At 68.4% G+C, this 43,504-nt stretch carries 47 protein-coding genes; 21 read left to right on the forward strand and 26 right to left on the reverse strand.

The genetic code is table 11. The features are described 5' to 3' along the window. A partial coding sequence (locus tag ACFOWZ_RS07360) for a DUF222 domain-containing protein (RefSeq protein WP_382370475.1) occupies nucleotides 1-603 on the reverse strand: 603 nt, incomplete at its 3' end. A 709-nt stretch (nucleotides 604-1,312) separates the two neighbouring features. Between ACFOWZ_RS07360 and ACFOWZ_RS07365 the strand changes: the two genes are divergently transcribed. The 7 genes from ACFOWZ_RS07365 (at nucleotide 1,313) to ACFOWZ_RS07395 (ending at nucleotide 9,372) form a co-directional block, all read left to right on the forward strand. Continuing rightward, nucleotides 1,313-2,296, forward strand: a complete 984-nt coding sequence (locus tag ACFOWZ_RS07365) for a LacI family DNA-binding transcriptional regulator (RefSeq protein WP_030473665.1) — start codon at nucleotides 1,313-1,315, stop codon at nucleotides 2,294-2,296. Next, the gene (locus ACFOWZ_RS07370) at nucleotides 2,293-3,324 is read left to right on the forward strand and encodes a class I mannose-6-phosphate isomerase (RefSeq protein ID WP_382370477.1); all 1,032 of its coding nucleotides are present in this window, start codon (nucleotides 2,293-2,295) and stop codon (nucleotides 3,322-3,324) included. Before ACFOWZ_RS07365 ends, ACFOWZ_RS07370 begins: the two co-directional genes overlap by 4 nt. After that, nucleotides 3,321-4,085 (forward strand): ATP-binding cassette domain-containing protein, encoded by a 765-nt coding sequence (locus tag ACFOWZ_RS07375; protein ID WP_382370479.1) that lies wholly within the window; start codon nucleotides 3,321-3,323, stop codon nucleotides 4,083-4,085. The genes ACFOWZ_RS07370 and ACFOWZ_RS07375 overlap by 4 nt, the downstream gene beginning before the upstream one ends. Then, nucleotides 4,085-5,119: an ABC transporter permease gene (locus ACFOWZ_RS07380; RefSeq protein ID WP_382370481.1), complete on the forward strand. Its 1,035-nt coding sequence runs from the start codon at nucleotides 4,085-4,087 to the stop codon at nucleotides 5,117-5,119. Before ACFOWZ_RS07375 ends, ACFOWZ_RS07380 begins: the two co-directional genes overlap by 1 nt. A 16-nt stretch (nucleotides 5,120-5,135) precedes the next feature. After that, nucleotides 5,136-6,110 (forward strand): ABC transporter substrate-binding protein, encoded by a 975-nt coding sequence (locus ACFOWZ_RS07385; RefSeq protein WP_382370483.1) that lies wholly within the window; start codon nucleotides 5,136-5,138, stop codon nucleotides 6,108-6,110. A 188-nt stretch (nucleotides 6,111-6,298) separates the two neighbouring features. After that, entirely contained in the window at nucleotides 6,299-7,822 is a 1,524-nt protein-coding gene (locus tag ACFOWZ_RS07390) for an alpha/beta hydrolase (protein WP_382370485.1), read from the forward strand. 11 nt (nucleotides 7,823-7,833) lie between these two features. Beyond that, nucleotides 7,834-9,372: an alpha/beta hydrolase gene (locus tag ACFOWZ_RS07395; protein WP_382370487.1), complete on the forward strand. Its 1,539-nt coding sequence runs from the start codon at nucleotides 7,834-7,836 to the stop codon at nucleotides 9,370-9,372. Between the two features lie 4 nt (nucleotides 9,373-9,376). On the opposite strand, the gene ACFOWZ_RS07400 is transcribed toward ACFOWZ_RS07395, so the two are convergent. The 5 genes from ACFOWZ_RS07400 to ACFOWZ_RS07420 form a co-directional block, all read right to left on the reverse strand. Then, entirely contained in the window at nucleotides 9,377-10,030 is a 654-nt protein-coding gene (locus ACFOWZ_RS07400; protein WP_382370489.1) for a response regulator, read from the reverse strand. Further along, nucleotides 10,021-11,517 carry a sensor histidine kinase gene (locus ACFOWZ_RS07405; RefSeq protein WP_382370491.1) on the reverse strand — a complete coding sequence of 499 codons (1,497 nt, stop codon included), beginning with the start codon at nucleotides 11,515-11,517 and terminating at the stop codon, nucleotides 10,021-10,023. Before ACFOWZ_RS07405 ends, ACFOWZ_RS07400 begins: the two co-directional genes overlap by 10 nt. A gap of 204 nt (nucleotides 11,518-11,721) precedes the next feature. Continuing rightward, nucleotides 11,722-12,330: a hypothetical protein gene (locus tag ACFOWZ_RS07410; protein WP_382370493.1), complete on the reverse strand. Its 609-nt coding sequence runs from the start codon at nucleotides 12,328-12,330 to the stop codon at nucleotides 11,722-11,724. Then, nucleotides 12,327-13,277 carry a methylmalonyl Co-A mutase-associated GTPase MeaB gene (gene meaB, locus ACFOWZ_RS07415; RefSeq protein ID WP_382370495.1) on the reverse strand — a complete coding sequence of 317 codons (951 nt, stop codon included), beginning with the start codon at nucleotides 13,275-13,277 and terminating at the stop codon, nucleotides 12,327-12,329. Before meaB ends, ACFOWZ_RS07410 begins: the two co-directional genes overlap by 4 nt. An 11-nt stretch (nucleotides 13,278-13,288) precedes the next feature. Continuing rightward, entirely contained in the window at nucleotides 13,289-14,479 is a 1,191-nt protein-coding gene (locus tag ACFOWZ_RS07420) for an acetyl-CoA C-acetyltransferase (RefSeq protein WP_382370497.1), read from the reverse strand. A 124-nt stretch (nucleotides 14,480-14,603) separates the two neighbouring features. Here ACFOWZ_RS07420 and mce point away from each other — a divergent pair, with 124 nt between their 5' ends. Further along, nucleotides 14,604-15,053 (forward strand): methylmalonyl-CoA epimerase, encoded by a 450-nt coding sequence (gene mce / locus ACFOWZ_RS07425; RefSeq protein WP_382370499.1) that lies wholly within the window; start codon nucleotides 14,604-14,606, stop codon nucleotides 15,051-15,053. Here the strand turns inward: mce and ACFOWZ_RS07430 are convergent. Further along, on the reverse strand, nucleotides 15,013-15,582 hold the full coding sequence (locus ACFOWZ_RS07430; RefSeq protein WP_382370501.1) for a TetR/AcrR family transcriptional regulator: 570 nt from the start codon (nucleotides 15,580-15,582) through the stop codon (nucleotides 15,013-15,015). The two genes, mce and ACFOWZ_RS07430, sit on opposite strands and share 41 nt — an antisense overlap. Nucleotides 15,583-15,645: 63 nt before the next feature. Beyond that, the gene (locus tag ACFOWZ_RS07435; RefSeq protein ID WP_382370503.1) at nucleotides 15,646-16,005 is read right to left on the reverse strand and encodes an SPW repeat domain-containing protein; all 360 of its coding nucleotides are present in this window, start codon (nucleotides 16,003-16,005) and stop codon (nucleotides 15,646-15,648) included. A 165-nt stretch (nucleotides 16,006-16,170) separates the two neighbouring features. Between ACFOWZ_RS07435 and ccrA the strand changes: the two genes are divergently transcribed. Both ccrA and ACFOWZ_RS07445 read left to right on the forward strand, forming a co-directional pair. After that, on the forward strand, nucleotides 16,171-17,484 hold the full coding sequence (ccrA, locus tag ACFOWZ_RS07440; protein WP_382370505.1) for a crotonyl-CoA carboxylase/reductase: 1,314 nt from the start codon (nucleotides 16,171-16,173) through the stop codon (nucleotides 17,482-17,484). A 36-nt stretch (nucleotides 17,485-17,520) separates the two neighbouring features. After that, entirely contained in the window at nucleotides 17,521-18,816 is a 1,296-nt protein-coding gene (locus tag ACFOWZ_RS07445; RefSeq protein WP_382370507.1) for a chromosome segregation protein, read from the forward strand. 86 nt (nucleotides 18,817-18,902) lie between these two features. On the opposite strand, the gene ACFOWZ_RS07450 is transcribed toward ACFOWZ_RS07445, so the two are convergent. Further along, nucleotides 18,903-19,430, reverse strand: a complete 528-nt coding sequence (locus ACFOWZ_RS07450; RefSeq protein ID WP_382370509.1) for a histidine phosphatase family protein — start codon at nucleotides 19,428-19,430, stop codon at nucleotides 18,903-18,905. 29 nt (nucleotides 19,431-19,459) lie between these two features. Between ACFOWZ_RS07450 and ACFOWZ_RS07455 the strand changes: the two genes are divergently transcribed. Further along, nucleotides 19,460-19,999, forward strand: a complete 540-nt coding sequence (locus ACFOWZ_RS07455; RefSeq protein ID WP_382370511.1) for a GNAT family N-acetyltransferase — start codon at nucleotides 19,460-19,462, stop codon at nucleotides 19,997-19,999. Further along, entirely contained in the window at nucleotides 19,999-20,691 is a 693-nt protein-coding gene (locus ACFOWZ_RS07460) for an alpha/beta fold hydrolase (protein WP_382370513.1), read from the forward strand. The genes ACFOWZ_RS07455 and ACFOWZ_RS07460 overlap by 1 nt, the downstream gene beginning before the upstream one ends. 1 nt (nucleotide 20,692) lies before the next feature. On the opposite strand, the gene ACFOWZ_RS07465 is transcribed toward ACFOWZ_RS07460, so the two are convergent. After that, on the reverse strand, nucleotides 20,693-20,986 hold the full coding sequence (locus ACFOWZ_RS07465; protein WP_382370515.1) for a hypothetical protein: 294 nt from the start codon (nucleotides 20,984-20,986) through the stop codon (nucleotides 20,693-20,695). Nucleotides 20,987-21,018: 32 nt separating this feature from the next. On the opposite strand from ACFOWZ_RS07465, the gene ACFOWZ_RS07470 reads away from it, so the two are divergent. Further along, nucleotides 21,019-21,225, forward strand: a complete 207-nt coding sequence (locus ACFOWZ_RS07470; RefSeq protein WP_081902812.1) for an FmdB family zinc ribbon protein — start codon at nucleotides 21,019-21,021, stop codon at nucleotides 21,223-21,225. Here ACFOWZ_RS07470 and ACFOWZ_RS07475 read toward each other — a convergent pair. Then, nucleotides 21,155-21,547, reverse strand: coding sequence for a hypothetical protein (locus tag ACFOWZ_RS07475; RefSeq protein ID WP_382370518.1), 393 nt, complete (start codon nucleotides 21,545-21,547; stop codon nucleotides 21,155-21,157). The two genes, ACFOWZ_RS07470 and ACFOWZ_RS07475, sit on opposite strands and share 71 nt — an antisense overlap. 45 nt (nucleotides 21,548-21,592) lie before the next feature. Between ACFOWZ_RS07475 and sigJ the strand changes: the two genes are divergently transcribed. Continuing rightward, on the forward strand, nucleotides 21,593-22,474 hold the full coding sequence (sigJ, locus tag ACFOWZ_RS07480) for an RNA polymerase sigma factor SigJ (RefSeq protein ID WP_382370520.1): 882 nt from the start codon (nucleotides 21,593-21,595) through the stop codon (nucleotides 22,472-22,474). On the opposite strand, the gene ACFOWZ_RS07485 is transcribed toward sigJ, so the two are convergent. The 5 genes from ACFOWZ_RS07485 to dhaK all read right to left on the reverse strand — a co-directional run bounded on the left by ACFOWZ_RS07485 (nucleotide 22,471) and on the right by dhaK (nucleotide 27,723). Beyond that, the gene (locus ACFOWZ_RS07485; protein ID WP_030473687.1) at nucleotides 22,471-23,055 is read right to left on the reverse strand and encodes a hypothetical protein; all 585 of its coding nucleotides are present in this window, start codon (nucleotides 23,053-23,055) and stop codon (nucleotides 22,471-22,473) included. The two genes, sigJ and ACFOWZ_RS07485, sit on opposite strands and share 4 nt — an antisense overlap. A 43-nt stretch (nucleotides 23,056-23,098) precedes the next feature. After that, the gene (locus tag ACFOWZ_RS07490) at nucleotides 23,099-24,874 is read right to left on the reverse strand and encodes a 3-hydroxyacyl-CoA dehydrogenase family protein (RefSeq protein WP_382370522.1); all 1,776 of its coding nucleotides are present in this window, start codon (nucleotides 24,872-24,874) and stop codon (nucleotides 23,099-23,101) included. A gap of 512 nt (nucleotides 24,875-25,386) precedes the next feature. Beyond that, nucleotides 25,387-26,094 (reverse strand): dihydroxyacetone kinase phosphoryl donor subunit DhaM, encoded by a 708-nt coding sequence (gene dhaM, locus ACFOWZ_RS07495; protein WP_382370524.1) that lies wholly within the window; start codon nucleotides 26,092-26,094, stop codon nucleotides 25,387-25,389. Further along, a complete protein-coding gene (dhaL, locus tag ACFOWZ_RS07500; protein WP_382370526.1) occupies nucleotides 26,091-26,729 on the reverse strand; it encodes a dihydroxyacetone kinase subunit DhaL in 639 nt (212 codons plus the stop codon). Before dhaL ends, dhaM begins: the two co-directional genes overlap by 4 nt. Before the next feature lies 1 nt (nucleotide 26,730). After that, nucleotides 26,731-27,723, reverse strand: coding sequence for a dihydroxyacetone kinase subunit DhaK (gene dhaK, locus ACFOWZ_RS07505; protein WP_382370528.1), 993 nt, complete (start codon nucleotides 27,721-27,723; stop codon nucleotides 26,731-26,733). 143 nt (nucleotides 27,724-27,866) lie between these two features. Here dhaK and ACFOWZ_RS07510 point away from each other — a divergent pair, with 143 nt between their 5' ends. Then, a complete protein-coding gene (locus ACFOWZ_RS07510) occupies nucleotides 27,867-28,862 on the forward strand; it encodes an ABC transporter substrate-binding protein (protein ID WP_382370530.1) in 996 nt (331 codons plus the stop codon). Nucleotides 28,863-28,921: 59 nt separating this feature from the next. Here ACFOWZ_RS07510 and ACFOWZ_RS07515 read toward each other — a convergent pair whose 3' ends face one another. The 4 genes from ACFOWZ_RS07515 to ACFOWZ_RS07530 all read right to left on the reverse strand — a co-directional run bounded on the left by ACFOWZ_RS07515 (nucleotide 28,922) and on the right by ACFOWZ_RS07530 (nucleotide 33,659). After that, on the reverse strand, nucleotides 28,922-30,427 hold the full coding sequence (locus ACFOWZ_RS07515; RefSeq protein ID WP_382370532.1) for an aldehyde dehydrogenase family protein: 1,506 nt from the start codon (nucleotides 30,425-30,427) through the stop codon (nucleotides 28,922-28,924). Nucleotides 30,428-30,503: 76 nt separating this feature from the next. Next, on the reverse strand, nucleotides 30,504-31,508 hold the full coding sequence (locus ACFOWZ_RS07520) for a DUF3558 family protein (RefSeq protein ID WP_382370534.1): 1,005 nt from the start codon (nucleotides 31,506-31,508) through the stop codon (nucleotides 30,504-30,506). Nucleotides 31,509-31,707: 199 nt separating this feature from the next. Further along, on the reverse strand, nucleotides 31,708-31,956 hold the full coding sequence (locus ACFOWZ_RS07525; RefSeq protein WP_382370536.1) for a hypothetical protein: 249 nt from the start codon (nucleotides 31,954-31,956) through the stop codon (nucleotides 31,708-31,710). An 11-nt stretch (nucleotides 31,957-31,967) separates the two neighbouring features. Then, on the reverse strand, nucleotides 31,968-33,659 hold the full coding sequence (locus tag ACFOWZ_RS07530) for a sodium:solute symporter family protein (protein ID WP_382370538.1): 1,692 nt from the start codon (nucleotides 33,657-33,659) through the stop codon (nucleotides 31,968-31,970). Nucleotides 33,660-33,828: 169 nt separating this feature from the next. Here ACFOWZ_RS07530 and ACFOWZ_RS07535 point away from each other — a divergent pair, with 169 nt between their 5' ends. Next, nucleotides 33,829-34,131: a hypothetical protein gene (locus ACFOWZ_RS07535; RefSeq protein ID WP_382370540.1), complete on the forward strand. Its 303-nt coding sequence runs from the start codon at nucleotides 33,829-33,831 to the stop codon at nucleotides 34,129-34,131. Here the strand turns inward: ACFOWZ_RS07535 and nucS are convergent. Next, a complete protein-coding gene (gene nucS / locus ACFOWZ_RS07540; protein ID WP_030473699.1) occupies nucleotides 34,083-34,742 on the reverse strand; it encodes an endonuclease NucS in 660 nt (219 codons plus the stop codon). The two genes, ACFOWZ_RS07535 and nucS, sit on opposite strands and share 49 nt — an antisense overlap. 54 nt (nucleotides 34,743-34,796) lie before the next feature. On the opposite strand from nucS, the gene ACFOWZ_RS07545 reads away from it, so the two are divergent. Beyond that, a complete protein-coding gene (locus tag ACFOWZ_RS07545; protein ID WP_382370542.1) occupies nucleotides 34,797-35,333 on the forward strand; it encodes an NUDIX domain-containing protein in 537 nt (178 codons plus the stop codon). Here ACFOWZ_RS07545 and ACFOWZ_RS07550 read toward each other — a convergent pair. After that, on the reverse strand, nucleotides 35,294-36,241 hold the full coding sequence (locus tag ACFOWZ_RS07550) for a GlxA family transcriptional regulator (RefSeq protein ID WP_382370544.1): 948 nt from the start codon (nucleotides 36,239-36,241) through the stop codon (nucleotides 35,294-35,296). The two genes, ACFOWZ_RS07545 and ACFOWZ_RS07550, sit on opposite strands and share 40 nt — an antisense overlap. 87 nt (nucleotides 36,242-36,328) lie before the next feature. Between ACFOWZ_RS07550 and ACFOWZ_RS07555 the strand changes: the two genes are divergently transcribed. Further along, nucleotides 36,329-36,736, forward strand: coding sequence for a hypothetical protein (locus tag ACFOWZ_RS07555; protein ID WP_382370546.1), 408 nt, complete (start codon nucleotides 36,329-36,331; stop codon nucleotides 36,734-36,736). On the opposite strand, the gene ACFOWZ_RS07560 is transcribed toward ACFOWZ_RS07555, so the two are convergent. Beyond that, nucleotides 36,733-37,431, reverse strand: coding sequence for an SDR family oxidoreductase (locus tag ACFOWZ_RS07560; protein WP_382370548.1), 699 nt, complete (start codon nucleotides 37,429-37,431; stop codon nucleotides 36,733-36,735). The genes ACFOWZ_RS07555 and ACFOWZ_RS07560 overlap by 4 nt on opposite strands. Before the next feature lie 102 nt (nucleotides 37,432-37,533). Between ACFOWZ_RS07560 and ACFOWZ_RS07565 the strand changes: the two genes are divergently transcribed. Next, a complete protein-coding gene (locus tag ACFOWZ_RS07565; RefSeq protein WP_449280276.1) occupies nucleotides 37,534-38,388 on the forward strand; it encodes a helix-turn-helix transcriptional regulator in 855 nt (284 codons plus the stop codon). On the opposite strand, the gene ACFOWZ_RS07570 is transcribed toward ACFOWZ_RS07565, so the two are convergent. Both ACFOWZ_RS07570 and ACFOWZ_RS07575 read right to left on the reverse strand, forming a co-directional pair. Next, nucleotides 38,303-39,061: an enoyl-CoA hydratase-related protein gene (locus ACFOWZ_RS07570; RefSeq protein WP_382370552.1), complete on the reverse strand. Its 759-nt coding sequence runs from the start codon at nucleotides 39,059-39,061 to the stop codon at nucleotides 38,303-38,305. The genes ACFOWZ_RS07565 and ACFOWZ_RS07570 overlap by 86 nt on opposite strands. A 17-nt stretch (nucleotides 39,062-39,078) precedes the next feature. After that, complete coding sequence (locus tag ACFOWZ_RS07575) at nucleotides 39,079-41,073, reverse strand: protein meaA (RefSeq protein WP_382370554.1); 1,995 nt, start codon at nucleotides 41,071-41,073, stop codon at nucleotides 39,079-39,081. A 102-nt stretch (nucleotides 41,074-41,175) separates the two neighbouring features. Between ACFOWZ_RS07575 and ACFOWZ_RS07580 the strand changes: the two genes are divergently transcribed. Then, nucleotides 41,176-41,463, forward strand: coding sequence for a hypothetical protein (locus ACFOWZ_RS07580; RefSeq protein ID WP_382370556.1), 288 nt, complete (start codon nucleotides 41,176-41,178; stop codon nucleotides 41,461-41,463). A gap of 118 nt (nucleotides 41,464-41,581) precedes the next feature. On the opposite strand, the gene murA is transcribed toward ACFOWZ_RS07580, so the two are convergent. After that, on the reverse strand, nucleotides 41,582-42,847 hold the full coding sequence (murA, locus tag ACFOWZ_RS07585; RefSeq protein WP_382370558.1) for a UDP-N-acetylglucosamine 1-carboxyvinyltransferase: 1,266 nt from the start codon (nucleotides 42,845-42,847) through the stop codon (nucleotides 41,582-41,584). A 34-nt stretch (nucleotides 42,848-42,881) separates the two neighbouring features. On the opposite strand from murA, the gene ACFOWZ_RS07590 reads away from it, so the two are divergent. Beyond that, the gene (locus tag ACFOWZ_RS07590; RefSeq protein WP_382370560.1) at nucleotides 42,882-43,454 is read left to right on the forward strand and encodes a cob(I)yrinic acid a,c-diamide adenosyltransferase; all 573 of its coding nucleotides are present in this window, start codon (nucleotides 42,882-42,884) and stop codon (nucleotides 43,452-43,454) included. Nucleotides 43,455-43,504: the final 50 nt, after the last annotated feature.

Genomic DNA, 43,504 nt, shown 5'->3' on the forward strand with positions numbered 1-43,504 from the left:
GGGCTTGGCCAAGGGGTCGATCAGTGCCTCGTACTTGGCGCCGGTGACCTTGTCCAGCTTGGCGCGGATCTCCAGCCGTCCGTTCTTCCACCGCATGATGTGTTCGTTGCCGGGCGGCGCGGGCTCGGTGTCACCGGGTTCCGGGTCGTTCTGGTAGAGGCGGTAGAGCAGGTCTTCGCCGAACTTGCGCACTTCGTTGGGTTCGTGGTCGCGGGCGTAGTCGACCAAGGGCGCTTCGGCTTCGGCGGGCAGCGTTTCCATGGCCTTGGCGACCACGGCGACGTGCTCGATCGACAACGCGCCCTCGGCCACCGCCTCGGCAGTGACGGGTAGTTCGGGCTGGAGTTCACTGCCGGTCGGGGTGATCGCTCCACTGAGCCGCGCGGCGGTGGTGACCCATTTCTTGGCGGTGGTGAGATCCCAGCGGACCGCGTGCCGCAACACCTGAGCCAAATCCTTGTAGCCGAGCTCGCTGGCGGCTCCGCGCCGTTCGAGCTCGGCGATTTCCTGCATCATCTCGTTCTCGCGCACCCGAATCTCCGTCACTTTGCTGACGACACTGCGGAGCAGCTCGTCGGTGGGGAGGAGGCGGGTTTCGATCACGTGTTCTAATCTACCGCAAGATCACAACTAGATAACGAGCAAAGTGGAACACGATAGGGTGAACCGGCCAGCCGAGCGACGTGATCCGCGAAGCCGCAGGCAAGCGGCGAGGGTGAAGCCGAGCCGAATCGGGCAATCCCAACGCAGGCAAGCGGTAATGACGGAAGCCGAACAGCAAACGCGACCACGCACGCTTGCGATTGGGGCTTGACTTTGGGAGCGAGGTGCTACGCTGGTTGGATCGGCCGGGCTCCTTATGCCCGGCTTTTCAAGGCCGATGAGCGCCTCGCAAGGGCCCCGAAGTCAAGCCCCAATCGCAATCGTCGCGAAGCGGCGATGAAATGACCCGGTTCGTCATACGGCCCAATGCGACCACCAACGCAAGGTGACATGGCAACGGCAGGTGACCACCCCGCTGGAACCCACGCCGAACCACCCCAAACCCACGCTGCGGCACGACAGATCCCCACACCCTCCAATCCTTGACAACGCTGTCCGGCACCAACTCGCCGCAACGCGCACACAGCAGTGGCCAAGACCCGGCCCAGCACCCGCCCGTCTCCGGACACCAAGCGAGGGAACCACACCCTGCTTGACCGGTACCGAAACAGTTGACAAGGGCGTAAAGGCGGGGTGAGATACGGCCACTATGACAACGTTGTCCCCCAGCGGACCGGTTGCCGGTCAGCGCAAGGTCCGTCGCGCGACGATGAACGACGTCGCACGGCTGGCGGGCGTGAGCATCAAGACCGTCTCGCGCGTGGTGAACGACGAGCCGGGCGTGCACCCCTCGACCGCCGAGCGCGTGCTGGCGGCCATCGACCAGCTCGGGTTCCGGCGGAACCTGAGTGCTCGCAACCTGCGCCGCGGGTCGTCCACCGGCACGATCGGGCTGGTGCTGGAGGACGTCGGCAACCCGTTCTACTCCGGCGTGACCCGCGCTGTCGAGGAAATCGCCAGGCTCAGGGGCAGACAGGTGATCTCCGGGTCGTCGGACGAGGATCCTGGCCGCGAGAGAGAGCTCGCGCTCGAGTTCTGCAGTCGCAGGGTCGACGGGTTGCTGATCGTGCCTGCCGGGCTGCAGCACAGCTATCTGGTTCCCGAGATGCGCGCGGGTACGCCTGTGGTGTTCCTGGACCGGCCCGCGGGTGACGTCGTGGCCGACACCGTGCTGGTGGACAACATCGGTGGGACGGTCGAGGCCGTCACGCACCTGGCCGCGCACGGGCATCGCCGCATCGCGTTCCTCGGTGACGCGCCGGACATCTTCACCGCCAACGAGCGGTTGCGCGGGTATCGCGAGGGGTGTGTGCGGGCGGGCGTCGGGTACCACGAGGAGCTCGTGGCGATGGGGCCGCACGACGAGGGCAGTGTGGCGACCACGTTGAAGCGGTTGCAGCACCTGCGTGAGCCCGCGACGGCGATCGTGGCGGGCAACAACCGCATCACCGTGCACATCCTGCGGACGCTCGCCGGTGTCGCGGAACGGCCCGCGCTGGTGGGTTTTGACGACTTCGAGCTCGCCGACCTGCTGTCGCCGCCGGTGACCGTGATCGCGCACGACGCGAGCGCGCTCGGCAAGGCGGCCACCGATTTGTTGTTCGCCCGACTTGACGGCGACAACTCACCACCGCGCCGCGTCGTGCTGCCGGTGCGCTTGGTGCCACGAGGATCCGGGGAGGTCCACGCGTGAGTTCTGGTGTGCTCCACCAGCCTGTCAGCCTGCCGGCGAACCAGCCGAAGCAGTTCTACCGCGGCGGCGAGGCGATCGCCGCGTTGCGGGGTGGCACGAGCGGCGACTTCGGACCCGAGGACTGGGTGGCCTCGACGACGACGCTGTACGGGCGCACCGATGCCGGGCTGACAACGTTGCCGAACGGCGTGCTCCTCCGCGACGCCGTGGAGGCGGACCCGATGGGCTGGCTCGGCGCGGACCACGCGGCGAAGTTCGGTGCCGACACGGCGTTGCTCGTGAAGCTGCTCGACGCGGGCCAGCGCCTGCCGGTGCACTGCCACCCGTCGAACGCTTTCGCGTCCTCGCACCTGAACTGCCGCCACGGCAAGACGGAGGCGTGGATCGTCGTCGGCACCACCGGCGCGAACCCGACCGTCTACATCGGATTCCGCGACGACGTGCCGGCCGAAGCAGTCGCCGAGTGGGTGGACACGCAGGACACGAAGGCGATGCTCGACGCGCTGAACCCCGTCTGCGTCCGGCCCGGCGACACGGTCTTCGTGCCCGCCGGTGTGCCGCACGCGATCGGAGAGGGCGTCTTCATCGTCGAACTGCAGCAGCCCACGGACTTCTCGGTGACGCTGGAGTGGCAGGGTTTCCTCGCCAACGCCGACATCGGTCACCTCGGCCTCGGCTACGACGTCGCGCTGGACTGCGTCGACCGGCACGGCTGGGGCGGCAGGCTCGACGAGCTGGTGCACCAGACGTCCGAGAAGTGGGCGCCGTCGGTCGATCTGCTCGGCCGCGACGCCGACCCGTTCTTCCAGGCCGACCGCCTGCACGTGGAGGGCTCCTTCGCGCTGGAGCCCTCGTTCGCCGTGCTGGTGGTGCTGGAGGGTTCCGGCCAGCTCGGTGAGCTGGAGGTCCGCAAGGGCAGCACCGTCGTCGTGCCGCACGCGGCCGGCGAGCTGGGGCTGACCGGTGACCTGGTGGCGATCCGCTGCCGACCGCCCGTACTGTCCACAGTGGAGGATGTGAAGCCATGAGCGAGCCGTTGCTGGAGGCTCGTGACCTCACGAAGAACTACGGCACCGTGGAAGCCCTCCGCGGTGCCTCGTTCACCGCTCATCCCGGTGAGGTCGTGTCGCTGATCGGCGACAACGGCGCGGGCAAGTCCACCCTGGTGAAGTGCCTCTCCGGGGTGGAGCAGCCGACCAGCGGCACGCTGCTGTTCGACGGCAAGCCCCTCACGCTCAACTCCCCCAACGACGCCCGCGACCGCGGCATCGAGACGGTGTTCCAGGACCTCGCGGTCGCGCCGGACCTCGACCCGGCCGCGAACATGTACCTGGGCAGGGAGATCCTCAAGCCGGGCGTCCTCGGCTTCTTCGGAGTGCTCGACAAGAAGGCGATGCGCCGGAAGGCGGCCGAGCACTTCACCAGGTTCGGCGCGGCGTTGCAGAGCATCGACGTGCCGATCGCGGCGCTGTCCGGTGGTCAACGGCAGTCCGTCGCGGTCGCGCGGTCCGTCGCGTGGGCGTCGAAGCTCGTGTTCATGGACGAGCCGACGGCCGCACTCGGTGTGGTGCAACGGGAACGCGTGCTGGACGTGATCAAGCGCGTGCGCGACGAGGGCATCGCCGTGGTGCTGATCTCGCACAACATGCCGGAGGTCCTGTCGGTCTCCGACCGCGTCGAGGTGCTGCGCCTCGGCCGCCGCGTGGCCCGGTTCAAAGCCGCGGACACCACCGTCGAAGAGCTCGTCGGCGCGATGACCGGCGCACTGTCGCAGGAGGATGCGGCGTGATGACCAATGAGAAGACAACGTTGTCATCTCCAGCGGACGAACAGCGCACCCCGTTGCTGAAGCGTCTGACCGGTGCGAACACGCTGTGGATCGGCCTGGTGCTGCTGGTTCTGGTCGCGGTGTTCGGCGCGATCCGCCCGGACGCGATCTTCCAGGTGACCACGCTGCAGTTCCTGCTCGCGGAAACCGCTGTGCTGCTGGTGCTCTCGGTCGGCATGACGTTCGTGATCATCACGTCCGGCATCGACCTGTCGGTCGGTTCGGTACTGGTGTTCGCGAGCGTGAGCTCCGCGATGGCGATGAACTCCGTGTCCGGCGGTGACGCGACGAACGCCGGCTGGGGCGTGATCGCGTTCGGCCTGCTGGTCGCGGTCGTCAGCGGCGCGGTGTGGGGTCTGCTCAACGGTCTGTTGATCTCGCGTGCGAAGATCCCGCCGCTGATCGTGACCCTGGGTTCGTTCGGCGCGGCGCAGGGCGCGGCCCTGTTGCTGAACAACGGTTCCAACGTGTCCGGCATCCCGGACAGGCTGAACCGCACCTTCGGTTCCGGCACGTGGTTCGGCATCCCGAACATCGTGATCGTGGCCGCGATCGTCACCGCTCTCGGCGCGCTTCTGTTGTCCACCACGCGTTTCGGCCGCTACACCTACGCGGTCGGTTCGAACGAGGAGGCGGCCCGGCGCGTCGGCATCTCGGTGCGCGGCCACCTCACGAAGGTGTACCTGCTCGCGGGCACCCTCGCGGGTCTCGCGGGGTTCATGGGCAACGCGTTCTTCCGCGTCGCGGTCGTCACCGGCCACGAGACGGACAACCTGAACGCGATCGCCGCCGTCGTCCTGGGTGGCACCAGCATCTTCGGCGGTACGGGTTCGGTGCTGGGCACGGTCTTCGGCGTGTTCATCCCGGCGGTGTTGGAGAAGGGCCTCGTGATCATCGGGGTCAAGGAGTTCTGGCAGCCGATCGCCGTCGCGATCGTGCTGGTGGCCGCCGTCTGGCTCGACCAGACACGGCGGCGGGCGCGCAACCAACGTTAGGAAAGGTGCTGGACCAATGAAGATCCGCTCCGCAGTGGCTGTCTCAGCCGCAATCCTCCTCGCCGCATGTGGCGGAGGTGGGCAGATTGGTGACTCGGGTTCGGGCAACTCGGCCGCGAACAAGAAGCTGGTGCTGATCCCCGGCATCACGGCGGAACCGTTCTACATCTCGATGCAGTGCGGTTTCGAGGAGGCGGCCAAGGCGGCGGGCTACGAGTTCGACACCCAGGCGCCCGCCAAGTTCGACGCGGCCCAGCAGACCCCGATCGTCACGGGCGTCCTGGCGTCCAAGCCCGCCGCCGTCCTGATCGCGCCGACCGACGACAAGGCCATGGCCGGTCCGATGAAGCAGCTCAAGGACGCTGGCATCAAGGTCGTCGAGGTCGACACCAAGCTCCAGGACACCTCGATCGCCCTGTCCTCCATCTCGTCCAACAACGAGCAGGGCGGCAAGCTCGCCGCCGAAACGCTCAACAAGCTCGCGGCCGGCAAGTCCGGTTCGGTGCTGGTGCTGAACACCAAGGCCGGCACGTCCACGACCGACGCCCGCGCCAAGGGCTTCGAGGACGCCATCAAGAACTTCCCGAACCTCAAGTACATCGGCCAGCAGTACACCGACAACGAGCCCGCCACCGCGGCCTCGAAGGTGACCGCGACCCTGGCCGCGAACCCCGATCTGATCGGTGTGTTCGCGACCAACCTGAACACCGGTGAGGGTGCGGCGACCGGCCTGCGCAACGCGGGCAAGACCGGTGCGGTGAACCTGGTCGGGTTCGACGCCTCGCCGAAGCAGGTGCAGGACCTGCAGTCGGGTTCCGTGCAGGCGTTGATCGCGCAGGACCCGGCGACGATCGGCAAGCAGGGTGTCGAGCAGGCACTCGCCGCGATCGGCGGCAAGGAGACCAAGCGCAACATCGAGACGGACCTCGTCGCGATCACGAAGGACGACGCGTCGGCCAACTCGAAGTACTTCTACAAGCAGTCCTGTTGATCACCCATGAACGGCGCTTTCGTCCACCTCACGTGGACGAAAGCGCCGTTCATCCGTTGTATGACGAACGTCATCAGGGTTTGCCCGGGTCGGCGTAAGACCCAAGTTGTACCCGGTTGCCATCCTTAGGCCGATGTTCGCGCACCCCCGAACGCGATGAGCTAGGAGCTCATCGGAGGGGGATCCGAATGCACCGCAGGAGAATCGCGGCAGCACTAGCCGCCGTCACCGTCACGTCGCTCATGATCGCGACACCCGCGCAGGCAGCGACCCAGACCATCAACTGGCAGAAGTGCTTCGACGCACCGCCACCCGGCCTCCCGCCGGGCGCGGAACGGTTGGAGTGCGGCAGCTTCACCGCACCCATGGACTGGCACAACCCGGGCAACGGCAAGACCGTCACCATCGCGGTCAGCCGGCTCACGCCCAAGAGCGGCAAGGCGAAGTCGACGGTCTTCACCAACCCCGGTGGCCCCGGCGGTGAAGGGCGTTCGCTGCCGCTGGTCTACCTCGACCGTCCGAAGCTCAGCGAGAACGCCGAGATCATCGGCATCGACCCGCGCGGCACCGGCGCGAGCAGCAACGTCACGTGCGGGCTGTTCGACACGCTCGGCTCGACCGACCCGCGTGACCGCAGCAAGGCCAACCTCGACCTGCTCTACGGCGGCATGGAACTGCACGCGAAGTTCTGCCAGACCAAGTCCGGCGAGCTCGGCAGGTACATCACCACCGAGCAGACAGTCCGCGACCTCGACCTGCTGCGCCAGCTGCTCGGCAAGAAGAAGGTGAGCTGGCTCGGCTACTCCGGCGGCAGCTGGATGGGCGCCTACTACGCCACCTACTTCCCGAAGACGCTCGACCGGATCGTGCTGGACTCCAACGCCGCGTTCACCGGGCCGTGGCAGCCCGTGTTCGACGACTGGGGCATGGGCTTCGAACGCCGGTTCCGCGTCGACTTCCTGCCGTGGGTGGCGAAGTACGACAACGTCTACCACCTCGGCAAGACGGGTGAGGAGGTTCGCCAGGTCTACGAACGGACCCGCGCGAAGCTCGCCGAGCAGCCCGTGACGTTGCCGGAGGGCACGTACAACCAGGTCGCGCTCGACTTCGTGCTGCGCGGATCGCTCTACAGCAAGGATTCCTTCGACGGCGCGGCGCGGAAGCTCGCCGAGCTGGCCGGTGTGACACCAGCTCAGCTCAAGGCGCAGGCGAGCTACCCGGACGCCTCGACGGGCACGCTGTACAACATCCTGTGCAACGACACGCCTTTCCAGGGCGGCCGCAAGTACCTGGAACGCGACGCGGTGCGGGACGGCGCGAAGTGGCCGCTGTTCGGCTACTACCAGGTCATGGGTCCCTGCGCGTTCTGGGACCGGCCGAACGTGAACCTCAAGCAGCCCACCGGAATCGGTGTCGCGCCGACGTTGATGGTGCAGTCGGTGCGCGACCCGGCGACGCCGCTGGAAGGCGCGCAGCGGGCGCACCGGAACTTCCGGAACTCGGTCCTGCTCACCGTCGAGAACGAAGGTGACCACGGCATCTACGGGCTGAACAACAGCTGTGTCAACGACATCGTCGAACGCTACCTCGTCGACGGTGTGCCGCCGGCGAAGGACCTGACGTGCCCCGGAATTCCGCTCCCGGAGCCCGGACAGGCCGCGGGCAACCCGATCGCGAAGGCGCGCCAGATCGCCACCCAGCTCGGTTGGTAAGGGGGAAACACATGCATCGCAAGAACATCGCGGCGACACTCGCCGTCGTGACGGCGACGTCACTGCTCATCGCACCGCAGGCCCAGGCCCAGGCGAGCGCGTTCGCCACGCAGGAGATCAAGTGGCAGAGGTGCTTCGACCCGGTACCGCCGGGTTTCCCGCCCGGTGCGGAACGCCTGGAATGCGGCAACTTCACCGCACCGATGGACTGGAACAACCCGGGCAACGGCAAGACCATCACGATCGCGGTGAGCCGTACGGTTCCGTTGAACGGCAAGGCGAAGACCGCGGTCTTCACCAATCCCGGCGGACCCGGTGGTGAGGGGCGCACGCTGCCGTTGATCTACCTGAGCCGGCCGAAGCTCAGCGAGAACGCCGAGATCTACGGCATCGATGTGCGCGGCACGGGCGCCAGCAGCAACATCACCTGCGGCGGGTTCGACGCGCTGGGCGCGACCGACCCGCGCGACCGCAGCAAGGCCAACCTGGACCTGCTCTACGGCAGCATGGAGCTGCAGGCGAAGTTCTGCCAGACCAAGTCCGGCGAGTTCGGCAAGTTCGTCACGACCGAGCAGACCGTGAAGGACCTCGACCTGCTGCGCCAGGTGCTGGGGCGCAAGAAGGTCGACTGGCTCGGCTACTCCGGCGGCAGCTGGATGGGCGCCTACTACGCCACGTACTTCCCGAAGACGCTCGACAAGATCGTCCTCGACTCGAACACCGAGTTCACCGCGCCGTGGCAGACGGTGTTCGGCGACTTCGGCATGGGCTTCGAGCGGCGGTTTCGCGTCGACTTCGCACCTTGGGTCGCCCAGCACGACGACGTCTACCACCTCGGCAAGACCGGGGAAGAGGTGCGGCAGACCTACGAGCGGACGCGCAAGAAGCTCGCGGAACAGCCCGTCACCCTGCCGGACGGCACGTACTACCCGGTCACGCTGGACCTCGTGCTCGCCCAGGGCCAGTACAGCAAGTACGCGTTCGACGGCGCCGCGCGGAAGCTGGCGGAGCTGGCCGGTGCGGTGCCCGCGCAGCTGAAGGCGCAGGCGAGCTACCCGGACGCGCAGACGGCCACGCTGAACACCATCCTCTGCAACGACACCAAGTTCCGCGGCGACCGCAGGTACCTGGAACGCGACGCCGCCCAGGACGGCGCCAAGTGGCCGCTGCTGGGGTACTACCAGATCATGGGCCCCTGCGCGTTCTGGGACCGGCCGAACGTGAACCTCAAGCACCCCAACGGAATCGGCGTCGCGCCGACGTTGATGGTGCAGTCCGAGCGGGACGCCGCGACGCCGATCGAGGGTGCGCGCAGGGCGCACGCCGGGTTCGCGGGCTCGCGGATGCTGACCGTGAAGGACGAGGGTGACCACGGGATCTACGGGTTCGACAACCCGTGCGTCAACGACGTGGTCGAGCGTTACCTCGTCGACCGCGTGACGCCGGCGGGTGACCTGTCGTGTCCCGGCGTGCCGCTGCCCGAACCGGGTGCGCAGCGGGCCGGTGTGCTGGAGCAGGCGCGGAACCTCGCGGTCCAGCTCGGTTGGTGATCGGTTAGAAGGTGCCGGGGTGGGTGCGTCTGCGTCTGGCCGCGTAGACCCCCGCCTCGGTGCGCCGGTCGAAGCCGAGCTTGTGCAGCAACGACGACACGTAGTTCTTCACGGTCTTCTCCGCGAGGAACAGCCGGTTCGCGATCTGCCGGTTCGTCATGCCCTCGGCGATGAGGTCGAGGATCCTGCGTTCCTGCGGGCTCAGCGCGGCGTAGCGCGGGTCCTCCTCAGGGCCACCGCGCAACCGTTGCAGCACGGTCGCCGTGACACCCGCGTGCAGCAACGAGCCACCGGAGGCGAGCGTGCGGACGGCGGCCACGAGGTCGTTGCCGGAGACCTCTTTCAGCATGTACCCGGACGCGCCCGCCATGATCGCGCCGAACAACGCCTCGTCGTCCGAATAGGACGTGAGCATCAGGCACGCGGGCGGCGGCTGCACCAGGCTCCTGATCTCCCGGCACACCGTGACGCCGTCGCCGTCGGGCAGCCGGACGTCGATGATCGCCACGTCGGGTTTCAGCCGCGGGGCCTGGGCCACCGCGGCCGCCGCGCTGTCCGCCTGTCCCACCACGAGGATGTCGTCGGCCTGCGCCAGCAACTGCACCAGCCCTCGCCGGACGATCTCGTGGTCGTCCACCAAAAGCACCGCTATCGCCATGTCGCCTCCTGCAGCACCAGCGGAACGAACCAGGTGATGCTCACGCCCGCGCCGGGGATCGAGTCCACCGCGCAGTCGCCGTGGTGCCGCCGCGCCCGAGCCGCCATGTTCGCGAGTCCGCCCGCGTGATGGGGCACGCCGGCGCAATCGTCAGAGAACGGCAAGCCCCGGCCGTCGTCCTTGACCGTCAGCTCCAGCCGGGTCATCGTCCGGTTGACGCTCACGGCGACGGCGACGTGCTTCGCTCTGGCGTGGCGCACGACGTTCGTCAGCGCCTCTCGCAGCGTGGCCAGCAGGTCGGGCCGGAGCTGGTCCGGCACGACCGTGTCCAGCGGCCCCTCCAGCGACACGTCCGGCTCGAAGCCCAGCAGCCGCGCGGACTCGTGCACCGCGTTGAGCAGCTGCCCGCGCAGGCTCGTGCCACCGGACGGCGGTTCCTGCAGGGAGAAGATGGTTCTGCGGATCTCGCGGATCGTGTGGTCGACCTCCTCCACGAACCCGCTGATCCGTCCGACGAGCTGGGGTTTGATGCTCATCCCGGTCAGCCCCTGCAGCCCGAGCCCGAGCCCGAACAGCCGCTGGATGACCAGGTCGTGCAGATCCCGTGCGATGCGGTCGCGTTCCTCCAGCACCGCCAGCCGCTCGGTGTCGCCCTGGGCTCTCGTGAACTCCAGGACGAGCGCGGCCTGGGCGGCGAACGCCTCGATGAGCTCCGGGTCGTCGAAGCTCGGCGCGCCCACGGGTCTCGCGACGATCAGCACGCCGATCGTGCGGTCGCCGACGGTCAGCGGCACGACGGCGCAGGGCCCCTGCACCATCGGCACCGTGCCCTCGTCGTGGCACTCGGCCTGGCCGGACTCGTAGACCCGGTAGCTGACCGTGCCTTCCCTCGGCACCCGCATGCCCTCGGCGTCGTAGGAGCCGCCGTCGGTCACCTCGATGACGAGGTCGCCGTTGTGGTCGGGCAGCACGACCGCGGTGAAGTCGGCGCCCGCGGTCCTGCGTGCCGTCTGCGCCACCAGGTAGAGCGCGTCACGACCGTTCGTGCCGGTCAACAGGTCGGTGGTCACGTCAGCGGCAGCGCGCAGCCACACCTCACGCTTGCGCGTCTGCTCGTAGCGGTCGAGGTGCCCGACGGCCGAGCCGGCCGCCGTGGCCAGCGCCGTGAGGACGTCGCGGTCCCGGTCCGAGAACTCCGCCTTGCCGGTCAGGAAGAGGTTGCCGAACGTCTCGTCGTGGACCTTGATCGGCGCGCCCAGGAAGTCCGCTACGCCGATCGAGCGTGGATCCCCCGAGGTGATGTGGGCCTGCCCGTCCTGGGCGGTGAACTCGAGCAGCTCGCGGTGGCCGTCGATGACGGCGAGCGCGCCGTTGGGGGCCTCGATCAGTTCGCACGCCGACTCCACCACGTGGCGCAGCAGGTCAGGCAGGGTGTCGTACTCGGCAAATGACAGCACCACATCCAGCACACGCTGTTCTGTGCTCACATTGCCGCCCACGGCTTCCCCCTTACGAGGATGGAAGCGACACCGTACGAACGACTGAGGGTAACTTCTCTCAGTAGTCAACGGGAGCCCTATCACCGCAAACGGTGATAACCATAGCTACTCAGAGTAGAGGGCAGTCTCACTTATCAAGGAACGCGGGAGCCCCGCGTTACCTTGTGGGGAACGCCGGGGCCCCGCGTGCGGTCAGTGGAGGCCGACGCTGAACCCCTCGTCGATCACCCCGCGGTAGATCTGCGGCGCGAACGTGCGAAGGCCGTGGTCCATGGGGGCGATGAAACCGGCCGAGTCGCCCAGAGGCAGGCGGTACCCGTTCTGCACGCGGTGGAACTCCCACAACGGCTCCATCGTCGGGTGCGCCGGCCGGAACCGCTGCGGGTCGCGCGGGTGCAGGTCGAGACGGACGAGAGTGCGCCTGACCAGGGCGTCTGCGAGCTGAACAGCGCGTTCCTGGGTGCGCGAGATCGAGATGGCGCCCAGCTCCTGCCAGCCGACCGCCCACGGCGCGCCCTGCGGGTCGTCCAGGCGAACGCCCTGCTGTTCGATGATCAGCTTGCGCGGGCGGGAGATCGTCTTCCACTTCACCACGGCCATCACGCCGATGCCCGTGAACGCGACGCCGATGACGGCCGCGATGCTCCCGCCGACCGGCTCGCCGTCGGCGAACGCGGTGACCGCGCCGATCAGGGCGAGGATGCCCAGCACACCGGCGACGGAGCCGCCGAGCAGGACTTTGCGGGTGTCGCTCTTGCCGAGGTCGATGACAACAGGTGGAGGTGCTCCCCAAGCGGTCATGGCCGCAGGTTACCGCTGATCAACTGCTCGGCCGCGGCGAACGGGTCCAGCTCACCCTCGACGACGCGCTTGGCCAGCTCGTCGACCGGCCCGAACCGGGTGCGCACCCGTTCGACCGCGATCGCCTCGATCTCGGCGCCCGCGCGCCGCAGCCGGCGCTCCTCGAGCTCGCCGTGCGAGGCCATCCACTCCTGGTGCTCGGTGATCGCCTCGACCACGCGGTCCAGGCCCTCCATGCGCGCGGCCACGGTCTTGACGACGGGCGGGCGCCACAGCGGCCCCTCCCGGTCGCGCCGGCCCAGCGAGATCATGTACTTGAGGTCGCGGGCGGTCTGGTCCGCGCCGTCGCGGTCGGCCTTGTTGACCACGAAGACGTCCGCGATCTCCAGAATTCCGGCCTTGGCCGCCTGGATGCCGTCGCCCATGCCCGGCGCGAGCAGCACCAGCGTGGTGTCGGCGAGCGCGACGATCTCGACCTCGGACTGACCGACGCCGACCGTCTCCACGAGGATCACGTCGAACCCGGCGGCGTCGAGCACGCGCAACGCCTGCGGGGTGGCCCAGGACAGGCCGCCGAGGTGCCCGCGCGTGGCCATGGAGCGGATGAAGACCCCGGGGTCGGTCGCGTGGTCGCCCATCCGCACCCGGTCGCCCAGCAGTGCCCCGCCGGAGAACGGGCTGGACGGGTCGACGGCGATCACGGCGACTCTTCTGCCCTGTTCGCGGAAAGCCCGCACCAGGGCGTTCGTGGAGGTCGACTTGCCGACGCCCGGAGCGCCGGTGATGCCGACGACCTGGGCGTTCCCGGTGTGCGGGGCGAGCGCCGCGGCCACCTCCGGCAGTGCGGAACTCCCCTGCTCCACCAGGGAGATCAGCCTGGCGACCGCGCGCGGTTCGCCGTCACGCGCGCGGTCGACCAGTCCTGCTACGTCAACAGCTTCGGCCACGGCCAATGACACTAGGCCTTCTTCGGCACGCGGATGATCAGAGCGTCGCCCTGACCACCACCACCGCACAGAGCGGCAGCACCCACGCCGCCGCCGCGCCGCTGCAGCTCGAGAGCGAGGTGCAGGGCGATGCGGGCGCCGGACATGCCGATCGGGTGGCCGAGCGCGATCGCGCCGCCGTTGACGTTGACCTTGTCCTCGGAGATGCCGAGCTGACGCGTCGAGACGATGCCGACCGCCGCGAACGCCTCGTTGATCTCGACCAGGTCGAGGTCGGCGGGCTCGATGCCCTCCTTGGCGCAGGCGGCCTTGATGGCGTTGGACGGCTGCTCGTGCAGCGAGGCGTCCGGACCGGCGACGACGCCGTGGGCGCCGATCTCCGCGATCCACTCCAGGCCCAGTTCCTCGGCCTTGGCCTTGCTCATCACGACGACCGCGGCCGCACCGTCGGAGATCTGCGACGCCGAACCCGCGGTGATCGTGCCGTCCGCGGAGAACGCCGGGCGCAGCTTGCCGAGCGAGTCGGCGGTCGTGTCGGCACGCACGCCCTCGTCCGTGCTGAACTGGATCGGGTCGCCCTTGCGCTGCGGGATGGCGACCGGCGCGATCTCGGCGTCGAACACACCGTTCCCGGCGGCCTTCGCGGCGAGCTGGTGCGAACGCGCGGAGAACGCGTCCTGCTCCTCGCGGGTGACGCCGTAGCGGCCGTTGTACTTCTCGGTCGAGACGCCCATCGCGACCTGGTCGAACGCGCAGAACAGGCCGTCGTGCGCCATGTGGTCGACCATCGTCACGTCGCCGTACTTGAACCCGCCGCGCGACTTGGGCAGCAGGTGCGGCGCCTGGGTCATCGACTCCTGGCCACCGGCGACGACGACGTCGAACTCACCCGCGCGGATGAGCTGGTCGGCGAGCGCGATGGCGTCGATGCCGGAGAGACACACCTTGTTGATGGTCAGCGCGGGCACGCTCATCGGAATGCCCGCGGCCACCGCGGCCTGGCGGGCGGGAATCTGGCCCGCACCGGCGGTGAGCACCTGACCCATGATCACGTACTGCACCTGCTCGGGGGCCACGCCCGCGCGTTCCAGTGCCGCCTTGATCGCGACGCCGCCGAGCTGGGCGCCGGAGAAATCCTTGAGCGATCCGAGCAGTCGCCCCATCGGGGTGCGCGCCCCGGCGACGATGACGGAACCGGACACAGCTGCCTCCATGGAAGAGCGAACGGTCGTTAACTAAGCACCATACCTGCGGCTACCGGGCGGTAATCGTGTGAGACCACGCACAGAAGCACCTGCACCGATCACGTGGTTACACTTTCCCGCCATGAACGCAGACATCGCTCGATTCGTGACCGCGATCGACCACGTGGGCATCGCGGTGCCCGACCTCGACGTCGCCATCGCGTTCTACCGCGACAACTTCGGCCTCGAGGTGGCCCACGAAGAGGTGAACGAGGAGCAGGGCGTGCGTGAGGCCATGCTGCACGCGCCCGGCGACCACGGCGGCACCGCGATCCAGCTGCTGGCGCCGCTGAACGAGAACTCCACGATCGCCAAGTTCATCGGCCGTTCCGGCCCCGGCCTGCAGCAGCTCGCCTACCGGGTGTCCGATGTGGACGTCGCGGCGGACGCGCTGCGGGCCAAGGGCCTGCGACTGCTCTACGACAACGCCAAGCGCGGCACGTCGAACAGCCGCGTCAACTTCGTGCACCCCAAGGACGCGGGCGGTGTTCTCATCGAGCTGGTCGAGCCTGCCGCTGGATCAGCGCACTAGCGACGAAGTTCAGTTCTTCGTCGATCGGATCCTCCTCGTCGCTGTGCCGTGCGACCGAGTGCCGGTAGCTCACGGCCAGCGCGAGGAGGGCCGCGGCCGCTTCGACGTCCTTGATCGCCACCGCCGCACCGCCCGCGGCGAGGATGACCTGTTTGATCTGCGCCGCGACGTTGTCGTAGCGCGCCTGCATGGCGTCGCGGACTGCCGAATGCGTATCCGCTTCACGCCACAGCAGGTGCGACAGCAGCGGTGACGCGTTCAGGCGCGCGTCGAGTGCCGCGACGAGCCTTCTGAGCGACTCGGCGATGTCCCCGGCCACGACCACCCTGCGGTGGTCGACCGTGCTGTCCGGCAGCCGCGCGACCAGTGCGGCGAGCAGGTCCTTCTTGCGGTTGAAGTAGTAGTGCACCAGGCCCTTGGGCACGCCGGCGCGTTCGGCGATCCGCGAGGTCGGGGTGGCGTCGAAGCCCGAGTCGGCGAACAGCTCCTCGGCCGCGGCCAGGATGCGCTCCTTGGCCGAATCCTCCACGCGTTCCTCCCACACAGCAGGGTGTGGGCCCAAGAAGCTCTTGGGCCCACTGGTTTCGGTTGATCAGTGCGGTTGCGCCGCAGCGGAGTGCGCGGCGTTCGCGGCGGGCATCGCCAGCGCCCCCGCGGCAACGGTGAGAACGCCACCGACCCAGGAGACCCACGAGGCCGCCGTCATGTCGGTGTAGCTCATCACCCACGGCGAGATGAACAGCAGTGCTCCGAGCACCATCTGCACGTACTCCCCGTAGATCATCGCGGGCATGGCGAGGTCGACGAGTCCGTCGATCGCGATGAGCGCGCCGAGCACGATCATCGTCCACATGGCCGCGTTCGAGGTGTCCACGACGAGCGGAGAGAGCAGCACCAGAACGCCGATAGCCACCTCGGCCCAGTCCTGCCACCTGGTCCACGCCTTGGTCATCTCCACACACCTCCTCCTTCTCGGACACCTTCGATGCTCCTCCTTGGTTGGCCGCCCGGTCAACTCTTCCGAGTGGAATCCCTCACAAGCAGGATTCTGAATCGGTTACTCCTGAGTAACCTCCGGCAACCTGCGACTATCCCTCACTTGGGAAGGAATGCCGCCGTGCAGAAGATCCTTGACGCGATCCTGGCCGACGAGCTGGACGCGATCGGTTCCTTGGACGTTCCGGAGAGCTATCGGGGCGTGACCGTGCACGCGGACGAGGCCGACATGTTCTCGGGCCTCGAGACGCGGGACAAGGACCCGCGCAAGTCGCTGCACGTCGACGAGGTCGCCACGCCCGAGCTCGGCCCGGGTGAGGCTCTGGTCGCCGTCATGGCGTCCGCGATCAACTACAACACCGTGTGGACCTCGATCTTCGAGCCGGTGTCCACGTTCGGGTTCCTCAAGAAGCTGGGCGGCCGCCACGACCTGCCGTACCACGTCGTGGGCTCCGACCTGGCCGGTGTCGTCGTGCGCGTCGGTCCCGGCGTCACGGCGTGGAAGCCGGGCGACCGCGTGGTCGCGCACTGCCTGGACGTGCCGCTGGAGGCGCCGGACGGCCACAACGACACGATGCTCGACCCGCAGCAGCGGATCTGGGGCTTCGAGACGAACTTCGGCGGCCTCGCGGACCTCGCGCTGGTGAAGTCGAACCAGCTGATGCCGATGCCGAAGCACCTCACGTGGGAGGAGGCCGCCTCCCCCGGTCTGGTCAACTCCACCGCGTACCGGCAGCTGGTGTCGACCAACGGCGGCAACATGAAGCAGGGCGACACGGTCCTGATCTGGGGCGCGTCCGGGGGCTTGGGTTCGTACGCCACGCAGTTCGCGCTGAACGGTGGCGCTACTCCCATCTGCGTCGTGTCTTCGCCGGAGAAGGCGGAGATCGTTCGTTCCATGGGTGCCGAACTGATCATCGACCGTTCCGCGGAGGGCTACAAGTTCTGGAAGAACGAGCAGGAGCAGGACCCGCGCGAGTGGAAGCGGTTCGGTGCGAAGATCCGCGAGCTGACCGGCGGCGAGGACCCGGACATCGTGTTCGAGCACCCCGGCCGTGAGACGTTCGGCGCGTCGGTGTTCGTGACGCGCAAGGGCGGCAAGATCGTGACGTGCGCGTCGACCTCCGGGTACATGCACCAGTACGACAACCGCTACCTGTGGATGAACCTGAAGTCGATCATCTCCTCGCACTTCGCGAACTACCGCGAGGCGTGGGAGGCGAACCGCTTGATCGCAAAGGGAAAGATCCACCCGACAGTGTCCAAGGTGTACTCAATGGACGAAACGGGCCAGGCGGCTTTCGACGTGCACCGGAATGCCCACCAGGGCAAGGTCGGCGTGCTGTGCCTTGCCCCGGAAGAGGGTCTGGGTGTTCTCGATCACGAGATGCGCGCGAAGCACCTCACAGCTATCAATCGATTCCGGGGTGTGTGACCTTCTGGGGTTACCCGAACGGGTAGCGTGAGGGGCATGGGCCTCGCCGACGACCGTGACCTCGTCCCACTGGGATCCGGCTTCGACATCGTCAAGCGCGGGTACGACCGCGCTCAGGTCGAGGATCACCTCGAACGCCTCGACTCGGACCTGCGGCTGCTCGCCGCGGACCGCGATGCCGCCGTGTCCCAGACGTCCGACCTCGCGCGCCAGCTGGAAGCCGCCCGGCACGAGATGACCGAGCTGCGCAACCAGGTGGAGCGCCTGTCGCTGCCGCCGACGACGCTGGAGGGGCTCTCCGAGCGTCTCCAGCGCATGCTGCGGCTGGCCCAGGACGAGGCCAACGAGATCAAGGCCCGTGCCGAAGCGGAGGGCGGGCACATCCGCGCCAAGGCGGAAGCCGACGCGGGTGTGCTGCGCCAGCGCTACGAGAAGCTCATCGCCGAGCTCGACGAGCGCCGCGCTGCCATGGAGGCCGAGCACAAGGGCGTTCTGGAGACCGCCCGCGCCGAGGCCGAGAAGATCGTCTCCGAGGCGGAGTCCGCCGCCCGCAAGATCGCCGACGAGTCCGAGAAGCGCCGCGTGACCGTCGAGGAGGACTTCGAGATTGCGATGGCGGCCCGTCGCTCCGAGGCCATGGCAACGCTGGCCACGCAGGAAGCCACCTCCAAGGCCGAGGCGGACCGCCGCGTCCGCGAGGCCGCAGAGGAAGCCGCACGCGTCCGTGCCGCGATCGCTGCCGAACAGTCTTCGTCGAAGGCCGAAGCCGAACGCCGCGTGCGCGAGGCCACCGAAGAGGCCAACCGCCGCCGCCACGACTCGATCACCGAGGCCACCGCGCGCATCCAGGAGGCGACCGACGAGTCGAACCGCCGCGTGCGCGAGGCGACCGAGGAAGCCAACCGCCGGACCACCGCCGCCACGCAGCGCGTCGACCAGCTCCGCAACCTGCGCAACCGCCTGTCTCACCAGCTGCACAACGTGCGGACGGCGTTGCAGGAGGTCGTGCCGCTGCTCGACCCGGTGGAGGAGGAGAAGGAGCCCGCCGCGGCTCCGGCTGAGGGTGCTGCGCCGGTACCGGCGCAGGCGCAGGCAGGTCAGGCGGCTCAGGCAGGTCAGGCCGCTCCTACTGCCCAGGCTGCTCCGGCTCCTGCGGCCCAGGCTCCTGCTGCACCGGCCAAGGCTCCCGCGCAGGCCGCTCCGGCCCCGGCTGCCGCACAGCCCGCGGCCCCGCAGGCCAGCCCTGCGGCACCGGGCAAGCCGGCCGAGAAGCCTCAGGTCGACGGCCCAACGGCCAAAATCACGCGCCCGCAGCCCGCGAAGAAGGCCTGACCACGCAAGCTCACGCAGGGGTCCCCTCCCAGGGGTCCCCTGCTTTCATTCTCCCATCCGGCACCGACAATTTCGGTCCTCGCTGGTCAGCGCGTGACCTCGTAGATCGCCGGCATCGGCATCGCGCGGCACGACTCCCAATCCGCGTGATGCCCCGCCGCGATCAACGCCCGCGACAGGAACGTCCCGTGCGACCCCACCACCACGGTCGCGTCCGGGTACTCGGCGGCCATGCGCACCAACGCTTTCCCGGCCCGCACGGTCAGCTCGTCCAGGCTCTCCCCGTCGCCGTGCGCGAACTGCGGGTGCGCCCAGCTGTGCGCGTACGACGTCTCCCAGTCCGCGCTCGGCAGCAGCCCCGACTCCCACTCGCGCAGCTCCGGCCAGGTGATCACGTCCAGCCCGATGGCATCAGCGGTCGGCGCGACCGTCTGCACCGCCCTGAGCTGCGGGCTCGACAGCACCGCCGTCGGCGCGTACGCGGCGAGCCGAGGGACCAACGACGATGCTGCCGCCAGGCCGTTCTCCGTGAGCGGCCGCTCGTCGTGGTCCGGCACTCCGAGCGCCGGCCAGACGGACTCCGCATGACGCACCAATACGATTCGCGTGGACACACCACTCATCTTGGGGGAACAGGATGTTCGTGAAGTCGCTGGGCACAGAAGGCGCCGAGCTCAGGCCGCTGGAACCCTGGCAGGCAGAAGAGTTCTTCGCGCACATGGAGCGCGGCCGGGAGTTCATCGGGCAGCACATCGGGTTCGCGGACGCCGCGAAGGACCTGGAGAGCGCGCGCCGTCTCCTCCAGGGCTACGCGGACAAGGCGGCCGCCGACACCGGGCGGATCTTCGGGATCTGGCTCGACGACAAGCTGGTCGGCGGCGTGCTGCTGCGGGTGATGGACGTCTCGCAGGGCATGGCCGAGGTCGGGTGCTGGCTGGAACCCGCGGCCACCGGACGGGGATTGATCACGCGGGCGGCCAGGATCCTCATCGACTGGGTGATTCGCGAGCGCGGGATGCATCGGGTTGAGTGGCGGGTGTCGTCGAAGAACGCGCCCAGCATCGCGGTCGCTCAGAGGCTTGGAATGACCAAGGACGGGGTACTTCGCTCGAATCACCCGTACCGCGACGTCCGGCAGGACCTCGAGGTGTGGTCGGTGCTGGCGCCGGAGTGGGAGAGCTGATGGACGATCTGGTGCTGTTGCACGCCTTTCCGCTCGACGCGCGGATGTGGGACGTGCCGGGCGCGCTCACACCGTCGCTGCGCGGCCAGGGCGAGCCCGACCTCGACGCGCTCGCGTCCCAGGTCCTCGCCGTGCTCGACGAGCGGAACCTGGACAGCGTCGTGCTCGGCGGCTGCTCGATGGGTGGTTACGTCGCGATGGCGTTGGTCAGGCGAGCGCCGGAACGCGTCAAGGGCCTGATCTTCGTAGACACCAAGCACACCGCGGACGCCCCGGAAGCGGCGGCGAACCGGCACGCGATGGCCGACCGGGTCGAACGCGAGGGCGTCGGCGAGTGGCTCGTCGAGGCGACGCTGCCGAACCTGCTCGGCCCGGACGCGTCGGACACGGCACGGGCGTTGGTGCGCACCATGATCCTCGACCAGCGGGCCGAGGACGTGGCGTGGTGGCAGCGCGCCATGGCGAAGCGGCCCGACTCCGCGGACGTGCTGGAGGCGCTGGACGTGCCCTCGCTCGTGCTCGTCGGCGAGCACGACAAGCTCACGCCACCCGACGTGGCCGCGAAGCTCGCGGTGACGCTGCGGCACGCGACGAGCGAACGCGTCGAGAACGCCGGGCACCTGCCACCCGTCGAGCAGCCTGAGGATTTCCGCGCCCGGCTGGAACGGTGGCGCAAGCAGGTGGGGGTCTAGCTCACCAGCGTCGCGCGGTCGGTCCCCGCCGGCCGCGCGAGTCCCAGCAGCCCTGGTGCCAGTGGCGGCGTTCCTCGACCGAGCCCGTCTCCTCCGCCGGCCACGCGACGACGTGCGGTGTGCCGGGGCGGATCTCGTGGTCGCAACCGGGACAGCGGTAGGTCTTCTGCGCCTGCGCACCCGAGATGGCGCGGACCAGCCAGTCGCCGTCCGGTCCCGACTCCGCACGTGCCCAGCCGACACCGCCACCGAGTGGGCGCGGGTCTTCTGGCTTGGGGCTGTTACGACGAGGCACGGCCACACGGTAACCGCTCGTAGAATCGGGTCGTGCCGACCTACGAGTTCCGTTGCCGAACCTGTGACGACACCTTCGAGCTGAAGCGCCCGATGAGTGAGTCGTCCGCACCGGCGAGCTGTCCCGACGGCCACGCCGACACGGTGAAGTTGCTGTCCGTGGCCGGGATCAGCGGGACACAGCAGCAACCCGCTCAGGGTGGCGGCGGCTGCTGCGGCGGAGGCTGCTGCGGATCCTGAGCAGGTACAGCACGCTGCCGACGAGCAGCGCGGCCGCGAGGGGGACGTGCAGGGCCGTGAGGTGGAAGACGCCGGCGTACACCTGAGCGGTGATCAGCGCCAGGAAGCCCGCCGCGAACCAGACGGGCCGAAGTGGCCCGCCTCCCGGCCGCCAGGCGAGGACCGCGGCGACGAGGTGGGCGACCGTGACGACCCACAGCGTGTACGAGCCGGCGCTGTGCAGGACGTGGCCGTGCGGAAGCGTCATCATCAGCCCCGCGGTGATCGACTGGACGAAGATCGCCGCGGTCTGCAGCGCGACGGTGATGTGCAGGAACCTCATGACAGTCCGACGACGCAGCTGCCGGAAATGTGAGGCGGGGGGAACATGACTGACGCCGGTGTGCACGTGATCGTGAACGAACGGCGGCAGCTGCTGAACCTCGCCTACCGCCTGCTGGGGTCCCTGGCCGATGCCGAGGACGTGCTGCAGGAGACCTTCGCGCGCTGGTACGGCCTGTCCCCTGAGCAGCGTGAGGCCGTCGCGTCTCCCGGCGCCTGGCTGACGAGGGTGGCCGGCCGCATCTGCCTGGACGTCCTGGGTTCGGCCAGGGTCAGGCGGGAGCGGTACGTGGGCGAGTGGGTCCCCGAGCCGCTGCCGGACTACGAGGAGTGGGGCGGCACGTCCGACCCGGCGGACCGCGTGACGCAGGACGAGTCGGTCACGATGGCGTTCCTGGTGGTGCTGGAGCAGATGACCCCGGCGGAACGGGTGAGCTTCGTGCTGCACGACGTCTTCCGGTACCCGTTCGCGGAGGTGGCGGAGATCGTGGGCCGCAGCCCCGCGGCGTGTCGGCAGCTCGCCACGTCCGCACGGCGGCGCGTCCAGGCGTCCGAGCGCGAGCAGCCGCCGCCCGCGAGACGGGCGGACGTCGTGAAGGACTTCAGGCAGGCCTGGGAAGCCCAGGACATCAAGGCCCTGATCGCCCTGCTGGACCCGTCCGCCGTCATGGTCGCCGACGGTGGCGGCCAGGCGAGCACCGCGCTGAGGCCGGTGGAAGGCGGCGAGCAGATCGCGCGCTACCTCATCGGCATCGCGAAGGTGGCGCCGGACCTCACGATCCTCGGCAGGACGGTCAACGGCTCGCCGGGCCTGGTCGCGACGGTCGGCGGCGTGCCGGTGACCGTGGCGGCGTTCGAGGTGACCGAGGACCGCATCACCAGGATCTGGGCGGTGCGGAACCCGGAGAAGCTGAGGGCCTGGCTCTAGTTGGCGTTCTCCCGCTCGATCATCACCTCGGCGACCTTGCGCCCCTGGTCGCACACGGTGCCGAACTTGCCGGTCGAGTCGATGATGATGATGCCGAGCCCACCGCCCTCGTAGGGCAGGGCGAGCACGCACGACGGCTCGACCTCCTGCTCGTCCGAGCGGTCGAGGTACGTGACCTTGTGACCCTTCACGTCCCAGTCGCCGGTGGTGCGTTCGATCGTGATGGCCTTGCCCGCGCGGTAGCGCAGCGAGACACCGACCTCGACCCCGTCGATCTTCGTGGTCCAGCGGCAGGACTCGTCGAACGACGAGTCGTAGGTGTACTGCGTGGGCGGCGTGTCGGCCTTGGCGCCGGGGTAGGGCAGGTCGGTCCACTTGAGCTTGGCGCAGACCGGCGTGACCTGGCCGTCGATCGGCGAGGGCTCCGGCTCCTCGGACGTGCTGGGGTCCGTCGAGCTCCCCTGGTCGAACGGCGACGTCACGTCGAGCGGCGCCTGCGCGACGGGACTGCCCTCGACGGTCGCCCTGGCACAGCCGGACGCGAGCACGAGGACAGCCAACAGGAGCACCAGTCGACGCATGACACCACCATGCCAGACGCGACATGGTGCTCCTGTGAGCGGCTCACGAGTAGTCGCGGAATCCCTTGCCGGTCTTGCGGCCGAGGCGACCGGCGGTGACCAGGTGCTCGAGCAGCGGCGCCGGCGCGAAGCCGGGCTCGCGGAACTCGTTGTAGAGCGTCCGCTGGATCGCCAGCGACACGTCCAGGCCCACGACGTCCAGCAACGCGAACGGCCCCATCGGCAGACCGCAGCCGACCTTCATGGCGTTGTCGATGTCGTCGGCCTCGGCGTAGTGGGCCTCCAGCATCTTCACCGCGTCGTTGAGGTACGGGAAGAGCAGCGCGTTCACGATGAAGCCCGCCACGTCCCCGCAGTGCACCGGGTGCTTGCCGAGGTCGAGGCAGATCTTGCGGGCCGTGGCGACCACGTCGGCACCCGTGGAGATGGTCTCGACGATCTCGACCAGCTTCATGACCTGCGCCGGGTTGAAGAAGTGCAGGCCGACGACGTCCTGCGGACGGCTCGTCGCCGCGGCGACCTCGATGACCGGCAACGAGGACGTGGTCGTCGCGAGCACGGCGCCGGGCTTGCACACCTCGTCGAGCGCCGCGAAGACCTCCTTCTTGATGCCGATCTCCTCGGCCACGGCCTCCACGACCAGGTCGCAGTCCGCGAGCTCGACGAACTCCACGGCAGGCGTGATCCGCTGCAGGACGGCGTCGCGGTCGGCCTCCGCGAGCTTGCCCTTCGACACCGCGCGGTCCAGCGACTTGCGCACCGCACCGACAGCGGCCTCGGCCTTCTCCAGACTCCGAGCCCGCAGCACGACGTCGTACCCGCGCTTGGCGAACACCTCAGCGATACCGGTGGCCATGGTGCCCGTGCCGATGACACCGACCCGCTGAACCTCGCGGGTCTGCGCACCACCGTCCACTTCGGACGGCGTCTGCGCGTCCTTGACGACGACAGGCGAATCCGGCCCGTCGTAGGTGTAGAAGCCGCGCCCGCTCTTCCGCCCGAGCAGCCCCGCCGTGATCATCTGCTTGAGCAGCGGCGCCGGCGAGTGCAGACGGTTGCGCGACTGGTGGTACATCGTGTCGAGAATTTCGTACGCGGTGTCGAGCCCGATGAGGTCCAACAGCGCCAACGGCCCCATGGGATACCCACAGCCGTAGCGCATGGCCGCATCGAGGTCCTCACGCGTCGCGTACTTGGACTCGAGCATCTTGACCGCGTGATTGAGGTACGGGAACAACAACGCGTTGGCGATGAAGCCCGCCCTGTCCCCGATGACGACCGGCGACTTGCCCAGCCGCTCGGCGAACGCGACCACGTCCGTGATGACGTCCGGCTCCGTGACGACCGTGCGCACGACCTCGACCAGCTTCAACACCTGAGTGGGGTTGAAGAAGTGCATCCCGACGACCTTGCCGGGCCTGCGGGTGTGCACGCCGATCTCGGTGATCGACAGCGACGACGTGTTGGACGCGATGATCGCCTCAGGCGCCAGGATCCCGTCGAGCTCCTTGAGAATGCTGGCCTTGAGCTCGACGTTCTCGGGCACGGCCTCGATGACGAGGTCGCAGCCGTCGAGGCTCTTCAGGTCGAGGCTGGTGGTGACCCGGCCGTGAATGGCGGCCTTCTCGTCCTCAGTGAGCTTCTCGCGCTTGACGGCCCGCGCAGTCGAGTGCTCGAGGTGCCCGAGGCCGCGCTCGACGCCGGCCGCGTCGACTTCCACCACCTTCACCGTGAGCCCGGTGCGCGCGAGTACCTCGACGATGCCCGCGCCCATGGTTCCGAAGCCGACGACTCCGACGGTGTTGATTTCGCGCGCCACTGCAGACCTCCCTGCGGGGTAAAGCGTGGGCTACCAAGGAGTAACTTGCGGGCGACTATGCCACCCCTGACGTGCGGGGCGGCCGTGAGCTTCGCCATCGGGATCGAAACAGTTATCGGTCTAGGAAACGCCTTTGTGGGGAGTTCTGCCTGATGAACCCGTGTGGAGGAGCGGGGAGTTGCGCCATCCGGGTTGGGTGCGGGCTGGTCTTCACCCGGTTCGGCGGTGCCGGGGCTTCGGCTGGACGGGCCAACAGAGGCGAGACGCGTCTACACACGACCACGTCCGCGGACACGACGGGCTTGTGCCCGGATCCCCAACGCCTGAGGCCGATCACGGACACCAGCCCGCACCTGAGCCTGCTGTCGTCGCAGGCCTACCGGCCTGCGGCCATCCAGTACCTCCCGGGCTTCCCAACGTCCGCCGGTTCTGCGCCCAGCCACACGCGCGTCTCTGCACGCCCCACCGCGCCCCGGCAAGCGTCCAAGCCATGGCTCCGCGTCACCAGCGTGCTAGTCGTCGAACCCCCTCTCCGCCAGCTCCTCGATGCGTCGCACCGCCTCCCCCGCGTCCTTCCCCGTCGCCACCACGGTGATCGACTTGCCGCCCGGCGCGCTCAGGCCCATCAGCGCCAGGACGCTGGCCGCGTTCGCCTCCTCGTCGCCGTAGCGGACCACCACGTCGGCGTCGAGTTCGGCGACGGTTCGGGCCAGCAGGGCTGCTGGGCGGGCGTGCAGGCCCACCTCGTTGGTCAGGAGGATCTCGGCCGTCACGGCGTCGGGCACCACGTGCAGGGCGGGGCGGGTGGGGGTGGTTGCCGGGGTTTCGCCTGAGGCGCCTTCGGCTGCTGCGGCCACGTCGGAGAGTGAGGCGCCGCCTTGGGCTGCTACGGATGCGGCCACCGCGCCCTCTACGAGTGGGGCGTCCACCACGGCGTAGCGGGACGGGTCGTCCGCCGATTCCACGGCCATCTCCGCTGTCATCTTGGCGCTGCCCAGGTCGTAGAGGACCACCACGCCGTTGCCGGAGTCGGCGTCTGCGAGGGCCTCCACCACCGCGCCGTAGTCGGTGCCGAGGCCGCCCTCCTCGGTGCCGCCCACCGGGAGCACGGCTACGTCCGGGGCCATCTGGGTGGCCAGTTCGGCGACGCCGTTCGCCAGCATGTCGCTGTGCGAGACGACCACCAGGCCCACCCGGCCGGGTTCCGGCGCTGCCGTCATGTCGCCGCTCCCTCGCCCCGTGCTGCGTCCGCGAAGGCGCGCAGCAGCAACGCCGTCGACCTCGCGCCTGGATCGAGGTGGCCGGCGCTGCGCTCGCCGAGGTACGACGCGCGGCCCTTGCGCGCCACCATCGGGACGGTCGACTCGGCGCCCTCGGCTGCCGCGTCCGCCGCCGCGGACAGCACTGCCGCCACCGAGCCGTTCACCGACGAGGCCGCGGCCACCGCCGGGGTCAGGGCGTCCACCATCGTCTTGTCGCCCACCACGGCCTTGCCGCGCGCCACCACGCCGTCCAGGGCCGCCTGCAACGCTCGGGCCACCGCCTCGCAGTCGAGCTCGGCCGCGTCACCCACCGCGGCCGACGCGCGCAGGAAGGCCGTGCCGTACAGCGGGCCCGCCGCGCCACCCACCGTCGAGATCAGCGTGGTGGCGACCATCTTCAGCACCTTGCCGGGAGTCGTGAGGTCTTCACCGTCCAAACGCGACAGCAGCGCGGTGAAGCCGCGCTTCATGTTCTCGCCGTGGTCCGCGTCGCCGATCGCCTGGTCCAGGCGCACCAGCTCGTCGCGGTGTTCCTGCACCACCGCGGTCGCGGCTCGCAGGGCCGCCACGACGTCCGCTGCCGTGCACCCCACCTCAGACTCCCCACCGCAGCGCGGGCGTGTGCACCGGTGCATCCCACAGCTCGATCATCTCGTCGTCCAGCCGGAGCAACGTCAGGCTCATCCCCTGCATCTCCAGGCTCGTGATGTACGGGCCGACGAGCCTGCGTTCCACCGTGATCCCCCGATCCGCCAGCAACTGCTCGGCGATGCCGTGCGCCAAGTACAGCTCGATCAACGGGGTTCCGCCCATCGAGTTCGTGAACAACAGCACCCGGTCACCAGCCTCGAAAGGCAGGTCCTCCACGATCGGGGTGAGCAGCGCCGACACCATCTCCGACGCCGTTCCCACCGGCACGCGCTGACGGCCGGGCTCGCCGTGGATGCCGATGCCGATCTCCATCTCGTCGTCGGCGAGCTCGAACGAGGGCGAACCCACGTGCGGCACCGTGCACGACGTCAGCGCCAAACCCATCGACCGCACCGAGGCGATCACCCGCTCGGACAGCGCCACGCACGCCGCGAGATCGTCGCCGCGTTCCGCCGCCGCGCCCACGATCTTCTCCAGCAGCACCGTGCCGCCCACACCGCGACGGCCGGCCGTGTACAGCGAGTCCTTCACCGCCACGTCGTCGTCGATCACGACGCTGCGCACCTCGGACTCCGCCAGCTCGCCGGCCGTCTCGAAGTTCAGCACGTCGCCCGTGTAGTTCTTCACGATCAGCAACGCGCCCGCACCGCCGTCGCACCGGGACACCGCGTCGAGCACCTGGTCCGGCGTCGGCGACGTGAAGACCGCGCCCGGACAGGCCGCGTCGAGCATGCCGCGGCCGACGAACCCTCCGTGCAACGGTTCGTGGCCCGACCCTCCACCGGAGATGATCGCGACCTTGCCCTGCACCGGCGCATCCGCACGCACCACCACGGCGGGGTCGTAGTGCACGGAGAGCAGATCGGGATGGGCAGCCTGCATGCCCCGCAGCGCGTCCTGCACCACGGTTTCCGGATCATTGATGATCTTCTTCATCGAAGGACCTCCCGATCGGCGGTGACCGTGTTCCTTCTTACTCCGGGGGTCTGACACTCGGAACGGGCAAACGTCCCCGCTATCGTTAGCCTGCCCTAAGAAAAGCAGGTCAACATCACGATGAGTAGCGGAGGAACCACGTCGTGTCGAAAAGAGCAGCGCTGCTCGTCGCGGTCGCCCTGACCCTCACCGCGTGCTCCCAGAGCACGCCGGACAAGCCCACGGTCGCCCAGGGCGGCGCGGACTTCGGCAAGGCCACGCAGCTGAGCAACGGCTTCGGCACCACGGCCAAGCCGGGCGAGTTCCCCCGCACGATCAAGCACGCGATGGGCGAGACGAAGCTCGAGAAGAAACCCGAACGGGTGATCGTGCTCGACACCGGCGAGCTCGACAACGTCGTCGCGCTGGGCATCAAGCCCGTCGGCATCGCCTACACCGACGGCTCCCCGACCATGCCGTCCTACATCGGCGACAAGGGCGGCACCCCGGAGAACGTCGGCACGACCAACAACCTCAACCTCGAGGCGATCACCAAGCTCAACCCCGACCTCATCCTGGGCTCGCAGCTGCGCGCGGAAGCCCTCTACCCGAAGCTGTCCGCGATCGCGCCGACCGTCTTCAGCGTGCGTCCCGGCTACGTGTGGAAGGAGAACTTCCTCCTCAACGCGGCCGCCCTCGACCGCCAGGCCGACGCCGCGAAGATGCTCGAGGACTACACGAACAAGGCCACCGAGACCGGCACCGCCATCGAGAAGAAGCTCGGCGTGCGCCCGACCGTCACGGCGCTGCGCTTCATGCCGGGCAAGATCCGCCTGTACGCCAAGAAGTCCTTCATCGGCACGATCCTGATCGACGCCAAGATCCCGCAGCCGACGCCGTCCCAGGTGGACGACCTGGCCGCCGAGGTGAGCGCGGAGCAGATCGGCAAGGCCGACGCCGACTTCATCGTCTACTCCACCTACGGCGACCCGGCCAAGACCGCGCAGGACTCCGTCGTCGGCGGTCCGCTGTGGACCGGCCTGAACGCCGTCAAGGCCGGCAAGGCCGAGCCCGTGCTCGACGAGACCTACTTCCTCGGCCTCGGCGTGCTCGCCGCGAACGTGGTCCTCGACGACCTCAAGAAGCAACTGGGCGCCTAGCAACTGACGATGAACGGCGCATTTGTCCACCTCACGTGGACAAATGCGCCGTTCATCGTTCAGCGTCCGAAGAGCATCCGCGCGAGGCGCAGCATCTGCTTGCCCGCCATGGAAGACCGGTCGAACGTCGCCATGTCGATCAGCGACGCGAACTTCTGCTTCGTCACGGCCTTGGCGTAGGCGAACTCGCGCAGCCCGTCCTCACCGTGGATGCGCCCGAACCCGGAGTCCCCGACACCACCGAACGGCAGCCCCGCAATCGCCGCGTAGGTCAGCACCGAGTTGACCGACACCATGCCGACGCGGAGCTCGGAAGCGAGCTCCTCGCCGCGCGACTTGGAGAAGACGGCCGCGCCCAGCCCGTACTTCGACTGGTTCGCGAGCCGCACGCCCTCCAGCGCGTTCGGCACGCGGTTGATCACCACGGTCGGCCCGAAGGTCTCCTCGGTGATCGCCAGCGAGTCCTCGGGAACGTCGGCCAGCACCACGGGTTCCACGTACGGCGGTCTGATCGACTCCGGCCCGCCGACGAGTGCCTTGCCACCGCGGTCGATCGCGTCCTGCACGTGCTCGCGGATGATCTCCACCTGCGCCGGCATCGTGATCGGTCCGAGGTTCGCGTTCGGCTCGCCACCCGGCTTGAGCTTGCGCGCCCGCTTCACGACGATCTCGGTGAACTCGTCGGCGACTTCCTCCGCCACGTAGATCCGCTCCACGCCCGCGCACGTCTGGCCCGCGTTCGACACGGCACCCCAGATCGCGGCCTCTGCGGCAGCGTGCAGGTCGGCGTCAACGTCGACGATCAGCGCGTCCTTGCCACCGCACTCGACCAGCACCGGCGTCAACGTCGCGGCGGCCGAGGCCATGACCTTCTTGCCGGTCCGCGTGGAGCCGGTGAAAGCGATCTTGTCGACACCCGCCGCGCACAGCGCCGCGCCCGTCTCACCGAAGCCCGTGACGACCTGGAACACCGGGTACTCCGGCACCGCCTCGGTGAACGTCGACGCGAGGAACGTGCCGACGCCCGGCGTGAACTCGGACGGCTTGAACACCACGGCGTTGCCCGCCGCCAGCGCGTACGAGATCGAACCCATCGGCGTGTGCGCGGGGTAGTTCCACGGCCCGATGACGCCGATGACGCCCAACGGCCGGTACTCCAGCGTCGCGCTGTGGTTGAACATCAGCATGCCCGAGGACACACGGCGCTTGCCGAGCACGCGCCCGGCGTGCCGCGCGGCCCAGTGCAGGTGGTCCATGACGAGCGCGACCTCGACGCGGGAGTCGTCAGCGGGCTTGCCGGTCTCCGCGCTGATCAGCGCGATGAACTCGTCCGAGCGCTGCGAAAGGATCTTGCGCCAGGCGTCGAGCTTGGTCTTGCGGCCCTCGAAGCCCAGGCCCGCCCACCACGCGGCGGCCTCGCGCGCCGACGACACGGCGTCCTCGACCTCGGCGGCCGTGTGGATCGGGTGGTGCGCGACGACCTCACCCGTGCGCGGGTCCAGTGATGCGAACCGCCGCTGCTCGCCATCGGCCGACAGCGCGCTGTCCGAAGCGGTCTGCGTCATGGGGCCCTCCAGGTACTCGCCAGTAACTACGACACTAACGCGTAGCCCACCAAGTTTCAGCCCCCGCCTGGCCCCGTCAGGCAGCGGGGAGGCTGGGAAGCACCGCCTTCGCGAAGGTCTGGGCCGCCTGGCAGCGGTCGAGTTCCTTCTCCTTCGAGGCCGCCACCGTGAACTCGGCGATCTCGCCGGCGTCGCTGCTGTCCTTCGTGCGCACCACCACCAACTCGCAGGTCGGGAACGAGTTGTCCTTGAACGCCTGGTAGCCCTTGACGCCGCCGAGGTCCACCTCGACGGACTTGCTGTCGAACTTGCCGTCCTTCGGGATGCGCGTCGTCCTGAACTCAAGCTGCATCTGCGCGCTCTGCCCGCTCCACGAGCACTGGTGCAGGCCGAAGGGCGTGCTCCGCGGCGAGGCACCGAGCACCGGCGCGAGCGTCGCCTTGTCCACGATCGTGCAGGGGTCGACCTCGACCGGCGAACCCTTGGGCGGGCTGTACTTCTGCGGGTTGCCCCTGAGCTTGCGCACCGCACCCTCGAGCACCTTGCGCCCCGGCTCGCACGGGTCGGCGGCGCCTTCACCGGCGCTGACCTGGATCCGCACGGCCTGTGCAGGGTTCTCCTGCGTCACGGCGGTGATGAAGCACGAGCTGCTCAGCTTCTGCTCACCGCTCTTCAGACCCGCGAGCTGCTTGGTCGCGTTCTTCACCTCGCTGGACGACAGCGTGTAGCCGATGTCCAGCGTGATGGTGAGCGTCTTGCCCGCCTTGTCCTTCATGTAGTTCGAGCAGCGCGTGTACGAGCTGCTCGAGTACTTCGACGGCGTGCCGACCGTCTGCAGCAGCTCCTTCTCGATCAACGCGCACGGGTTGATCAACCGCAGCCGTTCGGAGGCGAACGCCGGGTCGACCGGCTTGTTCGGTTGCGCCGACGGTTTGACCGACGGATCGGTCGAGCTCGCGTCCGCACCCGCCTGCACGGTGCGGCGCGGCGAGTTGGTCTTGGCAAGACCGGGACCGGTCGAGCAACCGGCCATCAGCAACGCGGCGGCGGCGACCACGGCGGTGGCACGAAAACGAGGCACGACGTGCACGGTAGCGACCTTCGTGCGCGCTCGTGGGCAGTACCCCGAGTTCCCCCGTGGCACATGTCACGCAGCGCTACGGGAACGATTCAGAAGATCAACGCGATGTACCTGGTGAAGACCCCGAGATGAAGGAGAGACGTGCGCAACCGAATTCGCCGCGCATTCAACTGGCTCGACGCGTGGACGATCGAGGCCTTCAACCCCGTTTACCCAGGTCGTCCGCAGTCGTAGTCGCCGTTTTGGCGAACTGGGGCCGCAACGTCGCCCACGCGGCGAACGCCGCCGCCATCACCACCATGGCGACGCCGGCCCACAGGTTGATGTTGACCCCCTCGGCCTTCTTCAGGTCGTCGTCGGACGTGAATCCGAGACCGATGACGACCAGTACTACGCCGTACAGGCCGAAGAGAAAAGCGATGATCAGTCGCAGGTCGAACAACCTCATGACGGCCTCCCTCAGCCGAAGATGACGTAGAGAACGGTCGTCAGCGCCAGCACTCCGCCGCCGAGCAGGGCGGGCGAGCGGTACCAGCCCGCGTCCTCGCCGGTGGTGGAGTGCGACCTGTCCTTCTTGGGCGTCAGGCTGTAGACCAGCCCGACGAGCTCGCTGTCCGGCTTCGGCCGGGTGACCAGGCTGACGCCGACCGAGACGACGACGTCCACGACGAACGCGAGACCCGCACCGAGGAAGCTCGCGCCCTGACCGGGCAGCTCCAGCCACTTGATGCCGAACGACGGCTCCGAGATCGCGTAGATGAACATCGCGGTGAACGTGCCCGCGAGCAGACCGACCCAGCCGGCCGTCGGCGTCATCCGCTTCCAGAACATGCCGACGATGAACGTCGCGAACAACGGCGCGTTGAAGAACGAGAACAACGCCTGGATGTAGTCCATGATGTTGGACCCGCCGAGCGCCGCCGCGATGAACGCCGTGCCGATCGCCAACACACACGCACCGACCGTCGCCAGACGCCCCACCCTCAGGTAGTACTCGTCAGGCCGGTCCTTCTTCACGTAGTCCTGCCACAGGTCGTACGTGAAGACGGTGTTGAACGAGCTGACATTCGCCGCTACACCGGCCATGAAGCTCGCCAGCAGACCAGTGATGGCGATGCCGAGGATGCCGTTGGGCAGAAGGTCGCGCATCAGCAGTGGCAACACGTTGTTGTAGACGACCCCACTGCTCGTGTCACCGGACTTGAGCTGTGCCATCTCCGGCACGATCACCGCGGCGATGATGCCCGGGATGATGATGATCGCGGGGATGAGCGCCTTCGGGTACGCACCGATGATGGGCGTCCTCTTGGCCGCGGACATCGACTTCGCACTCATCGCGCGCTGCACCTCGGCGAAGTTGGTCGTCCAGTACCCGAACGACAACACGAAGCCAAGACCGAACACCAACCCGATGACACTCCACACCGGATTGTCGATTCCGGTGAGTTCTGTCGCGGGCCACGCGCTGAGCTGTTCCCTGTCGGTGACCTTCTCGACCAGCCCCTGCCAGCCGCCGACCTTGATCAGCCCGACGATCGTGAGCGGCGCCAGCGCGGCCACGATGACGAAGAACTGCAGCACCTCGTTGTAGATGGCGGCACTCAGGCCGCCCAACGTCGTGTACGCGAGCACCACCAGCGCCGCAACGCAGATCGACACCGGCAACGGCCACCCGAGCAGCGCGTCGATGATCACCGCGAGCGCGAACAGGTTGATCCCGGCGATCAGGATCTGCGCGACGGCGAAGCTGATGGCGTTGACCAGGTGAGCAGGCTTGCCGAACCGCCGGCGCATGAACTCGGGAACGCTGCGCACCTTGGAGCCGTAATAGAACGGCATCATCACGAGACCGAGGAACACCATCGCGGGGATGGCGCCGATCCAGTAGTAGTGCACCGTCGCCATGCCGTACTGCGCACCGTTGGCCGTCATGCCCATGAGCTCGAGCGCACCGAGGTTCGCGCTGATGAACGCGAGTCCGGTGACCCACGCCGGCAGCGACCGCCCGGACAGCAGGAAGTCGAGGCTGGAGGAGACGGATCGTCGCGCCATCACGCCGATGCCGAGCACCACCACGAAGTAGATGACGAGCAACGCGTAGTCGATCGGTCCCGCGTCGAGCCGCAGGTCCGCCTCGGCCAACACCGACACCACCCACCTCCCAGACTTCCACAAAGTCGAACATCACCGACCAGGAGGGAACGTTACTCCAGGTGCGTGGGGTCTTACCCCGTGTGCGTGATCACCAAACCACGGTGTGATGTGGGGCGCTCATCGGAAATCGGATGCGCCGGATGCAGGGGATGCCAACACAGACCGGGTGGCTGATCAGAAGCGGGTGATCTGGGTGTGCCCGTTGTGCCGCACGGTGGTGAGCGGTGGCGGGAGCATCAAGAAGGTCGACGTCTGCGACATCTGCCGCTCGCGGCCGGACTGGGAAGCGCTGCCGCAGGCCGTGCGGGACGAGGTCGGCGCGATGGCCGACGCGGGCGACGTGAACAACGCGGTCCACCGGTTGCGGGATCTCGACCACAACCGGCTCGACCCGTGGACCTGCACGCTGATGGTGGCCTATCAGAACAGGCGGAACTCGTCCGGCTCGATCCCGCGCAACGCGTCGTAGTCCAGCACCACGCACCGGATCCCGCGGTCCTCGGCCAACGTCCGCGCCTGCGGCTTGATCTGCTGCGCCGCGAACACGCCCTGCACCGGCGCCAGCAACGGGTCCCGGTTCAGCAGTTCGAGGTATCGGGTCAGCTGCTCCACGCCGTCGATCTCGCCGCGGCGCTTGATCTCCACCGCGACGGACCCGCCGGCGGCGTCGCGGCACATCAGGTCCACCGGGCCGATGGCGGTCGGGAACTCGCGGCGCACCAGCGTCCAGCCGTCGCCCAGGGTCGTGACGTGTTCGGCGAGGAGCTTCTGCAGGTCGGCTTCCACGCCGTCCTTCTGCAGGCCGGGCTCCGGGCCGAGCTCGTGCTTGGAGTCGTGCAGCACCTCTTCGAGGGTGATGATCAGCTTCTCCCCCGCCTTGTTCTGCACGGTCCAGATGTCCGGGTCCTCGATCAGCCAGCAGGGCGGGCTCATCCAGTTCAACGGCTTGTACGCGCGGTCGTCGGAGTGGATCGACACCGAGCCGTCGGCCTTGATCAGCAGCAAGCGCTGAGCCATGGGCAGATGGGCCGTGAGTCGTCCTACGTAGTCGACCTGGCAGCGAGCGATGACGAGACGCACCGCGACAGGCTACGGGGTGTGTCCAGAATCCGGACGTTAGGTACGGTCCGTGCCGTGGAAAGCCTCGGCACCCGTCAGGTGTACGCAAACCCGTGGATGACCGTCCGCGAGGACGAGATCCGGCGCGCGGACGGTTCGAGCGGCATTTACGGCGTGGTCGACAAGCCCGACTTCGCGCTGGTCATCCCGCTCGACGGCGAGCGCGTGCGGCTCGTCGAGCAGTTCCGGTACCCGCTCGGGTTGCGGCGCTGGGAGTTTCCCCAGGGCACCGCGCCCGACCGCGTCGACGCCGACCCGCTGGAGCTGGCCACGCGCGAGCTCCGCGAGGAGACGGGGCTGCGGGCCGGCAAGATGATCGAGCTCGGTGTGCTCGACGTCGCGCCGGGCATGTCGTCGCAACGCGGGCGCGTGTTCCTCGCCACCCAGCTCACCGAGGGCTTCCACGAGCGGGAACACGAGGAGCAGGACATGCGCTCGGCGTGGTTCCCCCGCGCCGACTTCGAGACGATGATCTCGAAGGGCGAGATCACCGACGCCCAGTCGATCGCCGCCTACACGCTCCTGCTCCTGCACGAGCACTCCCAGCCCTGAAACGCCGCCCGGTAGGCGTGCGGTGAGGTACCGGCGATCCGCTTGAACCTGTCGCGGAACGCCGTCGCCGAGCCGAAGCCCACCCGGCTCGCGATCAGATCGACCGGATCCCTCGTCGTCTCCAGCAGGTGCTGGGCCTGACGGACCCGCGCCCGGTGCAGCCACTGCAACGGCGTCGTGCCGGTCTGCTCGCGGAACCGCCGGTTCAACGTCCGCGTGCTCATGCCCGCGTGCTTCGCCAAGTCGTCCAGCGTCAGGTCGCGCACGGCGTTGGCCTCCATCCACCGCAGCAGGGGTTCGAGCTGAGAACCTTGCGGCGCAACGGGTGGTGTGACGATGAACTGCGCTTGTCCTCCTTCTCTCTCGAGGGGCATCACGGCGAACCGTGCCGCATCGGCCGCCACCGCGGAACCGTGATCACGTCGGATCATGTGCAGGCACAGGTCGAGGCCCGCCGCGGCACCTGCGGACGTCAGGAACTGGCCGTTGTCGACGTAGAGCACGTCCGGGTCGACCTCCAGGGCGGGGAACCGTGCCGCCAGCTCCTCTGCCGCGAGCCAGTGCGTGGTCACCCGCAACCCGTCCAGCAACCCGGTGGCCGCGAACACGAACGCGCCCGAGCAGATCGACGCGATCCGCGTTCCCCGAGCAGCAGCCTGCCGGAGCGCCTCGATCAACGGCTTGGGAATCACCAGGGCCGGGTCGTGGCCGGGCAGCACGATCGTGTCCACCTCGGCGAGCAAACCCAGGCCGTGCGGCACTTTCAGCTCGAACGCGCCCGCGTCCACCGTCCTCTTCGGACCGCAGACCCGCACCCGGTACCGGCCGGTCCAGTTGAACGCGTCCACCGGCGTCGCGAAGTCGAACGGGACGACGCTGTCCATCGCTACCACTGCCACCTCGTGCACGTCCACCACAGTAGCTGGCGAGAATCCGTTGGAACATGGCATTCCAGCCAGTTCTCCACCGGCGCGAGCACTCCTACCGTCTTGATCGTGAGCAAGCTCTTCCTGTCGCTGCACGTCCTCGCCGCCATCATCGCCATCGGCCCGGTGACGGTCGCCGCGAGCGCGTTCCCGAAAGCCGTCACGAACGACGGCAACCCCGAGCTCCTGCACCGGATCTGCCGCGTCTACGCCCTGGTCGGCATCTCCGTGCCGGTCTTCGGGTTCGCGACGGCCGGCGTGATGGGCGTGACCAGTCACCCGTGGGTGATCGTGTCGATCGCGCTCACCACCGCCGCCGCGTTCGTGCTGGCCCTCAAGGTCATCCCCGGTCAGGAGAAGGCGTTGCGGACCAAGGACGTCAAGCACCTGGCCATGTACACGGGCGTCTTCAACCTGCTGTGGGCGACGGTGACCGTGCTGATGATCCTCAGGCCGGGCTCGACGACCGGGGCCTAACGCTGTGCCACCGGCCGGACCACGATCTCGTTGACGTCGACGGATTCGGGCTGCGAGATCGCGTACGCGATGGCGTCACCGATAGCCGACGCGGGGATCGCGACCTTGCGGAAGTCCTCCATCATCGACGCCGAGAACTCCTCGGTGATGGTGTCCGCCAGCTCGGACTCCGTGACACCGGGCGAGATCACGGTGACGCGCAGGTTCTCGCTCTCCTGCCGCAACCCTTCGGACAGCGCCCACACCGCGTACTTCGTCGCGCAGTACACGGCGGCCGTGGGCATGACCATGTGCGCGGCGATCGACGCGACGTTCACGACGTGCCCGCCGTCGGTGAACCTGGGCAGCACCGCGCCGATGCCGTTCAGCACGCCCTTGATGTTCACGTCCACCATGCGGTCCCACTCGTCGAGCTTCAGAGAACTCATGAGGGACAACGGCATCACGCCCGCGTTGTTCACCAGCACGTCGACACGTCCGTACCGCTCGACCGCAGCGTCCACAAAGGATCGGAACGACTCACGCGAGGTCACGTCCAACGGCGCGTACGCACCGCCGATCTCGTCCGCCAGCGCTGCCAGCCGGTCCTCCCGGCGCGCCCCGAGGAACACCTGGTGCCCGGCGGCGGCCAGCACACGGGCCGTCGCCTCACCGATACCGCTGGAAGCTCCACTGATCAAAACAACTTTGCTCATGGCCACAACGATCGTCAGCAGAACCACCGCCAACCAGGGCACCTTCTCCCTAGGTGTGCCACACCCATGCAGAGCACAGAACGAACGCATAACCTCGAAGGCGTGCTCGGCGAGTTCCTGAAAGCCCACCGCGCCCGCGTCAACCCCCAGGACGCGGGCCTGCCCAGCCACACCCAGCGCAAGGTCAAGGGCCTGCGCAGGGAAGAGGTCGCGGTCCTGGCCGGCGTGAGCGCCGACTACTACGCCCGCCTCGAACAGGGCCGCGAGACCAACCCGTCGGCGCAGGTCCTCGACGCCCTCAGCCGTGCGCTCCGGCTCGACTCCGATGCGCGAGCCCACCTGCACCGGCTCGCGGGAGTTGTCGCGGAGGAAGGTCACGCGCCCGACAAAGTCAGCCCGGAGCTGCTGCGGCTCATCAGCGGCATGCACGACATGCCGGCGTTCGTGATGAACTCCCTGCTCGACATCCTCGCCATGAACGCGCTGGCAGAGGCCCTCTACGAGCCGTTCACGCCCGCCGACAACGCGGCCAGGATGACGTTCCTCGACCCGGCCGCCACGAGCTTCTACCCGCGCTGGAAGTGGGTCGCGCAGAGCACCGTCGCGCATCTGAGGGGAACCGCGGACCCGAAGTCGCAACGCCTCAAGCAGATGGTGACCGAGCTCAACCAGCACCCCGTGTTCAAGGAGCTCTGGGAACAGCACGAGGTGCGTGGGAAGACCCAGGACGCCAAGGAGTTCGTGCATCCCGCGGTCGGCCCGCTCAAGCTCGACTACCACTCGTTCGACGTGCGGGAGGCGCCCGGTCAGTTCCTGGTGATCTACCAGGCCGAACCGGGCCCGAACGCGGACGCGCTGAAGCTCCTCGCGACTAGTCGGGCCACACGGGCGGCCGCTTCTCCAGGAACGACGCCCGCCCCTCTTTGGCTGACGGGGACTGCGAAGTCTCGGCCATGACGGCCAGTGCGATCTCGTACGCCTCGGCCTCAGGCCGGTCCAGCTGCGCGTAGACGGCCAGCTTGCCCGCCGCCTTGGACGCCCGGCTGCCGCGCGTCGCCCGTGCCAGCAACGCGTCGACCTCGGCGTCCAGTTCGTCGGCGGGCACGGCCTTGTTGATCAGGCCCCAGTCCACCGCCGTCGCCGCGTCCACGACGTCGCCCGTGAGCGCCATCTCCATCAACCGCTTGCGCCCGATCGCGCGCGCCACCGGCACCGCGGGCGTGTGGCAGAACCACCCGGCCTTCCCGCCTGGCAGCGCGAACCCGGCGTCCAGCGACGCCACCGCGAGGTCGCACGACGCCACCAGCTGGCACCCGGCCGCCGTCGCCAGCCCCTGAACCCGCGCGATCACGACCTGCGGTACGGACTGAATGGTCTTCATCAGCATCGTGCACAGTTCCAGCAACAGCCGCACGCCTTCCCTGTCACGGGCGTGCACGTCCGCGAAGTCGTGGCCCGCGCTGAAAACCGGCCCCTCGGCGGCGAGCACGATGCCCGCCGCGTCCGAGGTACCCGCCTCGCGGAACGCCTCCAGCAACTCCGTGAGGTGCTCGGCGGACAACGCATTGCGCTTCGCCGCACGGTTCATCGTGATCCGGACTACCGAGCCCTCGCGCGCAACGTCGACCATGCCGCGAATCTAGGCCTCTACGGCAGAGAACGCACCTCACGGATCACGGTGACGATCTCGTCCATGATCTCGGTCAGCTCGTAGTCCTTCGGCGTGAAGACCCGCGCCACGCCCCGGTCGCGCAGCTTCGCCGCGTCGTCCGGCGGGATGATGCCGCCGACGATCACCGGGATGTCCCCGGCACCGGCCGCGCGCAGTCCGTCAACCACCGCCGGCACGACCTCCAGGTGCGAGCCGGACAGGATCGAGAGGCCGACGACGTGCACGTCCTCCTGCACGGCAGCGGCCACGATCTGCGACGGCGTGAGGCGAATGCCCTGGTAGACGACCTCGAAACCGACGTCGCGAGCACGCACGGCGACCTGCTCGGCGCCGTTGGAGTGGCCGTCGAGCCCCGGCTTGCCGACCAGCATGCGCAGCCGCTCGCCGATCTCCTCGCCGGTCGCACGGACCCGGTCGCGCACGCGCGCGATCTCCGAACCGGCCTCGCCCGACGCCGAAGCGCCGGAAACACCCGTCGGCGCACGGTATTCGCCGAACGTCTCACGCAACGCCTGCGACCACTCACCGGTCGTCACGCCTGCGCGCGCACACGCCAGCGTCACCTCGACGAGGTTCTGGTCGGTCTTCGCGGCCTCGCGCAGCGCGTCCAGAGCCTCGGTCACGGCGGTGTTGTCGCGGTTGGCACGCCACTGCTGGATCGCCTCGACCGCGTGCATCTCGACGATCGGGTCGATGGTCTCGATCGCGTTCGCGCCCTCCGCCTGCAACGGTGACGGCTCGGTGGTGTCGAACTTGTTGACACCGACCACGATCTCCTCACCGGACTCGACGCGACGGCGCCGGTCGGCGAGCGAGGAAACCAGCTGCGACTTCATGTAGCCGGACTCGACGGCCGCGACGGCACCGCCCATCGCCTGCACACGGTCGATCTCCTCGCGCGCACCGGCGAGGATCTCGTCGACCTTCGCCTCGATGACCGGCGAGCCGTCGAAGATGTCGTCGTACTCGAGAAGATCCGTCTCGTACGCGAGCACCTGCTGCATGCGCAACGCCCACTGCTGGTCCCACGGGCGTGGCAGGCCGAGCGCCTCGTTCCACGCCGGCAGCTGGATCGCGCGCGCACGGGCGTTTCGGGACAACGACACCGCGAGCATTTCCAGCACGATGCGCTGAACGTTGTTCTCCGGCTGTGCTTCCGTCAGCCCCAGAGAGTTGACCTGCACGCCGTAGCGGAACCGGCGGTGCTTCGGGTTCTCGACGCCGTATCGCTCGCGCGTGATCTCGTCCCACAGCTGGGCGAACGCACGCATCTTGCACATCTCCTCGATGAACCGCACACCGGCGTTCACGAAGAAGGAGATGCGGGCGACAACGTCACCGAACTTCTCCTGCGGCACCTGACCGGAGTCGCGCACCGAGTCCAGAACAGCGATCGCGGTGCACATCGCGTACGCGACCTCCTGCGCCGGCGTCGCGCCGACCTCCTGGAGGTGGTAGCTGCAGATGTTGATCGGGTTCCACTTCGGCACGTTCGACACGGTCCACGCGACCATGTCGGTGATCAGCCGCAGCGACGGTCCCGGCGGGAACACGTACGTGCCGCGGGACAGGTACTCCTTGATGATGTCGTTCTGCGTCGTGCCGGCGAGCGCCGACGGGTCCGCGCCCTGCTCCTCTGCCACGGTGACGTAGAGCGCGAGCAGCCACATGGCCGTCGCGTTGATCGTCATCGACGTGTTGGCGCCGCCGAGCGGGATCTGGTCGAAGAGCTGCCGCATGTCGCCGATGTGGCTGATCGGCACACCGACCTTGCCGACCTCGCCCTTCGCGAGCTCGTCGTCGGGGTCGTAGCCGGTCTGCGTCGGCAGGTCGAACGCGACGGACAGGCCGGTCTGCCCCTTGGCGAGGTTCCGGCGGTAGAGCGCGTTGGACGCCGCTGCCGAGGAGTGACCCGCGTACGTGCGCATCACCCAGGGGCGGTCGCGTTCGCGGTCAGCTGGGTACGGCACAGCAACCTCCCACATCGTCGTTCCCCGGAGCGTACTGGCCAGTAACTGTTGCTGCGCGTGCGATTGCTCACTGAATCGTGACCGCAAGAGCATGATGGAGGAGTGACGGCGATTTACCAGACAGTGGTCGTGTTCGGGGTGATCGGCCTGCTGGCTCTGGCGTTGCGGTACTTCGTGGGCAACGACAAACGGCCCGTACCGGATCTGGACGGCACGGACTTCGGGTTGCTGAGCGAGGTCGCGCTCGTGCCCACCGAGGAGGCCGCGAACGTGCTCGTGCAGAAGCTCAAGGCGAACGGGGTGCGTGCCACGCGTTCGCGAAACGCGCCCTACCGGGTGATGGTGTGGCCGGCGGACGTCGCGAACGCGCGGCTGGTGCTCAGGACGTGAGTTCGCGTCGGTCGTCCGGTTGCCTCTTTCTGTCAACCGCCGAAGGCGATTCGGCGGAAAGCGGCGGCCGGACGACCGACTTCCTGGCGAATCTCACCGCGCGAGCGGGCGAGCGCGATCAAACACTGACGCGTTCCACGTCGGCGCCGAGCTTGCGGAGGTTCTCCACGAAGCCGGGGTAGCCGCGCTCGATGTGGAAGATCTCGTAGACCTCGGTGGCCCCGTCGGCGCACAGGCCGGCGAGCACGAGTCCCGCACCGGCACGGATGTCCGACGCCCACACCGGCGCGCTGGACAGCTTCTCGATGCCGCGGATCACGGCGTGGTGGCCGTCCGTGCGCGCGTCGGCCCCGAGCCTGATCATCTCGTCGATGAACCGGAACCGGGACTCGAACAGGTTCTCGGTGATCATCGACGTGCCCTCGGAGACTGTGGACAGCGCGATCGCGAACGGCTGGTTGTCCGTGGCGAACCCGGGGTACGGCAGCGTCACGAAGTCGACGGCCTTGGGCCTGCCCTCCATGACGACGCGGAAGCCTTCGTCCTCGCCCTCGTAGACGGTGACCTCGGCGCCCGCCATGCGCAGCTTCTCCAGCACCAGGTCGAGGTGGTGCGGGTTGACGCCGCGCACCCGCACGTCGCCCCGCGTCATGGCGGCGGCGAAACCCCAGGTGGCGCCAACGATCCGGTCGCCGATGACCCGGTGCTCGGTCGGCTTGAGCTCGGTGACGCCGTGAACGGTCAGCGTAGACGTGCCGGCGCCCTCGACCTTCGCGCCCATCTGCGTGAGCATCAGGCAGAGGTCGACGATCTCCGGCTCGCGCGCGGCGTTGTCGATGACCGTCGTGCCGTTGGCCAGCACGGCCGCCATCAGGATGTTCTCGGTCGCGCCCATGCTGGGGAAGTCGAGCCAGATCTGCGTGCCGTGCAGGCCCTCGGCCTCGGCGACGATGCAGCCGTGCTCGATCCAGGTCTTGGCGCCGAGCTTCTCCAGCCCGCTCTGGTGCATGTCGAGCGGCCGCGACCCGATCGCGTCACCACCCGGCAGCGCCACGACCGCGCGCTTGCACCGACCGACCAGCGGCCCCAGCACGCAGATGCTGGCGCGCAGCTTGCCCATGGCCTCGGAGTCGGCGTGGTAGCTGAGCTCCTTAGGAGTGGTGATCCTCGCCACGTCACCGTCGAGCTCGACCTCGCACCCGAGGCTCCGCAGCGCGTCGCCCATCAGCGGCACGTCGAGGATGTCCGGGCAGTTGGTGATGGTTGTGGTGCCCTCGGCCAGGAGAGCCGCCGCCATCAGCTTCAGGACGCTGTTCTTGGCGCCGACGACATCAACTTCGCCGACCAGACGCGCGCCGCCGTGTACCCGGAAATGCTCGCTCACGCGGCAATCCTACGTACGGCTTTAAAGTGCCGGTATGGCGGTGCATCTCACCAAGATCTACACGCGGGTCGGCGACGACGGCACGACCGGCCTCGGCGACTTCTCCCGCGTTCCCAAGACCGACCCGCGCATCGAGGCGTACGCGGACGTCGACGAGACCAACGCGTCGCTGGGCGTGGCCCTCGCGCTGGGTCAGCTGGCCGAGGACGTCCACGAGGTCGTGCGCAAAGTGCAGAACGACCTCTTCGACGTCGGAGCGGACCTCTGCACGCCGATCGTGCCGGACCCGAAGTACCCGCCGCTGCGCGTGACCCAGGCGTACGTGGACCGCCTGGAGGGGTACTGCGACACGTTCAACGAGCGGCTCGGCAAGCTCGACTCGTTCATCCTCAACGGCGGCACGCCCGGCGCGGCTCTGCTGCACCAGGCGCGCACGATCGCACGGCGCGCGGAACGGCGTGCGTGGGCGCTCATCGAGGTGGAGCCGGAGCAGACGAACGTGCTCACGGCGAAGTACCTGAACAGGCTGTCCGACCTGCTGTTCATCCTGGCCCGCGTGGCGAACCCGGACGGTGACGTGCTCTGGCAGCCCGCCGGCAATGCGTGATTGGCGCGAAAAGCACGTTCGGGCCATCTATCGGCCCGAACGTGCTTTTC

This window comes from Lentzea rhizosphaerae, from assembly GCF_042649515.1.
GTDB lineage: Bacteria > Actinomycetota > Actinomycetes > Mycobacteriales > Pseudonocardiaceae > Lentzea > Lentzea aerocolonigenes.

Excerpts from the sequence above, each read along its gene's own strand:
- ACFOWZ_RS07570 (WP_382370552.1), bottom strand. The coding sequence starts at position 39,061 with ATGGTCGACGTTGCGCGCGAGGGCTCGGTAGTCCGGATCACGATGAAC.
- ACFOWZ_RS07590 (WP_382370560.1), top strand. The coding sequence starts at position 42,882 with ATGGCGGTGCATCTCACCAAGATCTACACGCGGGTCGGCGACGACGGC.
- ACFOWZ_RS07525 (WP_382370536.1), bottom strand. The coding sequence starts at position 31,956 with ATGAGGTTGTTCGACCTGCGACTGATCATCGCTTTTCTCTTCGGCCTG.
- ACFOWZ_RS07560 (WP_382370548.1), bottom strand. The coding sequence starts at position 37,431 with ATGAGCAAAGTTGTTTTGATCAGTGGAGCTTCCAGCGGTATCGGTGAG.
- ACFOWZ_RS07395 (WP_382370487.1), top strand. The coding sequence starts at position 7,834 with ATGCATCGCAAGAACATCGCGGCGACACTCGCCGTCGTGACGGCGACG.
- ACFOWZ_RS07460 (WP_382370513.1), top strand. The coding sequence starts at position 19,999 with ATGGACGATCTGGTGCTGTTGCACGCCTTTCCGCTCGACGCGCGGATG.
- ACFOWZ_RS07380 (WP_382370481.1), top strand. The coding sequence starts at position 4,085 with ATGACCAATGAGAAGACAACGTTGTCATCTCCAGCGGACGAACAGCGC.
- dhaK (WP_382370528.1), bottom strand. The coding sequence starts at position 27,723 with ATGAAGAAGATCATCAATGATCCGGAAACCGTGGTGCAGGACGCGCTG.
- ACFOWZ_RS07375 (WP_382370479.1), top strand. The coding sequence starts at position 3,321 with ATGAGCGAGCCGTTGCTGGAGGCTCGTGACCTCACGAAGAACTACGGC.
- ACFOWZ_RS07485 (WP_030473687.1), bottom strand. The coding sequence starts at position 23,055 with ATGCGTCGACTGGTGCTCCTGTTGGCTGTCCTCGTGCTCGCGTCCGGC.
- ACFOWZ_RS07410 (WP_382370493.1), bottom strand. The coding sequence starts at position 12,330 with ATGACCGCTTGGGGAGCACCTCCACCTGTTGTCATCGACCTCGGCAAG.
- ACFOWZ_RS07445 (WP_382370507.1), top strand. The coding sequence starts at position 17,521 with ATGGGCCTCGCCGACGACCGTGACCTCGTCCCACTGGGATCCGGCTTC.
- dhaM (WP_382370524.1), bottom strand. The coding sequence starts at position 26,094 with ATGACGGCAGCGCCGGAACCCGGCCGGGTGGGCCTGGTGGTCGTCTCG.
- ACFOWZ_RS07365 (WP_030473665.1), top strand. The coding sequence starts at position 1,313 with ATGAACGACGTCGCACGGCTGGCGGGCGTGAGCATCAAGACCGTCTCG.
- ACFOWZ_RS07400 (WP_382370489.1), bottom strand. The coding sequence starts at position 10,030 with ATGGCGATAGCGGTGCTTTTGGTGGACGACCACGAGATCGTCCGGCGA.
- mce (WP_382370499.1), top strand. The coding sequence starts at position 14,604 with ATGAACGCAGACATCGCTCGATTCGTGACCGCGATCGACCACGTGGGC.
- sigJ (WP_382370520.1), top strand. The coding sequence starts at position 21,593 with ATGACTGACGCCGGTGTGCACGTGATCGTGAACGAACGGCGGCAGCTG.
- ACFOWZ_RS07385 (WP_382370483.1), top strand. The coding sequence starts at position 5,136 with ATGAAGATCCGCTCCGCAGTGGCTGTCTCAGCCGCAATCCTCCTCGCC.
- ACFOWZ_RS07435 (WP_382370503.1), bottom strand. The coding sequence starts at position 16,005 with ATGACCAAGGCGTGGACCAGGTGGCAGGACTGGGCCGAGGTGGCTATC.
- ACFOWZ_RS07475 (WP_382370518.1), bottom strand. The coding sequence starts at position 21,547 with ATGAGGTTCCTGCACATCACCGTCGCGCTGCAGACCGCGGCGATCTTC.
- ACFOWZ_RS07515 (WP_382370532.1), bottom strand. The coding sequence starts at position 30,427 with ATGACGCAGACCGCTTCGGACAGCGCGCTGTCGGCCGATGGCGAGCAG.
- ACFOWZ_RS07390 (WP_382370485.1), top strand. The coding sequence starts at position 6,299 with ATGCACCGCAGGAGAATCGCGGCAGCACTAGCCGCCGTCACCGTCACG.